At 70.5% G+C, this 56,846-nt stretch carries 57 protein-coding genes and 1 riboswitch (1 of these 58 running past the window's edge); of the genes, 30 read left to right on the top strand and 27 right to left on the bottom strand.

What is annotated here, in order from left to right:
• Nucleotides 1-713, top strand: partial view of a response regulator transcription factor gene (locus RR1_RS16525; protein ID WP_051111048.1) — the 3' portion only. The gene continues 10 nt to the left of window position 1, outside the view; the window shows 713 of its 723 coding nt (coding positions 11-723); the start codon falls outside the window, past its left edge; its stop codon occupies nt 711-713.
• Nucleotides 710-2,074 (top strand): sensor histidine kinase, encoded by a 1,365-nt coding sequence (locus RR1_RS16520; RefSeq protein ID WP_010836888.1) that lies wholly within the window; start codon nt 710-712, stop codon nt 2,072-2,074. The genes RR1_RS16525 and RR1_RS16520 overlap by 4 nt, the downstream gene beginning before the upstream one ends.
• 23 nt (nt 2,075-2,097) lie before the next feature.
• Here RR1_RS16520 and RR1_RS16515 read toward each other — a convergent pair whose 3' ends face one another.
• From RR1_RS16515 to pdxH, 4 genes are all read right to left on the bottom strand, one after another.
• A complete protein-coding gene (locus RR1_RS16515) occupies nt 2,098-2,460 on the bottom strand; it encodes an FKBP-type peptidyl-prolyl cis-trans isomerase (RefSeq protein WP_040772265.1) in 363 nt (120 codons plus the stop codon).
• 94 nt (nt 2,461-2,554) lie between these two features.
• The gene (locus RR1_RS16510) at nt 2,555-3,850 is read right to left on the bottom strand and encodes a citrate synthase (protein ID WP_010836890.1); all 1,296 of its coding nucleotides are present in this window, start codon (nt 3,848-3,850) and stop codon (nt 2,555-2,557) included.
• A gap of 209 nt (nt 3,851-4,059) precedes the next feature.
• Complete coding sequence (locus RR1_RS16505; protein WP_010836891.1) at nt 4,060-5,253, bottom strand: MFS transporter; 1,194 nt, start codon at nt 5,251-5,253, stop codon at nt 4,060-4,062.
• Nucleotides 5,250-5,894, bottom strand: a complete 645-nt coding sequence (gene pdxH / locus RR1_RS16500; protein WP_040772280.1) for a pyridoxamine 5'-phosphate oxidase — start codon at nt 5,892-5,894, stop codon at nt 5,250-5,252. Before pdxH ends, RR1_RS16505 begins: the two co-directional genes overlap by 4 nt.
• Before the next feature lie 301 nt (nt 5,895-6,195).
• On the opposite strand from pdxH, the gene RR1_RS16495 reads away from it, so the two are divergent.
• The 4 genes from RR1_RS16495 to RR1_RS16480 all read left to right on the top strand — a co-directional run bounded on the left by RR1_RS16495 (nt 6,196) and on the right by RR1_RS16480 (nt 10,384).
• Nucleotides 6,196-7,323, top strand: coding sequence for a citrate synthase 2 (locus RR1_RS16495; protein ID WP_010836893.1), 1,128 nt, complete (start codon nt 6,196-6,198; stop codon nt 7,321-7,323).
• 57 nt (nt 7,324-7,380) lie between these two features.
• A complete protein-coding gene (gene serC, locus RR1_RS16490; protein WP_010836894.1) occupies nt 7,381-8,496 on the top strand; it encodes a phosphoserine transaminase in 1,116 nt (371 codons plus the stop codon).
• A 217-nt stretch (nt 8,497-8,713) separates the two neighbouring features.
• The gene (gene sepH, locus RR1_RS16485; protein WP_010836895.1) at nt 8,714-9,571 is read left to right on the top strand and encodes a septation protein SepH; all 858 of its coding nucleotides are present in this window, start codon (nt 8,714-8,716) and stop codon (nt 9,569-9,571) included.
• 39 nt (nt 9,572-9,610) lie between these two features.
• Nucleotides 9,611-10,384 (top strand): DUF6928 family protein, encoded by a 774-nt coding sequence (locus RR1_RS16480; RefSeq protein WP_010836896.1) that lies wholly within the window; start codon nt 9,611-9,613, stop codon nt 10,382-10,384.
• 36 nt (nt 10,385-10,420) lie between these two features.
• On the opposite strand, the gene RR1_RS16475 is transcribed toward RR1_RS16480, so the two are convergent.
• A complete protein-coding gene (locus tag RR1_RS16475; RefSeq protein WP_010836897.1) occupies nt 10,421-11,227 on the bottom strand; it encodes a TrmH family RNA methyltransferase in 807 nt (268 codons plus the stop codon).
• On the opposite strand from RR1_RS16475, the gene RR1_RS21980 reads away from it, so the two are divergent.
• On the top strand, nt 11,219-11,416 hold the full coding sequence (locus tag RR1_RS21980; RefSeq protein ID WP_010836898.1) for a hypothetical protein: 198 nt from the start codon (nt 11,219-11,221) through the stop codon (nt 11,414-11,416). The two genes, RR1_RS16475 and RR1_RS21980, sit on opposite strands and share 9 nt — an antisense overlap.
• Before the next feature lie 20 nt (nt 11,417-11,436).
• Here RR1_RS21980 and RR1_RS16470 read toward each other — a convergent pair whose 3' ends face one another.
• From RR1_RS16470 to RR1_RS16460, 3 genes are all read right to left on the bottom strand, one after another.
• A complete protein-coding gene (locus tag RR1_RS16470) occupies nt 11,437-12,648 on the bottom strand; it encodes an MFS transporter (RefSeq protein WP_010836899.1) in 1,212 nt (403 codons plus the stop codon).
• Between the two features lie 81 nt (nt 12,649-12,729).
• Nucleotides 12,730-13,182, bottom strand: a complete 453-nt coding sequence (locus RR1_RS16465) for a MarR family winged helix-turn-helix transcriptional regulator (protein WP_040772283.1) — start codon at nt 13,180-13,182, stop codon at nt 12,730-12,732.
• Nucleotides 13,183-13,256: 74 nt separating this feature from the next.
• Nucleotides 13,257-14,711 (bottom strand): NCS2 family permease, encoded by a 1,455-nt coding sequence (locus RR1_RS16460; protein WP_010836901.1) that lies wholly within the window; start codon nt 14,709-14,711, stop codon nt 13,257-13,259.
• A gap of 147 nt (nt 14,712-14,858) precedes the next feature.
• Here RR1_RS16460 and RR1_RS16455 point away from each other — a divergent pair, with 147 nt between their 5' ends.
• Nucleotides 14,859-15,116, top strand: a complete 258-nt coding sequence (locus RR1_RS16455) for a DUF2530 domain-containing protein (protein ID WP_040772284.1) — start codon at nt 14,859-14,861, stop codon at nt 15,114-15,116.
• A gap of 26 nt (nt 15,117-15,142) precedes the next feature.
• On the opposite strand, the gene RR1_RS16450 is transcribed toward RR1_RS16455, so the two are convergent.
• The 5 genes from RR1_RS16450 to RR1_RS16430 are packed head-to-tail and all read right to left on the bottom strand — an operon-like array spanning nt 15,143 to nt 22,811.
• Entirely contained in the window at nt 15,143-15,700 is a 558-nt protein-coding gene (locus RR1_RS16450) for a phosphatase PAP2 family protein (protein WP_010836903.1), read from the bottom strand.
• On the bottom strand, nt 15,697-18,462 hold the full coding sequence (locus RR1_RS16445; RefSeq protein WP_072713655.1) for a sacsin N-terminal ATP-binding-like domain-containing protein: 2,766 nt from the start codon (nt 18,460-18,462) through the stop codon (nt 15,697-15,699). Before RR1_RS16445 ends, RR1_RS16450 begins: the two co-directional genes overlap by 4 nt.
• A 23-nt stretch (nt 18,463-18,485) precedes the next feature.
• The gene (locus RR1_RS16440; RefSeq protein ID WP_040772243.1) at nt 18,486-19,346 is read right to left on the bottom strand and encodes a DUF3027 domain-containing protein; all 861 of its coding nucleotides are present in this window, start codon (nt 19,344-19,346) and stop codon (nt 18,486-18,488) included.
• Nucleotides 19,343-21,874: an excinuclease ABC subunit UvrA gene (locus RR1_RS16435; protein ID WP_010836817.1), complete on the bottom strand. Its 2,532-nt coding sequence runs from the start codon at nt 21,872-21,874 to the stop codon at nt 19,343-19,345. Before RR1_RS16435 ends, RR1_RS16440 begins: the two co-directional genes overlap by 4 nt.
• Before the next feature lies 1 nt (nt 21,875).
• Complete coding sequence (locus RR1_RS16430; RefSeq protein WP_051111041.1) at nt 21,876-22,811, bottom strand: oxygenase MpaB family protein; 936 nt, start codon at nt 22,809-22,811, stop codon at nt 21,876-21,878.
• A 125-nt stretch (nt 22,812-22,936) separates the two neighbouring features.
• Here RR1_RS16430 and RR1_RS16425 point away from each other — a divergent pair, with 125 nt between their 5' ends.
• The 3 genes from RR1_RS16425 to RR1_RS16415 all read left to right on the top strand — a co-directional run bounded on the left by RR1_RS16425 (nt 22,937) and on the right by RR1_RS16415 (nt 26,124).
• Nucleotides 22,937-23,785 carry a glutaminyl-peptide cyclotransferase gene (locus RR1_RS16425; protein ID WP_040772253.1) on the top strand — a complete coding sequence of 283 codons (849 nt, stop codon included), beginning with the start codon at nt 22,937-22,939 and terminating at the stop codon, nt 23,783-23,785.
• Nucleotides 23,786-23,865: 80 nt separating this feature from the next.
• Nucleotides 23,866-25,569: an MFS transporter gene (locus RR1_RS16420; RefSeq protein ID WP_010836820.1), complete on the top strand. Its 1,704-nt coding sequence runs from the start codon at nt 23,866-23,868 to the stop codon at nt 25,567-25,569.
• Between the two features lie 39 nt (nt 25,570-25,608).
• Nucleotides 25,609-26,124, top strand: a complete 516-nt coding sequence (locus RR1_RS16415; protein ID WP_010836821.1) for a DUF2771 domain-containing protein — start codon at nt 25,609-25,611, stop codon at nt 26,122-26,124.
• Between the two features lie 33 nt (nt 26,125-26,157).
• Here RR1_RS16415 and RR1_RS16410 read toward each other — a convergent pair whose 3' ends face one another.
• On the bottom strand, nt 26,158-26,577 hold the full coding sequence (locus RR1_RS16410) for a cold-shock protein (RefSeq protein WP_010836822.1): 420 nt from the start codon (nt 26,575-26,577) through the stop codon (nt 26,158-26,160).
• A 240-nt stretch (nt 26,578-26,817) separates the two neighbouring features.
• Here RR1_RS16410 and RR1_RS16405 point away from each other — a divergent pair, with 240 nt between their 5' ends.
• From RR1_RS16405 to RR1_RS16395, 3 genes are all read left to right on the top strand, one after another.
• Nucleotides 26,818-27,000, top strand: coding sequence for a hypothetical protein (locus RR1_RS16405; protein WP_051111042.1), 183 nt, complete (start codon nt 26,818-26,820; stop codon nt 26,998-27,000).
• 98 nt (nt 27,001-27,098) lie between these two features.
• On the top strand, nt 27,099-27,500 hold the full coding sequence (locus tag RR1_RS16400; RefSeq protein ID WP_010836824.1) for a YccF domain-containing protein: 402 nt from the start codon (nt 27,099-27,101) through the stop codon (nt 27,498-27,500).
• A 261-nt stretch (nt 27,501-27,761) separates the two neighbouring features.
• A riboswitch (cyclic di-AMP (ydaO/yuaA leader) is annotated at nt 27,762-27,976 on the top strand.
• 6 nt (nt 27,977-27,982) lie between these two features.
• On the top strand, nt 27,983-28,597 hold the full coding sequence (locus RR1_RS16395; RefSeq protein WP_040772244.1) for a transglycosylase family protein: 615 nt from the start codon (nt 27,983-27,985) through the stop codon (nt 28,595-28,597).
• Nucleotides 28,598-28,687: 90 nt separating this feature from the next.
• Here the strand turns inward: RR1_RS16395 and RR1_RS16390 are convergent, their stop codons facing one another.
• Nucleotides 28,688-28,876, bottom strand: coding sequence for a hypothetical protein (locus tag RR1_RS16390; protein WP_010836826.1), 189 nt, complete (start codon nt 28,874-28,876; stop codon nt 28,688-28,690).
• Between the two features lie 136 nt (nt 28,877-29,012).
• Here RR1_RS16390 and RR1_RS16385 point away from each other — a divergent pair, with 136 nt between their 5' ends.
• Entirely contained in the window at nt 29,013-31,280 is a 2,268-nt protein-coding gene (locus RR1_RS16385) for a helicase-associated domain-containing protein (RefSeq protein ID WP_010836828.1), read from the top strand.
• Nucleotides 31,281-31,372: 92 nt separating this feature from the next.
• The gene (locus tag RR1_RS16380; protein WP_010836829.1) at nt 31,373-32,839 is read left to right on the top strand and encodes an MFS transporter; all 1,467 of its coding nucleotides are present in this window, start codon (nt 31,373-31,375) and stop codon (nt 32,837-32,839) included.
• On the opposite strand, the gene RR1_RS16375 is transcribed toward RR1_RS16380, so the two are convergent.
• Both RR1_RS16375 and RR1_RS16370 read right to left on the bottom strand, forming a co-directional pair.
• Nucleotides 32,819-34,204, bottom strand: a complete 1,386-nt coding sequence (locus RR1_RS16375) for a M20/M25/M40 family metallo-hydrolase (protein ID WP_010836830.1) — start codon at nt 34,202-34,204, stop codon at nt 32,819-32,821. The two genes, RR1_RS16380 and RR1_RS16375, sit on opposite strands and share 21 nt — an antisense overlap.
• A 73-nt stretch (nt 34,205-34,277) precedes the next feature.
• Nucleotides 34,278-34,865: a hypothetical protein gene (locus tag RR1_RS16370; protein ID WP_143153875.1), complete on the bottom strand. Its 588-nt coding sequence runs from the start codon at nt 34,863-34,865 to the stop codon at nt 34,278-34,280.
• A gap of 197 nt (nt 34,866-35,062) precedes the next feature.
• Between RR1_RS16370 and RR1_RS16365 the strand changes: the two genes are divergently transcribed.
• Both RR1_RS16365 and RR1_RS16360 read left to right on the top strand, forming a co-directional pair.
• Nucleotides 35,063-36,739, top strand: a complete 1,677-nt coding sequence (locus RR1_RS16365) for a DNA repair helicase XPB (RefSeq protein WP_010836832.1) — start codon at nt 35,063-35,065, stop codon at nt 36,737-36,739.
• An 11-nt stretch (nt 36,740-36,750) separates the two neighbouring features.
• The gene (locus RR1_RS16360) at nt 36,751-37,422 is read left to right on the top strand and encodes a DUF3239 domain-containing protein (RefSeq protein ID WP_010836833.1); all 672 of its coding nucleotides are present in this window, start codon (nt 36,751-36,753) and stop codon (nt 37,420-37,422) included.
• A 4-nt stretch (nt 37,423-37,426) separates the two neighbouring features.
• Here RR1_RS16360 and RR1_RS16355 read toward each other — a convergent pair whose 3' ends face one another.
• From RR1_RS16355 to RR1_RS16345, 3 genes are all read right to left on the bottom strand, one after another.
• Nucleotides 37,427-38,758: an HNH endonuclease signature motif containing protein gene (locus RR1_RS16355; RefSeq protein WP_010836834.1), complete on the bottom strand. Its 1,332-nt coding sequence runs from the start codon at nt 38,756-38,758 to the stop codon at nt 37,427-37,429.
• Between the two features lie 115 nt (nt 38,759-38,873).
• Nucleotides 38,874-39,485 (bottom strand): DedA family protein, encoded by a 612-nt coding sequence (locus RR1_RS16350; protein WP_010836835.1) that lies wholly within the window; start codon nt 39,483-39,485, stop codon nt 38,874-38,876.
• 90 nt (nt 39,486-39,575) lie between these two features.
• Complete coding sequence (locus RR1_RS16345) at nt 39,576-40,562, bottom strand: LLM class F420-dependent oxidoreductase (RefSeq protein ID WP_010836836.1); 987 nt, start codon at nt 40,560-40,562, stop codon at nt 39,576-39,578.
• Nucleotides 40,563-40,659: 97 nt separating this feature from the next.
• On the opposite strand from RR1_RS16345, the gene sigJ reads away from it, so the two are divergent.
• The gene (sigJ, locus tag RR1_RS16340; protein WP_051111043.1) at nt 40,660-41,583 is read left to right on the top strand and encodes an RNA polymerase sigma factor SigJ; all 924 of its coding nucleotides are present in this window, start codon (nt 40,660-40,662) and stop codon (nt 41,581-41,583) included.
• On the opposite strand, the gene RR1_RS16335 is transcribed toward sigJ, so the two are convergent.
• On the bottom strand, nt 41,529-42,107 hold the full coding sequence (locus tag RR1_RS16335) for a carboxymuconolactone decarboxylase family protein (protein ID WP_040772246.1): 579 nt from the start codon (nt 42,105-42,107) through the stop codon (nt 41,529-41,531). The two genes, sigJ and RR1_RS16335, sit on opposite strands and share 55 nt — an antisense overlap.
• Nucleotides 42,108-42,247: 140 nt before the next feature.
• Between RR1_RS16335 and RR1_RS16330 the strand changes: the two genes are divergently transcribed.
• The 7 genes from RR1_RS16330 (at nt 42,248) to RR1_RS16300 (ending at nt 48,955) form a co-directional block, all read left to right on the top strand.
• Nucleotides 42,248-43,426, top strand: a complete 1,179-nt coding sequence (locus RR1_RS16330) for a pyridoxal phosphate-dependent aminotransferase (RefSeq protein ID WP_040772247.1) — start codon at nt 42,248-42,250, stop codon at nt 43,424-43,426.
• Nucleotides 43,423-44,430: an AraC family transcriptional regulator gene (locus tag RR1_RS16325; RefSeq protein WP_010836840.1), complete on the top strand. Its 1,008-nt coding sequence runs from the start codon at nt 43,423-43,425 to the stop codon at nt 44,428-44,430. The genes RR1_RS16330 and RR1_RS16325 overlap by 4 nt, the downstream gene beginning before the upstream one ends.
• Nucleotides 44,431-44,556: 126 nt before the next feature.
• Entirely contained in the window at nt 44,557-45,333 is a 777-nt protein-coding gene (gene fabG, locus RR1_RS16320) for a 3-oxoacyl-ACP reductase FabG (RefSeq protein ID WP_040772248.1), read from the top strand.
• Between the two features lie 173 nt (nt 45,334-45,506).
• Nucleotides 45,507-46,403, top strand: a complete 897-nt coding sequence (thpD, locus tag RR1_RS16315) for an ectoine hydroxylase (RefSeq protein ID WP_010836843.1) — start codon at nt 45,507-45,509, stop codon at nt 46,401-46,403.
• A gap of 233 nt (nt 46,404-46,636) precedes the next feature.
• Nucleotides 46,637-47,146, top strand: a complete 510-nt coding sequence (locus RR1_RS16310; RefSeq protein ID WP_010836844.1) for a hypothetical protein — start codon at nt 46,637-46,639, stop codon at nt 47,144-47,146.
• Between the two features lie 83 nt (nt 47,147-47,229).
• Nucleotides 47,230-47,763 (top strand): copper chaperone PCu(A)C, encoded by a 534-nt coding sequence (locus tag RR1_RS16305; protein ID WP_010836845.1) that lies wholly within the window; start codon nt 47,230-47,232, stop codon nt 47,761-47,763.
• Entirely contained in the window at nt 47,753-48,955 is a 1,203-nt protein-coding gene (locus RR1_RS16300; RefSeq protein ID WP_040772249.1) for a Dyp-type peroxidase, read from the top strand. Before RR1_RS16305 ends, RR1_RS16300 begins: the two co-directional genes overlap by 11 nt.
• A 4-nt stretch (nt 48,956-48,959) precedes the next feature.
• Here the strand turns inward: RR1_RS16300 and RR1_RS16295 are convergent, their stop codons facing one another.
• From RR1_RS16295 to RR1_RS16275, 6 genes are all read right to left on the bottom strand, one after another.
• Entirely contained in the window at nt 48,960-50,300 is a 1,341-nt protein-coding gene (locus tag RR1_RS16295) for an LLM class flavin-dependent oxidoreductase (protein ID WP_010836847.1), read from the bottom strand.
• Between the two features lie 24 nt (nt 50,301-50,324).
• Nucleotides 50,325-51,095, bottom strand: coding sequence for an ABC transporter ATP-binding protein (locus RR1_RS16290; RefSeq protein ID WP_010836848.1), 771 nt, complete (start codon nt 51,093-51,095; stop codon nt 50,325-50,327).
• The gene (locus tag RR1_RS16285; RefSeq protein WP_010836849.1) at nt 51,068-51,916 is read right to left on the bottom strand and encodes an ABC transporter permease; all 849 of its coding nucleotides are present in this window, start codon (nt 51,914-51,916) and stop codon (nt 51,068-51,070) included. The genes RR1_RS16290 and RR1_RS16285 overlap by 28 nt, the downstream gene beginning before the upstream one ends.
• A gap of 1 nt (nt 51,917) precedes the next feature.
• The gene (locus RR1_RS22940) at nt 51,918-52,181 is read right to left on the bottom strand and encodes a hypothetical protein (protein WP_010836850.1); all 264 of its coding nucleotides are present in this window, start codon (nt 52,179-52,181) and stop codon (nt 51,918-51,920) included.
• Between the two features lie 54 nt (nt 52,182-52,235).
• The gene (locus tag RR1_RS16280; RefSeq protein WP_238558930.1) at nt 52,236-53,003 is read right to left on the bottom strand and encodes an ABC transporter substrate-binding protein; all 768 of its coding nucleotides are present in this window, start codon (nt 53,001-53,003) and stop codon (nt 52,236-52,238) included.
• A gap of 124 nt (nt 53,004-53,127) precedes the next feature.
• Entirely contained in the window at nt 53,128-54,213 is a 1,086-nt protein-coding gene (locus RR1_RS16275; protein WP_010836852.1) for a 3-deoxy-7-phosphoheptulonate synthase, read from the bottom strand.
• A gap of 344 nt (nt 54,214-54,557) precedes the next feature.
• Here RR1_RS16275 and RR1_RS16270 point away from each other — a divergent pair, with 344 nt between their 5' ends.
• The 4 genes from RR1_RS16270 (at nt 54,558) to RR1_RS16260 (ending at nt 56,769) form a co-directional block, all read left to right on the top strand.
• Entirely contained in the window at nt 54,558-55,412 is an 855-nt protein-coding gene (locus tag RR1_RS16270) for a cation diffusion facilitator family transporter (protein WP_010836853.1), read from the top strand.
• Between the two features lie 216 nt (nt 55,413-55,628).
• On the top strand, nt 55,629-56,357 hold the full coding sequence (locus RR1_RS16265) for an esterase/lipase family protein (protein WP_010836854.1): 729 nt from the start codon (nt 55,629-55,631) through the stop codon (nt 56,355-56,357).
• 82 nt (nt 56,358-56,439) lie between these two features.
• On the top strand, nt 56,440-56,571 hold the full coding sequence (locus RR1_RS22935; RefSeq protein ID WP_010836855.1) for a hypothetical protein: 132 nt from the start codon (nt 56,440-56,442) through the stop codon (nt 56,569-56,571).
• Nucleotides 56,572-56,583: 12 nt separating this feature from the next.
• Nucleotides 56,584-56,769 carry a hypothetical protein gene (locus RR1_RS16260; protein ID WP_010836856.1) on the top strand — a complete coding sequence of 62 codons (186 nt, stop codon included), beginning with the start codon at nt 56,584-56,586 and terminating at the stop codon, nt 56,767-56,769.
• Nucleotides 56,770-56,846: the final 77 nt, after the last annotated feature.

The following is a 56,846-nucleotide window of genomic DNA, read 5'->3' as shown; positions in this document are numbered from 1 at the left end:
CATCCGACGACCCGGCACAGCTCCTCCCGGCACACGTCCTGGTGGTTGACGACGACGAGGACGTGCTGACCTCTCTCGAACGCGGCCTGCGGCTGTCCGGCTTCACCGCGTCCACCGCACGCGACGGCCGGGAGGCCCTGCGCAAGGTCACCGAACTGCGTCCCGACGTCATGGTGCTCGACATGAACATGCCGGTGCTCGACGGGACCGGCGTCGTGACGGCACTGCGCGCCGTGGACAACGACATCCCGGTGTGTGTGCTGTCGGCACGCACCTCGGTCGACGACCGCATCGCGGGGCTCGAGGCGGGTGCCGACGACTATCTGGTCAAGCCCTTCGTCCTCGCCGAACTCGTCGCGCGGCTGCGCGCGATGCTGCGGCGCAGGACCGCGCCACCCGAACCCGCGGGCGAGAGCCTCACCGTCGGTGATCTCACGATCGACGTCGCGGGGCACCGCGTGTGGCAGGGCGACCGCGAGATCGGCCTCACGAAACGCGAGTTCGAACTGCTCGACGCCCTCGCCCGCAACGTCGGCATCGTGCTCGGCCGCGAGCGGCTGCTCGAACTCGTGTGGGGCTACGACTTCGTCGCGGACACGAACGTCGTCGACGTCTTCGTCGGGTACCTGCGCCGCAAGCTCGAGGCCGGCGGGACGCCCCGCATCATCCACACCGTGCGCGGCGTCGGCTTCGTCCTGCGCCCGGACGCATGACGACGCCCGCGCCGAGGCGGCGCGCCTTCTCGCTGCGCGCCCGCGTCGCCGTCGCGACGGGGCTCGGTGCACTGATCATCGTCGTCGCGCTCGGTGTCGCCGTCGGTGCGGCGATCGCGCGCAACAACCTCGCGCAACTCGATCGCCGACTCGAGGCGGCGTCGACGATCCTCGTGCCCAACGCGGCCGTCGCCGGCCCGTTCCTCGGCTCCTTCGGCGACGCGGGAGCATTCGCGATCACCATCCGCGGCAGCGACGGCGACGTCGACACGAGTACGCCGACCCAGCTCCCGAGCCTCGATCCCGGCTCGCACACCACCGCGATCGACGGCACGAACTACCGGACGTACACCGCGCACGATCCCGTGAGCGATTCGCTCGTCTCGCTAGCGGTCCCGTACGCAGAGGCGCAGGACGTCACCGCCGAACAGCAGCAGCAGGTCGCCGTCGCGGGGGTCGCGGCCGTCGCCGCGGCGACCGGTCTCGGCTGGGTCTTCGGCGGGCGTGCCGTCCGGCCGCTCGTGACGCTCACGCGGCGCATCGCGTCCCGCGAGCAGGATCTCGTGCCGACGCCGTCCGGTGTCCGCGAGGCGGACGAGCTCGCCGCGGCCGCCGAGTCGATGCTGCGCGACTTCGCCGACGCACAACGGGGAACGGACGCCGCCCTCGCGACGGCCCGGGACTTCGCGGCGGTGTCGGCGCACGAACTGCGGACCCCGCTGACCGCGATGCGCACGGATCTCGAGGTCCTCACCTCGCACGAGCTTCCCGCCGAGGATCGCGCCCAGGTGCTCGCCGATCTGACGCGCGCGCAGACGCGCGTCGAGACGACGCTCGCCGACCTCGAACGGCTCGCGCGTGGGGAACTGTCGACGGAGAAGGACTTCTCGGAGACGGATCTGCTGGAGATCGCCGACACCGCGGCGGGCGATGCGAAGCGGCACCATCCGGGGCTCACGGTGAATGTCGACGGACCTGCCACGCCGCTGCGCGGGCTCCCGGCCGGTCTTCGGCTGATGATCGACAACGCCGTCACCAATGCGGCGCGGCACGGGGGTGCGCACACCGTCGACATCACCATCACACACGGGGACGGGGACGGTGCCATCGTGCTCACCGTCGACGACGACGGCAGCGGAATCGCTCACGAGGATCGCGAGCGGGTGTTCGAGCGCTTCGTGCGCGGGACCGCGACGTCGAAGCCGGGCTCGGGTCTCGGCCTGGCGCTCGTGGCGCAGCAGGCCGCTCTGCACGGCGCGGCCGTGCGATTCGACGACAGCCCCCTCGGCGGAGCGAGGCTCGTCGTCACCTTTCCCGGTGCCGCAATGTCACATCGTGTGCATCGAGCGCACACGATGTGACATTGCGGCAGGCCGGGAAGAGATCAGGAACGCGCGTCGAGCAGATCGATCACGAACACGAGGGTGCGGCCGGACAGCTGGTGTCCGCCACCTGCCGGTCCGTACGCGAGCTCGGGCGGGATCGTGAGCTGACGACGGCCGCCGACCTTCATGCCCGGGATGCCGTCCTGCCAGCCGCGGATCAGGCCGCGCAGCGGGAACGTGATCGACTCGCCACGGTTCCACGACGAATCGAACTCTTCACCCGTCTCGTAGTCGACGCCGACGTAATGGACCTCGACGGTGCCCCCCGGGACCGCCTCCGGGCCCTCTCCCACGACCAGGTCCTTGATGACCAGGTCGGTCGGCGCGGGGCCCTCCTGGAACTCGATCTCGGGCTTGCTCATGTTGCTCCTCGTCGTCGGCACCGCAGCGTTGCGGCCCCGATCTCTCGGTGTCGCCGACGCCGGTCGGCGCCGACGGCGAACATGCGCCGACGGATCAGCGCCGCTCGATGTCGTTGTAGTCGCGCTCGGTGTAGCCGGTGTAGATCTGCCGCGGGCGGCCGATCTTCGTGGTCGGGTCCTCGTGCATCTCGCGCCAGTGCGCGATCCACCCGGGTAGCCGGCCCATCGCGAACAGCACCGTGAACATACGCGTCGGGAAGCCCATCGCGCGGTAGATCAGGCCCGTGTAGAAGTCCACGTTCGGGTAGAGCTTGCGCTCGACGAAGTAGTCGTCGGCGAGCGCGGCCTCTTCGAGTCCCATCGCGATGTCGAGGAGCTGGTCTCCGCCGCCGAGCTTCTCGAGGATCGTGTGAGCCGTGTCCTTCACGATCGCAGCACGCGGATCGTAGTTCTTGTAGACGCGGTGCCCGAAGCCCATGAGCTTCACGCCGTCTTCCTTGTTCTTCACGCGGCGCAGGAAGTCGGCGCTGTCGCCGCCCTCGGCGACGATGCGGTCGAGCATCTCGAGGACGGCCTGGTTCGCGCCGCCGTGCAGCGGGCCCCACAGCGCGTTGATGCCGCCGGAGATCGACGTGAAGAGGTTCGCGTCCGACGAGCCGACGAGCCGGACCGTCGACGTCGAGCAGTTCTGCTCGTGATCGGCGTGCAGGATCAGCAGCATGTCGAGCGCCTTGACGATCTCGGGATCGAGTTCGTACGGCTCGGCCGGGAAGCCGAACGTCATGCGCAGGAAGTTCTCGACGAGGTTCAGCGAGTTGTCCGGGTACAGGAACGGCTGACCGACCGACTTCTTGTACGCGTACGCGGCGATCGTCGGGAGCTTGGCGAGCAGCCGGATCGTCGAGAGTTCGACCTGATCGGCGTCGTCGGGATCGAGCGAGTCCTGGTAGTACGCCGAGAGCGCGTTGACGGCGCTCGACAGGACCGGCATCGGGTGCGCGTTGCGCGGGAAACCGTCGAAGAACCGCTTGAGGTCCTCGTGCAGCATCGTGTGACGGCGGATGCGGTTGGTGAAGTCCTCGAGCTGGGCCGCGGTGGGCAGCTCGCCGTAGATCAGCAGGTAGCTGACCTCGATGAAGGTCGACTTCTGCGCGAGCTGTTCGATCGGATATCCCCGATACCGCAGGATGCCGTTCGCGCCGTCGATGTAGGTGATCGCCGATTTGGTGGAGGCGGTGTTGACGAAGCCCGGGTCCAGGGTCGTGTACCCCGTGCTCGCCAGGAGGTTACCCAGGACGATGCCGTTATTGCCCTCGCTTGCCTCGGCAATCGACATCGAGTACTCGCCACCGGGATAGGCGAGTGTGGGCTTTGTGTCATTGTCGGGCACGAAGCATCCCTCTCAAAGCTCGAACCGATGAGTTACAACATTCGATCACGTAGAAAGTAGTCCCCCGGGTGCGCCCCCGCGTAGGGCGGGTTCGGCGCGACCAGGCGAGCACCGCCGCACGCAGCCGACGCGCGGCCGCGAGTGGCGCCGGTCGCTGCGACCTGACCTGGAGTTTCCACGTCACGGGCGACACGTCCAGTGTGCTACCGCTACACCCGATAGCGCACGAACATCGGAAACGCGAAGGCAGCGATCACGACACCGACGACGACGAGGCCGCCGCCGCCCGCCGTCGCGACCGCGGTTCCCACAGACGCCGCGGCCGCGCCGTGCGCGACGTCGCCGATCCGCGGACCGCCCGCGACGACGACCGTGAACACGCCCTGCAGGCGGCCGCGCATGTCGTCCGTCGCGACCTGTTGCAGCATCGTGGCCCGGAACGCCGACGACACCATGTCCGCCGCGCCGCCGAACGCGAGGAACGCGACCGCGATCCACAGGATCGCCGCCGACGACCCCGGCGCCGCGAAGTGGACGGTGACGCCGAAGCCGAGCATCGCGAGACCCCACAACACGACGCAGACGATCACGGCGAGCCCCTGCCGCCGGATTCTCGGCAACCAGCCCGAGAACACTCCGCCGAGCACGGCGCCCGCCGACATCGCCGCGAACAACAGCCCCAGCGCGAACCCGCCGGTCACCGGATCGCCGAACGACTCGTGGGCGATCTGAGGGAACAGCACACGCGGCATCCCGAAGACCATCGCGATGATGTCGACGACGAACGACGCGAGCAGGATCCGCTGCGTCGCGAGATAGCCGAAGCCCTCCCACACCTGCCGCAGCCCCGCGCGGCGGGCCTGTCCCGTCGGCGGGATCGACGGCAGCTTCACTGCGGCCCACAACGTCGCGAGCAGGGCGACCGCGTCGAGGAGATACAGCATCGACAGCCCGATGATCGGGATCATCACGCCCGCGAGCAGCGGCCCGGCGATGGCCCCGAACTGCATCACCGTCATGTTGAGCGAGTTCGCCGCGGGCAGCTGCTCGCCCGGCAGGAGCCGCGGGATGATGGCGGCACGCGTCGGCTGATTGACGGCGAAGCACGCCTGCTGCACCGCGAGCAGCACGAGCACGACCCACACGTTGTTCAGCTCGAGTGCCGCCTGCACCCAGAACAGCACTGCGGTGATGCCGAGCCCGCTCGTCGTGACGATCAGCGGGACGAGCGCGAACACACCCGTCAGCCCGACGTACGCCGACGAACGCGTGATCTCGTAGATCTGCTGCGGCACCGCGACGATCGCGAGCTGGCCGCCGATGACGGTGACGACACCCGCGAGCCACAGCCGTCGATAGTCGCGATTGCGGAGCGGAGTGGTGTCGGCGAGCAGGCCCCTCACGGCTGGAGTCGCTGCGCGACCCAGGTTCCGTCGGTCAGTTCGGCACGGATCCGGTTGTGCATGCGGTCGCCGCGGCCCTGCCAGAACTCGGCGACGACGGGCCGCACGACGTATCCGCCCCAGAAATCCGGGACCGGAACCTGCTCACCGGCGAAACGCTGTGCGACGGCGAGCCACTGCGCGTCGAGTTCGCCGCGCGACGCGATCGGATGCGACTGCCACGACGCCCACGCGCCGATCTGCGAGCCGCGCGGGCGCGTCGCCCAGTAGCGCTCGGTGACCTCGGCCGGCACCCGTTCGACCGGCCCGCGCAGCGTGATCTGGTGCGCGAGCGAGACCCACGCGAACGTGACGGACGCGGCCGGGTGCGCGTCGAGCTGATGCGCCTTGTCGGAGTCGTAGTTGGTGTAGAAGGTGACGCCCGTGTCGTCGACGCCCTTGCACAGCACCGTGCGCGTCCGCGGATCGCCCGCGGCATCGACCGTGCCGAGGGTCATGGCGTTCGGTTCGGGCACTCCCGCGCGCACGGCGCCGTCGAGCCAGATCCGCAGGAGCGGCAACCAGCCCGCTTCGAGATGCGCGACGTCGAGGTCCGGCTCGTCGGGGTGCTGGCCCGCGACCTCCGAGTAGTCCACACGCATCTCGGCGAGACTCGCGCGCACGCGCGCCGACTGTGCGTTCTCCGGCGATCGATCGTTCTGGGCTGACACGCCGCAGAAGGCTACTCCGACGAGCGCACGAGAGGTGCGAGGCGCGAGGGCGGCGCTGACGCGGGGCGCAAGGGCGCCGGTGAATCGACGTGCGGCGAGGACTAGCATTTCGGGTGACGACGCCGCTGATCCGTGCGGTCCGACCGACCGGGCCGGGCGCGGTGCTCACGGACGAAGAACTGCAGTATCGCTCCCATCCGAGCGGTACCGAACCCCCAGGACGGAGCCTGCAATGACCGCGAGCCCGGCGGTGCCCGAGAATTTCGTCAGTGGACTCGAAGGGGTCGTCGCGTTCACCAGCGACATCGCCGAGCCCGACAAGGACGGCGGTGCGCTGCGCTATCGCGGCGTCGACATCGAGGATCTGGTCTCCCGCAAGGTCACCTTCGGCAACGTGTGGGCGCTGCTCGTCGACGGCCGCTTCGGCCCGGGCCTGCCGCCCGCCGAGCCGTTCCCGCTGCCCGTCCACACCGGTGACGTCCGCGTCGACGTCCAGGCCGCGCTCGCGATGCTCGCGCCGATCTGGGGCTACCAGCCGCTGCTCGACATCGACGAGGAGACCGCCCGCGACAATCTGGCTCGCGCGTCCGTCATGGCGTTGTCGTACGTCGCGCAGTCGGCGCGCGGCATCTACGTCCCTGCCGTCCCGCAGAAGCGGATCGACGAGGCGACGACGGTGACCGAGCGGTTCATGGTGCGCTGGAAGGGCGAGCCGGATCCACGCCACGTCGAGGCGATCGACGCGTACTGGGTGTCGGCGGCCGAGCACGGCATGAACGCCTCGACCTTCACCGCGCGCGTCATCGCGTCGACGGGTGCCGACGTCGCGGCGTCGCTGTCCGGCGCGATCGGCGCGATGTCGGGCCCGCTGCACGGCGGCGCACCCGCTCGCGTACTGCCGATGATCGAGGAGACCGAACGCACCGGCGACGCGCGCGGCGTCGTCAAGTCGATCCTCGATCGCAAAGAGAAGCTCATGGGCTTCGGTCACCGCGTGTACCGCGCCGAGGATCCTCGGGCGCGCGTCCTGCGGGCGACCGCCGAGCGTCTCGACGCCCCGCGTTTCGAGGCCGCGGCCGCTCTCGAGCAGGCCGCGCTCGCGGAGCTGCGCGAGCGTCGTCCGGACCGAGCGATCGAGACGAACGTCGAGTTCTGGGCGGCCGTCATCCTCGACTTCGCCGAGGTTCCCGCGCACATGATGCCCGCGATGTTCACGTGTGGCCGCACCGCCGGCTGGTGCGCCCATATCCTCGAACAGAAGCGCCTGGGCAAGCTGGTCCGGCCTGCCGCCGTCTACACCGGCCCCGAGCCCCGCAGCCCCGAGTCCGTCGAGGGCTGGGACCGCATCGACCACGCGTGAGCCCGTGCGACCCGTAACCCGTCAGATCCATCTCGAGCGAGGACAGAAGTAGCACCGATGAGTAACCCGATCATCCCCGCAGAGCTCAAGCCCGCCGACGGCCGCTTCGGCTGCGGACCGTCGAAGGTTCGTCCCGAGCAGCTCCAGTCCCTCGTCGACGTGGGCGCGTCCGTGTTCGGCACGAGCCACCGGCAGAAGCCCGTCAAGGACGTCGTCGCGCGTGTGCGTGCCGGCCTGAAAGACCTGTTCTCGCTGCCCGACGGATACGAGGTCGTCCTCGGCAACGGCGGCACCACGGCGTTCTGGGACGCTGCGGCGTTCGGGCTGATCCGGGAGCGCTCGCAGCACTTCACGTACGGCGAGTTCTCGTCGAAGTTCGCGTCGGTCGCGAAGAACAACCCGTTCGTCGGCGATCCCGTCGTCGTGTCGGCCGATCCGGGCAGCGCGCCCGAGATCGTCGCCGACGGTTCGGTGGACCTCATCGGCTGGGCGCACAACGAGACCTCGACGGGCGTCGCCGTCCCCGTGACGCATCCGGCGGGCTCGGAGAACGCGCTGATCGCGATCGACGCGACGTCGGGTGCGGGCGGTCTGCCCGTGAACGTCGCCGACTCGGACGTCTACTACTTCGCCCCGCAGAAGTGCTTCGCCGCCGACGGCGGACTGTGGATCGCGCTCATGAGCCCGGCTGCGCTCGAGCGGGTCGCCGAGATCAAGGACTCGGGCCGCTGGACGCCCGACTTCCTGTCGCTTCCGATCGCCGTCGACAACAGCAGCAAGGACCAGACGTACAACACGCCTGCCCTCGCGACGCTGCTGCTGCTGCTCGACCAGATCGAGTGGATGAACGGCAACGGCGGCCTCGACTGGGCCGTATCGCGGACGGCCGACTCGTCGTCGCGGCTCTACGAGTGGGCCGAGAAGACGTCGTACACGAGGCCCTTCGTCGCCGATCCGGCGCTGCGGTCGCAGGTCGTCGGCACGATCGACTTCGCCGACGACGTGGACGCGGCGGCCGTCGCGAAGATCCTGCGCGCCAACGGAATCGTGGACACCGAGCCGTACCGCAAGCTGGGCCGCAACCAGCTGCGCATCGGCATGTTCCCGGCGATCGACCCCGAGGACGTCGGCCAGCTGACGAAGAGCATCGACTGGGTCGTCGGCCAGCTCTGATCCGTCCGCCGGTCGGCTCCGCTCCCGCGGTTCTGCACCCCTTTTCGCGTTCTGCACCCCTCTCGACCGGCCGAGAGGGGTGCAGAACGACATTCGGGGTGCAGAACCGCCGGGGCACGGAAGCGGACGGAGATGCGTGTCCTCCCACGAACGGGTCACGCGTGAATTACAGTCGTGTGAGTTGATCGCGAGCCGGCGCGACGAGGAGGGACCAACGGTGCGAGAACTTCGAGTGATCGGTCTCGAACCCGACGGCTCGCACGTGGTGTGCGCCGATGCTGCAACCGGCGAGAAATTTCGGCTACCCGCCGACGACAAGCTTCGCGCTGCCTCCCGCGGAGACATGGCTCGACTAGGACAGATCGAGATCGAGATGGACAGTCAGCTCAGGCCCCGTGAAATCCAGGCCCGCATCCGCGCAGGCGCCTCCGTCGACGAGGTCGCCGACGAAGCCGGCATCCCCGTGTCGCGCGTCGAACGCTTCGCCTACCCCGTACTGCTCGAACGCTCGCGTGCCGCGGAGATGGCGCAGGGCGGACACCCGGTTCGCGACGACGGCCCCACCGTCATGACGCTCAGCGAGATCGTCGCGCAGGCGTTCCGCGAACGCGGCCACGACTTCGACTCCGCGCGCTGGGACGCGTGGCGCGACGACGAGGGCCACTGGGTCGCGCAACTGCTGTGGCAGGCGGGCCGCTCGACGAACTCCGCGCACTGGCGCTACCAGCCCGACGCCCACGGCGGCACGATCGTCGCCCTCGACGACACCGCGTTCGACCTCGTCGATCCCGACTTCGGCCGGCCGCTGCGCGGACTGACCGCGGTCGCGTCCCCCGAACAGGATCAACTCGAGCTCTCGGTCGCCGAGACCCCGGCCGGTGAACCCGATGCGCGTGCCGACGAGCCTGCGCCGGCCGAACCCGCCGAAGAGATCATCGACGCCGAGACCGTCCCGGAGGACGCACCCGCGCCCGATGCCGAGAGCGCCGAGCGCAGGGCGAAGGACAAGCGCGGCAAGCCCGCACTGCCGTCGTGGGACGACGTCCTGCTCGGGGTGCGCAGCAGCGGACACTGAGCGCGCGGCGCACCCGACGACGACTGGGGGAATCGCCACGTGGCTCGCGCGATCTCGACGATCTGGCTCGTCCACCGCGCCGATCCCGTCCGTGCGCTGAGCGACCGGCCGGCTCCCGACCCGGTCGCGTCACGCGGACTGGCGACGGCGCTGCTCGGGACGTCCGATCTCGCGGCGAGCGATCCCGTCCCGCTGAGCACCGTCGCGGGCGGCACCGACGATCAGGTGTACGTCGGCGCGTATCCCCGTGTCACCGTCGTCGCCTCGCCGCTGTTCGCCGTCGATCTCCCGTCGCAACTGCCGCCGTCGCAGCGCCTGCGTGCCGAGCGGACGATCCTCGTCGCCTCGCATCCGCAGGACGCGTCGGGCGCCTTCGCGCTGTGGGAGGGCGACAGATTGCGACGCGCGTTCAGTGCGACGCCGAACCGCATCGTCGAGGACATCGGGTTGCCGCAGGTGTGGGAGGCGCCGTTCTGGGCGGGCGAGCACCCGCTGCGGTACCGCGACGGCACCCTCCCCGATCCGGACGCCCTGCCGTTCCACCCGCAGCAGTTCGCGGAGCACGCCAACCTCGCGTGGCTGGGGTTCCGGTACACCCGTGCTGCGCCGAGCGACCCCGTGCGCGCCGCGGACCTTCGCGTGATCGGCTTCCGTCCCGCCTCGGTACCTGCGCTGCCGGGCCCCACTCCCCCGGAACGCGATCCGCGGCCGACGCCGAACGCGGCGCCGCGGCCCGATCCGATCACCGTCGTGCGGCAGCCGCCGCGCGGCGTCTTCGCGCGCGTGCTCGACTACTTCGGCTATCGCGAATGAGCCTTCGGCTGCCGCGAACGAACCGCGAGCGAGCCGTCACTCCGCGGTCCGTGCCCGTTCGTAGAAGGCCATCGCCGCCGCCGTCGCGACGTTGAGCGAATCGGTGCCCGGCGCCATCGGGATCCGGGCGCGGACGTCGGTCGCGCGCATCGCGTGCTCGGTCAGCCCGGGCCCCTCGGCACCGAGCAGCACCGCGACCTTCTCCCCCGTCATCGCGTCCGCGAGCCGGACGGCGCCCGGGTCCGGCGTCAGCGAGATGAGCTGGAAGCCGTTCTCGCGCAGCAGGTTCAGCCCCCGCGGCCAGTCGGGGACGTCGGCGAACGGGACGCGCAGCACGTGTCCCATCGACACCCGCACGGCGCGCCGGTAGAGCGGATCGGCCGCGCCCTTGCCGAACAGCACGCCGTCGACGCCGAGCCCCGCGGCGTTGCGGAACATCGATCCGAGATTCTCGTGATCGTTGACTCCCTCGAGGACGGCGACGGTGCGCGCACTGGTCAGCACGTCCTGCGCGGTGAGCGGCTCGGGTCGTCGCGCCGCCGCCAGCACACCGCGGTTGAGGTGGAAGCCGATCACCTCGTCCATCACCTCGGTGGGCGTCCGGTAGAACGGCACGTCCACACCGCCGAGGCGGCTGCCCAGTTCGGTGAGTCGCCGGTCGACGCCGAGCAGGCTGATCGGGACGAATCGCGACGTGAGCATCCGCTCCACGACGAGCACGCCTTCGGCGATCACGAGCCCCTTGCCGCCGGGCAGATCGGGACGGCGATCGGACTTGTTGAGATCGCGATAGTCGTCGAGCCGCGGATCGGCGGGGTCGGTGATGTCGATGACGTGAACCACGCACGTCATCGTGCCGCACGCCGCGCCGGCCGCGACTCGCGGTCCCCGGAGCGCGCCGGGCCGGCGACTCGGCGAATACCGCTACTCGACCGAGCGAGCCGCGCCATGGAGTACGACGTCCACCTCGGCGCGCAGGCGCTGTCGTCGGCGGGCTCCGTCCTCGCGGCACTCGTCTTCTGGTGGACGTAGCACCGGATCGAAGCGAAACGTCAGGACGATCCCGTCTCGATTCGCTGACGCCACCACAGGTACGCGACGGCCGCGACGCCGCTGGCGAGCGAGATCGCGCCACCGATCACGAGCGGCGCTCGCGGGTCGAGAACGTCGGCGAGCCAGCCCAGCACCGGACCGCCGAGCGGGGTGCCACCCAGGAAGCACAGCATGTAGATGCCCATGACCCGGCCGCGCATCTCGGACGGCACCGACGCCTGCAGGATGTTCATCGCTGCCGTCGTGAAGGTGAGCGTGAGCGCGCCCGTCGGGACGAGCAGGATCGCGACGAGGACGTACGTCGGCATCACGCCGACGAGGATCTCGAACAGCCCGAACCCGGCCGCGGCGGCGAGGAGCGTGCGCAGCCTCGGCGGTGTCCGGCGCCGCGCCGCGATCACGGCACCCGCGAGCGTGCCGATCGCGAGCATCGTCGACAGGAGTCCGTACGCGTCGGCGCCCTGCTCGAAGGTCGTGCGCGCGAGCACAGCCAGGCTCAGCGGGAAATTGAGCCCGAACGTCGACACCATGAACACGGCGGCGAGGACGACGACGAGATCGGGCCTGGACCGCACGTATCGGAAGCCCTCGCGCACCTGTCCCTTCGCGCGCGGCACCTTGGGTGAGGCGAACAACTCACGTTCCCGCATCGCGGCGAGCCCCGCGAGGACGCCCGCGAACGTCACGACGTTGAGCAGGAACACCCACCCGGTGCCGATCCACGTGATGAGCACGCCGGAGATCGCAGGGCCGACGATGCGGGCACTGTTGAACGTCATCGAGTTCAGGGCGATCGCGTTCGACAACCGCTCGGGACCGACCATCTCGATCGTGAACGACTGCCGCACGGGAGCGTCGATCGCCGACACACAACCGAGGACGAGTGCGACGACGTACACGTGCCACAACACGACCGCGCCCGTGACGTCGAGCAGCCCGAGAACGAGTGCGCACGTGGCCATTCCGACCTGCGTCGCCATGAGCAGCCGGCGCTTGTCGAACCGGTCCGCGAGCACACCGCCCCACACCGACAGGACGAGTGTGGGACCGAACTGCAGCGCCATGACGATGCCGACGGCGAGAGCGTTGCCGCCCGAGAGCGTGAGGACGAGCCAGTCCTGGGCGATGCGCTGCATCCACGTGCCGACGAGCGAGACGATCTGGCCGCCCGCCCACAGCCGGTAGTTGCGCGTGTGCAGCGCCGCGAACATCCCGCTTCGCCGGGGTTCGTCGGGTGCACTCACCCGGTCATCGTCCTCCCGAGCCCGCGACGTCGGGAGCCCGGGGGCCGGTCAGCGTCCGCGCGTGGGGGTTCCGGACGGCGGCGTCACGAGGTCGCGCAGAATCGCGACGGCGTCGCCGATCGTGTTCCGATCGTCCTCGTTCAGCGACGCGAGACGCTCGGTCATCCATTCCTCGCGCGCGTTGGACTCCTCCTCGAAGAGGGCGCGCCCCGCGTCGGTGAGCGACACGAGCACCTGCCGGCCGTCCGTCGGGTGCGGTGTACGCGCGACGAGCCCGGCGTCGGTGAGCGAGGCGATGACGCGTGTCATCGACGGCGGCTGGACGTGTTCCCTGGCAGCGAGGTTCCCCGGCGTCATCGCCCCGTCACGGGCGAGCGTCGCGATCGCCGACAGCTGCGTGAGCGAGATCTGGGCGTCGGCTCGCCTGCCACGCAGCTGACGCGTGATGCGGACGAGGACGAGCGAGAGCTCGCTCGCGAGCGCACGGGGATCGGAGGTCACGCCTGCAGAATACGGGACAGTTCGGGCACCGACGTCGCCGCGGACCGAGATCACTGCCGCTCGGGCGACCGGGATCAGGTCAGTGCCTCGGTGATCGGGTCGATCGTGAAGTACGCGACGAACAGGGCCGCGACGATCCACAGCAGCGGGTGGATCTGCTTCACCTTGCCCGCGGCGGTCTGCAGGACGACCCACGAGATGAAGCCGACGCCGATGCCGTTGGCGATCGAGTACGTGAACGGCATCGCGAGGATCGTGAGGAATGCCGGCAGCGCGATCTCGAACCGGCGCAGGTCGATGTCGAGGACCTGCGCGATCATGAGCGCGCCGACGACGACGAGCGCGGGCGCCGCCGCCTCGATCGGAACGACCGAGTAGAGCGGCGTGAAGAACATCGCGACGAGGAACAGGATGCCGGTGACGACGTTCGCGAGGCCCGTCCTCGCCCCTTCCGCGATGCCGGACGCCGATTCGACGAAGACGGTGTTCGAGCTCGCCGAGGCACCACCGCCCGCGATCGCACCCGCGCCCTCGACGACGAGCGCCTTGCCGATCTTGGGGAGATTGCCCTTCTCGTCGACGAGGTTCGCTTCCTTGCCGAGTCCCGTCATCGTGCCCATCGCGTCGAAGAAGTTCGCGAGGACGAGCGTGAAGACGAGCAGCGACGCGGCGATGACACCGATCCGGGTGAACGCGCCGAACACGCTGACGTCGCCGACGAGGCTGAGGTCGGGCAGGCCGAAGAAGCTGTCGGGCCGCTCGGGAGTCGAGAGGTTCCAGCCCTTGGGATTGGTGCCCTGCGACGGGCCGACGTTCGCGAACGCTTCGACGATGGCCGCGACGATCGTCGTGACGACGATGCCGATGAGCAGGCCGCCCTTGACCTTTCGTGCCACGAGGACGCCCATGAGCAGCAGGCCGAAGACGAACACGGCGGTCGGCCACGACGCGATCGAGCCGTCGATGCCGAGGCCGACGGGGACGGTGGTGCCGGCGGCGTCGGGGATGCGGCGGACGAAGCCCGAGTCGACGAGACCGATGAACGCGATGAACGCGCCGATGCCCGCGGCGATCGCCGCCTTGAGTTCGGGCGGGATCGCGTTGAAGACGGCGGTGCGGAAGCCGGTGAGCGCGAGGACCACGATGATGATGCCGTCGATCACGACGAGCCCCATCGCCTCGGGCCACGTGACCTGCGGCGCGATGGTCACCGCGAGCAGCGAGTTGATGCCGAGGCCCGCGGCGATCGCGAACGGATAGTTCGCGACGACGCCGAAGACGATGCTCATGAGGCCCGCGACGAGCGCCGTGACGGCCGCGACCTGGTTGACCGGAAGGATGTTCCCGAGCACGTCGACCTTGGCGACGGCGTCGTCGGGCGAGAAGCTGCCGAGGATCAGCGGATTGAGCACGACGATGTACGCCATCGCGAAGAACGTGACGACGCCCCCACGCACCTCGGCGCTCACGGTCGAGCCGCGTTCGCTGATCTTGAAGTAGTTGTCGAGCAGCTTGGTGCCGACTGCCATGGCCGTTTCGTCCTCTTCGCGCCGTGATCCCCGAGTATTTCCGAACCCGCGAAAAATACACCCTCGCCCGCCGGACCAACCACCACGGCTCGCGCGTCCCGTGGCGCGATCGCACCGCGTCGGCATCGCCACCGTACAGTGGCCATCATGCCGTCCGAGCCGATATCGGTACCCGAGCCTGCGGTTTTGCGCCGCCTGAGCGATCCGCGCGTCGCGCTCGTGGGAGGCGTCGCGGCGTGGATCGTCACCGGCGTTGTGGTGATCGCCACCGACACGCAGTGGTACGGCGCACTCGAAGCGTGCATCGCGGGAGTGATTCTCGGCGCCGTGGGCTTCGTGCTCTATTCGATTCAGCTGCGGAGTGCGCGCGCAGGAAAACGCGGCGCCCAGCAGGGACTGCTCTGAGTCACCGGCCGGACCGGACCGGCGAGTCAGCCACGTCGTACGCGTGACGCGATCGCCGCGGCGACGAGCGCCAGCGCGCCGCCGGCGGCCCATCCCGCGAGGACGTCCGTCATCCAGTGCGCCGCGAGGTACACCCGAGTGAGTCCGATCGCGATCGTGTAGACCACCATGCACGTGATCGCCGCGACGAGCGCCGCCCGCGGCAGCCGTGATCGCACGAGCACGGTGACGACGACACCCGCGAACAGCGCCGTGAGCATCGCGTGCCCCGACGGGAACGAGTAGCTCGACACCTCGACGAGCCGCTCCGGAACCGGCGGGCGTTCGCGCCGCCACACGAGTTTCAGTACGTTCATCGCGACGAAGCTGAACGCCGTCGCGGCGGCGACGAACACGGCGTCACCGCGCCGGCCCCGGACGAGCAACGCGAGCGCGACGATCGCGGCTCCGATCGCGATCGCCGCCGTCCCGCCCGTGTAGGTGACGGCGTACAGGACTTCCGCGAGACCCGGGGTGCGGTCGCGCAGCACGGAGTCGAGCACGGCGCCGTCGAGCCCGTCGGCCGCCGCGAGTGTCTCCGTCACCGGCGCGCACCTGCGACGACGGTCGGCGAGATCGCGCCACGCACGCAGTGCAGTGTTCCGTCCGGATCCACCCACCACGGGACGTCGTACTCCCCCGTGACCGCGCTGCCGACGCGGACCCGCAGCCGATCGTGCAGCGTCACCGTCGCATCGGGGACGACGGCGCCCGCCGCCGCGAACGCCGTGACGGCCGCGGCGTCGTCGCCGAGCCGCACCCGCTCGCCCGCGCCGAGGACGCTCGCGTCGATCCGCGACGACGCCGTCGGCAGATCGAGCAGGTCGGCGAGGGCCTCGGCCGTCGCGAGATCGCCCACCACGAGCCGATCGGGGTCGACGACGTGCGCGTACCAGCCGGCGTCGAGCACGAGTGCGTCCTCGGCCGCGACGACGGCCCCCGAGATCCCCCGTACCTGTTCGGGCGGCTCGATGTCCGGGACCTCGACGGTCCCGTCCGCGACCGCGCGCGCGAGCGCGCCGTGGGCTCGCGCGACGACGTCCGGTGCCACGGCGCGGTCGCGCTCGCCGAGCGCGGCCACGAGCCTGCGTGCGAGGACGGGCGATTCGACGCGCGCACCGGCGAGCAGGCCCGTCAGCGCCGACGCGGCGGGATGCTCGACGGCGTCGAGCAGGCCCGCGAAGGTCGGGTCGCCGGGTGCGCGGAGCACCGCGATCGGCCGTCCGGCCAGCACGACGTTCCCGCGCAGCCACCACGCGGTGTACCCGTCGCGGTCGGCGAGGAGGGGCGCGACGGCGGGATCGGCGGCGAGTACGGTCAGCGCCTCCCGCCAGCGATCGGGATCCACGAGGTCGAGATCGCGCACGACGGTGACCTGCTCGGGCACGACGTCCCGCGCAGCCGACCACACCTCGAACTCGTCCAGGCCGAGCTCGTCGGCGTCGGCCGGATCGACTGTGGGAACGGCGAATCCGTCGCCCACACCGACGACGCGCAGCGCGTGCTCGCCCCACCGGGCCACGGCGTCGTCGGCGACGATCCGGAACGGCGCGTCCTCGATCAGCAGGCCCGCGAGCGGTGTCGAGGGCACGAGCAGCTGATCGGCCGGCACCTCGTCGCCGTCGCTGTCCGGGAGCAGCAGGCCACCGAGCCAGACGGGAGCGGCGCCGACGGGTACCCGCGCTGCGAGTGCCATGACGGCTTCGGTGACCGCGGCGGTCTCGTCGGCGTCGAGCAGGTCGTCCGCGGCGTCGTCGATCAGCGCGCGCAGCGCCGGATCGTCGAGCAGGTCGACGGCGCTCGCGCGGCGCGCCCCGAGGCGCGCGAGCAGCGGCCGGTCGGCGTCCGGATGGGCGAGCCGAGCCCACGTGACGCCGGTGACACCGGCGAGATCGTCGGCGTCGCCCGAGACCACGGTCCGGGGACCGGTGACGCGGCGGCCGTCCGAGAGCGGGACGGGGAGCGTCGCGAGCTCTTCTGCCGCAACCGAATCCACGACGAACGGGGCGAGCGCGTCGTAGAGCCGCCCCCACCACGCGGGTGGCCGGCCGACACCTTCGAGCAGTTCGGCGAGTCCCGCGAGATCCAGCCGGGCGGCCCCTGCCGCCAGTAGCAGTGCGGTCTCCCGGGAGCCGGACAGCGCCGGGACGGCGAGGTCGCCGACGACGCCGCCCACGATCGCGGCCAGCTCGTCGGTGAGTCCGCCGAAGACCCGCGCGCGCGATCCGGGGACGTCGCCGCCCGCGACGCCGTCCTCGGCGACGGTGGGAACCCACGGCCGCTCCGCCAGCTCGCGTACGAGCGCCTCGCGCAGCACTGCGTCGACCTCGCTGCGCGGGAAGCCGGGGGCAGGGACGAGGCGGGCGCGGTGTTCGGGCGGCAGCGCGGAGACGACGTCGGCGTATCCGGCGGCGAGGCGCGGGACATCGGCATCGGCGGCGACGCGGCGGCGATCGGGCGCCATCGCGACGTCGGCGACGATCCGCGCCGGAAGGGAGAGTGCCTCGTCCGAGGCGGTCGGGGCGCGCAGCACGTCGTCGCCGACGCTGCGCGGCGTCTCCCCGCGCACGGGGATCAGCCACCGCGCGTGCGGTGCGCGGACCTGCCACCACCGCTGGTCGCCGACGGCGATCTCGGTGACCGCGCCGCGCTCTCGTTCGTCGCGCCGCACCACGTCGCCCGCGACGTCGATCGACGCGACCGAGGGAAGTTCGAGCAGCAGGTCCGGGGCGTCACGCGTGATCGCCGCGAGCAGGGCGTCCGTGTCGACGTCGTCGCGCAGCCGCAACACGATCTCCGTCTCGAATCCGTCCGGCGGCGGCGCGGCGATCGGCCACGCGAGTCGCAGAACGGCGATCTCCCCCGGATCCTCGACGCCGTCGGCGGCGAGTGCGGCCCGCGTCCGCTCGGCAGAGAACGCGACCGAGCCGCTCGTCGACCGGACCTCGACGTCGTCGGCGACCGACAGCACGCTCGTGAAGCCGACCCCGAATCGGCCGACCTCACCGCCGGGACGATCGCCGTGCGGCAGGTCGGTCTTGCTCGAGGCGCGCAGCGCGAGCATCGACTGCACTCCCGCAGCGGTGACGGGCACGCCGGTGTTGGCGATCGCGAGCGTCCGCTCCGCGAGCCGGACGCGCACCCGGCCCGGAGTCCCGGCCTGAGCGGCGGCGTCCGACGCGTTCTGGATCAGCTCGGTGAACAGCCGGTCGCGATAGCCGCCACGGACCAGATCGGATTCGGCGGCGGCGTCCTCACGCAGTCGCGTCGGTGACGACAGCCAGGCACCGAGGGTCGCGCGTCGCAGCTCGGAGGTGCCGAACGGGTCGGCTAGCTCGGTGATTCGCCGGCCCCGGTCTCGGTCGCCTGCTCGACAGTCTCGGACACCTGCTCGGCCGTCTCGGCCTCGGTCGCCGGCACGGGCCGCTCGACGATCTCGACGGCGGCGTCGTCGAACGCTTCGTAGCGCGGCGACCCGGCACCGCCGGGGAGTTCGGTGTCGGAGTGTGCACCGCAGCCGAACTCGGCGTGCACGACGTGGCCGTCGGCGGCGAACTCGTTGCCGCACACCCCGAACGCCGAACGCAGCGAACCGGCGAGCGGCAGATAGAACCCGCACAGCCCGCACGTGGACGGCGCGGCCTCGGCCATCGGCGACGACGGGCCCCACTCACCCTCGAACCAGCGTTCGGCGGCGTCGAGCCTGCCCTCGCGGCTCATCACCTGGCGACGGCCGAGTCCGACCTCGAACGCGGTGTCGTCGACGACGGGATCACCCGTCGCGGTGTATCCCGGGACGAGCCGGGGATCGTCGGGGTGCGGCGCGAGCAGATCACCGGGGCCGAGGTCGCCCGCCCTGATCCGCTCGGACCACGGAATCCAGTCGGGCGAGACGAGCGCGTCGGGTCCGGGCAGCAGTGCGATCTCGCTGATCGTCGCGTGATCGGCGCCGGCGGGCGCGGCGACCACCACGGCCCACTGCCAGCCGCGATAGCCGGGCAGCTCGGTGGCGAAATGATGGGTCGCGGCGGTGTCGTCCTCGGCGACGGCGCCCAGGTACGCGCCCACACCGCCTTCGCCCAGATCCTCGACCGCGGCGCGTGCCTGCGCGGCGGCATCGGCGAGCACGTCGCGTACGGCGTGCCGTTCGGGAGTTCGTGCGACGCTCACTCCCCCAGTCTGCCGCATCATCGCTTCCCGTGACCCGGCCGGGTCGCCCGATGATCGCGGAGATACCGCCCCGTGACGCTCGTGGGCTCCGCGGCGACGGCGTCGGGAGGCCCCGCCACGACGATGCGCCCGCCGTCGACACCACCGCCGGGGCCCATGTCGACGATGTGATCGGCGTTCGCGACGACGTCGAGATCGTGCTCGATCACGACGACGGTGGCCCCGCGATCGAGCAACCGGTCGAGCACGACGATCAGGACCGCGACGTCGAGCGGGTGCAGCCCGACGGTCGGCTCGTCCATCACGAACAGCGTGCGGTTCTGCGGGCGGTCGAGCTCGGCGACCAGCTTCAGCCGTTGCGCCTCGCCGCCCGACAGCGCGGGCGTCGACTCCCCGAGCGTGAGATAGCCGAGGCCCACGTCGAGCAGCGTCGTGAGCCGCGTCCGCACCTTCTTCAGGTCGCTCACGTGCTCGATCGCCTCGGCGACCGTCATCGCGAGCAGGTCCGGCAGCGCGACGTCCCCGTCGCCGGTCGCGGACGGCCGCCGATGACGCTCGGCGTCGGGTCCGTAGCGGAGGCCACCGCAGTCGGGGCACGTGATGTCGACGTCGGGCAGGAACTGCACGTCGAGCGAGATCCGGCCCGTCCCGTCGCAGCGCGGGCAGCGCAGCGATCCGGTGTTGTACGAGAAGTCGCCCGCCGTCAGCCCGGCCTCGCGCGCCGATGCGAGTCGCGCGTAGGCGCGTCGGAGTTCGTCCTGGACGCCCGAGTACGTCGCGACGGTCGAGCGGACGTTGATTCCGATCGGCGTCGAATCGACGGTGTCGACGCGCTCGATGCCACCGGCGTCGAGGTCCTCGACGTGGGCGGGCAGCGGTGCCTCCTTCTCGGCGGCCTGCAACGCGGGGACCAGGCCTTCGAGCACCAGCGTCGTCTTCCCGGATCCGGAGACGCCGGTGACCACGGTGAGCCGCCCGCGCGGAATCGTGACGTCGACCGGGTGCACCGTGTGGAGCCGGCCGGTCCGCAACCGGATCGCGCCGCGGGCGAACACCTCCGCCGCCGGGACGGGCCGCCGCACCACGACCCGGCGACTGCCGGTGAGGAACTCGCCGATCAGCGACCGCGGATCGGCCCCGACCTCGTCGACGGTGCCCTCGGCGATCACGGTTCCGCCGTCGCGTCCCGAACCGGGCCCGATCTCGATCAGCCGGTCGACCGACCGCAGCACCGCGACGTCGTGGTCCACCATCACCACCGAGTTGCCCTCCGCCAGCAGATCGGCGATCACTCCCTGCAGTCCGTGGACGTTCGACGGGTGCAGTCCGATCGACGGCTCGTCCAGGACGTAGAGCACGCCGGTCGTCTCGTTGCGCACCGCGCGCGAGAGCTGCACCCGCTGCCGCTCCCCCGTCGAGAGCGTCGCGCTCGCGCGGTCGAGCGAGAGATACGCGAGGCCCAGCTCGAGCAGCCGCCGCGCCATCCCGTTCAGCGCGTCGACGAGGCTCGTCGACATCGGGCGCATGTCCGCCGGCAGCGTCCCGGCGACGGTCGGCGCCCACTCGACGACGTCGCCGAGCGTCATGGCGGTGACGTCGGCGAGGCCGTCCTCGCCGATCCTCGGCGCCCGCGCCGCCGGTGAGAGCCGCGTACCGCCGCACTCCGGGCACACCGACTCGGTGAGGAAGCGCCGCACGCGCGCGAGCCGCTTCTCGTCCTGGGCGCGCGCCAGCTCCTCGGTGACGGTGAGCCGCGCATTGCGGAACGTGAAGTCGAGCTCGTGCACACCGTTCTTCGTCGTGACGGTGATGTGCTTCTTCTCCTCGGGCCCGCCCAGCACGACGTCCTTCTCGCGCCGCGTCAGCTCCCGCCACGGCACGTCGGTGCGGACACCGAACTCGCGGGCGATCTGCGGCTGGACGTTGAACCCGTACATCTGCCACGGGATCACCGTGCCGTCGTCGATCGACAGACCTGGGTCGCGGATCAGCGCGGCGTCGTCGACACCGCGGACCGTGCCCGTGCCGTCGCACTCGGGGCACGCGCCGCCCGAGTTGAACGCGAGCGCCTCGGCCCCCGGCGCCTCGAACACCACGCCGCACACGGGACACACGATCGGCTCCTCGGCGCCGACGTTCAGCGTCGGCTCCTGCCGGTGCCCGTTGGGACACACGTGCCGCGCGAGCCGCGAGAACATCAGCCGCAACACGTTGAGCAGCTCGGTGGACGTCCCGAACGTCGACCGCACGCCGGGGACGCCGGGCCGCTGCCGCAGCGCGAGCGCCGCGGGGACGTGCCGCACGCGGTCGACGTCGGCGCGAGGGGCCTGCGCCATACGGCGGCGGGTGTACGTCGACAGCGCCTCGATGTACCGGCGCGAGCCCTCGGCGTAGAGCACGCCCATCGCGAGCGACGACTTCCCCGACCCGGACACCCCCGCGATGCCGACGAGCATGCCGAGCGGAACGTCGACGTCGACGTTCTTCAGGTTGTGGACGCGCGCGCCCCGCACCTCGATCGCCGCGGGCGCCGCGGTTGGTTCGCTCACGCTACGAGGACTCGCGCCGCGACTCCTGCTCGGGCGCAGGGCGATCGGCTCCGAGGTCTGCGGGCGTGTACCCCTCGGGATATCCCGGGTAGGTGCGATTACCCGGATCGCCGTCGATGGCCACCGACACCGTCCTCGGCGGCATCAGCCGCTCCGCGCGCGCCCGCACCGCGAGCGCCGCGTCGATCGCGCGGCGGACGAGCGGGGACGCGGGCGGGAACCCGAACGCGTCGCGCATCGTGTCGTCGACCATCGCGTACACGCCCCGGCGCACGACGGGACGCAGCGGTGCCGGAAACCACGACGCGAACAGGCGCACCGTGTACTGCCCGATCGCCCGGTTGTCGTCGCTGTACCGGAATCGCGTGTTCTCGTAGTCGGCCTTGAACTCGCGGAACTCGTCGAAGTCCGCGGGAATGCCCTTGATGCCCATCCGCTTGCCGACCTCGCGGTAGAAGTGGAACGCGGCGAGCCGCTCGTGCGGGTGCAGCGCACGCCAGCCGTACCGGTCGATCCAGTCGAGCGGGTCGTAGACGAACGTCGACAGCACGTAGCGCATGTCGTCGCCCGCGATCGTGTACCTGCCGTGCTGCCGGTTGACGGTGCGCAGCGCGCTGCGGCCACGCGGCGAGTCGTAACCGTGCTCGAGCATCTCCGCCATGAGCAGCGCCGTGTCGTCGTAGCGCTTCTGCGGGCGCCGCTCGAACTCGCCGGACTCGACGAGCACCCGCGAGATGCTCGGGACGCAGTACGTCCGGAACAGTGCGAACTCGAGGGCACGCTTGTAGTCCCACGGGAACTCGAAACCGCCCGTGATGCGATGGATCTCGTGCGCGTCGGCGACGGGATCGAGCGTCTCGATGTGCGCGAGCCACCCGTAGCGTCCCCCGCCGGGGAACTCGCTCGGCCGTTCGGCGCGTGCGGCTTTCGTCGTCATCGCCTCGCCTTTCCCGGACTCGTCCTTCGCAGCGTCCGGCCACATCCCTGTGATCGTTCTCACCTTAGTCGACACTCGTGTATCTCTGAGTGAACCGCGTTTCCGGACACGAGGAGACCCACGACATGCGATCGACTCTCGGGCGGCCGCTGCGCGTCGTCGCCGCCACCCTCGCCGCGGTGACCGTCGCCGGGTGCAGCTCGGACGCCGCGACCGACGCACCCCCCACGCCCGCCGCGGTGCACTCGCGGGTCGAGGTCGTCGCAGAGCATCCCCACGACCGGCAGGCCTTCACGCAGGGCCTCGAGATCCACGACGGCGCGCTCTACGAGGGCACGGGGCTCGTCGGGCAGTCGTGGGTGCGCGCGACCGATCTCGACTCCGGCGAGGTGCGGGCACACGCCTACCTCGAGCCACCGCTGTTCGGCGAGGGCATCACCGTCACCGACGACGCGCTGTGGCAGCTGACCTGGCGCAACGGTCTCGCGATCGAACGCGATCCCGCGACGCTCGACGAGCGGCGGCGCGTCCCGATCGAGACCGAGGGCTGGGGCGTGTGCGCGCTCGAGCGGTCCGGTCTCGGCGACGAGGCAGGTGCGAGCGAGTTCGTCACGAGCGACGGCACGGCGACGCTGACCTTCCGCGACGGCGAGTCGTTCGCGCCGACCCGCACCGTCGACGTCCGCGACGCCGACGGCACCGAGGTCACGATGCTCAACGAACTCGAATGCACCCCCGACGGCGTGTACGCGAACGTGTGGCAGTCGGACACGATCGTGCGCATCGACCCCGGCGACGGCACGGTGACCGAGACGATCGACGCGTCGTCGCTGCGCGCCGCGCTCGGGCCGCAGCCGCAGGACGCACCGCCCGCCGACGTCCTCAACGGCATCGCGGCGATCGAGGGCACCGACCGTTTCCTCGTCACCGGCAAGAACTGGCCGACCCTGTTCGAGGTGAGATTCGTCTCGTGACGACCCGCTCACCGGACTCGCCGCGACGCGGGCGGCCTCCGCGCGCACACGAGCGCGAGGACTAGGCCAGAATTGACGACGTGACCGCACCGCGCGATTCCGACACCCCCGGGGACCGTCCCGAGGGCGAGTCGCCGCGACCCTCGCACGGCGACACACCTGACGGGAACCGGCATCCCGGTTTCGACCACTATCCGCCGCCCACCCGCCGCTTCTCGCGACGTGAGCCGCTCCCCCCGCTGCATCCCCCTGCCGACGACGACGCCGCCGGCCGCAGCCACCAGGCCGGTGGCCGCGGCGACGAGGGCACGGACCGCGACACGTCGGCGCGACGGGATCCCAAGGCACCACCGGTGCCTCGCAAACTGACGGTGACGCGTGTCGCCGCGATGCGCAGCCGCGAGCTCACCGGCAAGGGGATCGCGACCTTCCAGCGCGCGGCGAAGGCCGACGGCGCCGACAAGTCCGGCCTCACCGCGCTGACCTACGCCGTGATGGCGAACTTCGCGACCGACGCCGCGCTCGCCGTCGCTCTCGCCAACACGCTGTTCTTCTCGGCGGCGACCGGGGAGGACAAGACGAAGGTCGCGCTGTACCTCGTCATCACGCTCGCGCCGTTCGCCGTCATCGCGCCGCTCATCGGCCCGGCACTCGACCGCCTGCAGCACGGTCGCCGCATCGCGCTCGCGTCGTCGTTCGCGGTCCGCACCGTGCTGCTCGTCGTGCTCGTGTTCGAGTTCGACACGTGGATTCTGTATCCGGCCGCGCTCGGCATGCTCGTGATGTCGAAATCGTTCTCGGTGCTCAAGAGTGCCGTCACGCCGCGCGTGCTGCCACCCGAGATCGACCTCGTCCGAGTCAACTCCCGGCTGACGGTGTTCGGCCTGGTCGGCGGCACGATCGTCGCGGGCGGCACCGCGGCCGCGCTCGCGGCACTGCTCGGGTCCTCGGGCGCGCTGTGGTTCGCCGCCGTCATCACGATCCTGGGCATCGTGCTCTGCATGCGGATCCCGTCGTGGGTCGAGGTCACCGAGGGCGAGGTCCCCGCGACGCTGACCTATCACGGCGACGACGCCCGCACCGAGGTCATCGAGCCGGAGGGCGGCCGCGCCGGGAGCGGACGCAAGCGGCAACCGCTCGGCCGCGCCGTCATCGTCGGGCTGTGGGGCAACGGCACGATCAGGATTCTCACCGGCTTCCTGACGCTGTACACGGCCTTCGTCGCGAAATCGAACATCGACCAGTCGCCGCTCGTGCAGGCCGCGAGCCTCGCGCTCGTCGGGGCCGCGGCGGGTGTCGGCAACTTCGCGGGCAACGCGACCGGCGCGCGGCTCAGTCTCGGCCGGCCTGCGGTCATCGTCGTGCGCTGTGCCGCTGCCGTCCTGATCGTCGCCGTCCTGGTGGCCCTGACCGACAACATGCTCGCCGTCGCCGTCGCGTCCCTCGTCGCCGCGGGCGGCAGTGCGCTCGCGAAGGTCTCGCTCGACGCCTCGATCCAGAGCGACCTGCCCGAGGAATCCGTCGCGTCGGCGTTCGGCCGCTCCGAGACCGTGCTGCAGCTGAGCTGGGTGCTCGGCGGCGCCCTCGGCGTTCTGCTGCCCACCGACCTGTGGATCGGGTTCACCGTCGTCACCGTGTTCCTGGCTCTCGGCTTCGCGCAAACCCTCGTGTCCTACCGTGGAGGCAGCCTGCTTCCGGGTCTCGGCGGCAAGCGGCCCGATCGCGCGACACGGGATCGTGCCACCGACCGGCCGCCTGCTCGCGGCACGGGCGCACACCACTAGCCCGGCCCCCGGGATCGAGACGAGACAGGACGGACGACCGTGAACCTTCAGGCCTCGGCCAAACGCACACTGACCTTGATCGCCGTGGCGCTCGTCGTCGTGCTCATCGCCTTCACCACGGTGATGGTCGTGCTGATTCGCGGTTCCGATTCCGAGCCCGCGCGGATCACCGCCTACACGCACGGCACGACGAGCGAGGTCGCACCGTACGTCTACTGCGGGATCTACCTCGACGAGTGCGTCGGCGACGAGGAGAGCACCTTCCTCGACGTGCCCCCGGGGATGCCGCTGCAGCTGTCGCTGCCGAGCGAGATCTCGGACGCACCGTGGCTGCTCATCGCCGCGTACATGGCTCCCGACGGCACGGGTATCGCCGCGCCGAGTTCGTACGCCGCGGGTGAGGCCGCTGCCGTGACGGTGCCGTCGTCGGAGGAGTTCCCGCTCATCGGCGTCGAGATCCGGCTGCCGTCCGCCGTCATCGACGAGAACGAGAATCCGCAGGCGCGCGCGGTGTGGAGCGTCGCGACCGCCAGTGACGTCGCAACAGACCAGTGACGCGGCGCGGCTCGGCCCGCCGACGCGGGAGCGTCAGCGGTCGAGTTCGCGCGCGACGGCCCGGACTACCTCGGAAATGCGCTGGGCAGTCTTGCGGTCGGGGTACTTGCCCGCACGCAGATCCGGCTGGACGCGGCCCTCGAGCAGCGTGATCATGTCCTCGACCATGCCGTGCAGCTCGTCGGGCGTGCGCCGGTTCGCGGCCGCCTGCTCCTTCTCCTTGCGCGCGACGTTCTTGCGCACGGAGGGAGAAGGATCGAGCACCTGGACGCTCAGTGCCTGCGGGCCGCGACGGCCCGCGGCCATCCCGAACTCGACGCGCTGACCGGGCTTGAGCGCCGAAGTGCCCTCGGGCAGGGCGGAGGCGCGGACGTAGACGTCCTCACCCGACTCCTGGGACAGAAACCCGAAGCCCTTCTCGACGTCGTACCACTTCACCTTGCCGGTCGGCACCGCGATCTCCTGCTCTCGGGGACGGCTCGCTCCGCAGCGCGAGCACGACATGCGTACACATACGACAACGCGCCCCGCTGCGGCGCAGGACGCGATGACCCGAGTCTAGCCGCTGCCGTCGCACCGGTCACGCGAGATATGTGCGGCCACGGGAGCCCACGAGCGGTGACATACCCTTGGGGTGTGATCGACAAGGGCACCGACGGAGACACCGGCAAGGGCACCGGTAAGGGCAGGGCGCTGTTCTACACGGCCGTGACGCTGTTCGCCGTCGGAGTCGCCGCGATCGTGGCGATCTTCGTCGTCGGCGCCATGAGCGATTCGTCGCCGGGGCTGCCCCTCTACGTCGTCTCGCTCGCGTGCCCGCTCGGTTTCCTGCTCGCGATCGTCTACGCGCTACGGTCGGGACGTCGGAGCCGCTGAGCTCCGCTCACATGAAACCGAGCTCCGCTCACATGAAGCCGAGCTCCGCTCGCCCGAGATCCTGAGCTCCGCCCACCACGACGAAACGGAGACCGCCCATGCGCTTGATCCTGAACGTGATCTGGCTGATCTTCGGCGGTCTGTGGCTCGCGCTCGGATACTTCCTCGCGGGCATCGTGATGTGCATCCTCATCGTCACGATCCCGTTCGGGATCGCCGCGTTCCGCATCGGCGTGTACGCGCTGTGGCCGTTCGGCAAGACTGTCGTCGACAAGCCGACCTCCGGGGTGGCCTCGCTCGTCGGCAACGTGATCTGGCTGATCCTCGCGGGCGTGTGGCTCGCGATCGGCCACATCGTCAGTGCCGTCGCGATGGCGATCACGATCATCGGCATCCCGCTCGCCGTCGCGAACCTCAAGATGATCCCGGTCTCGCTCATGCCGCTCGGCAAGGAGATCGTGACCATCGGCGCCGACCGCGGGACGTGGGCACCGCGCTGAATTCCCGTCGGCCCGACGCCCTACTGTGATGTTGCTCACATCACGGCGTCGTAACGAGCCGGTGTACGTCGAGCATCGCCGCGATGCACCGCCCGCTACCTGCACAGAAGCCGCCCTGCACGCGTGAGTTCTCGCGAGGACGCCCACACGGCGCGCGTTATCGAATGGTGACACTGCGGCCGGTGTTGGTTACGGTCTGTCTCGGTCGAGAACGTCGACCGAGTCCGGCCCGCCACGCCAAACCTCGTCCCGCGGGTCACGGATTCCCGAACGTCGCAGTTCAGGGACGAGGACGGGGGACCCACCAGTCCCCGGAAAGCCGCGAGCAGCCGCTCACGGCGATTTGGAGGACACCGGCCGGTCCCGCACCGGCCTCGGGGTGAAGCCAGACCCTCTCCCGCCAGGAGAGGTGAGGCCGAGCAGCCTCTCAGCTCGAACCCGACAGCTGACCTCGCAGGCGCGTGTGGAGAGGATCTCGACCGATGAGCGGACGTCACCGCAAGCCCTCGAACACCGGCCGCACCGTCGCCAAGGTCGCCGTGACCGGCGCGATCATGGGTGTCGCCGGAGCCGCGTTCTCCGGCACCGCGAGCGCAGCACCCGATTCCGACTGGGACCGCCTCGCGCAGTGCGAGTCCGGCGGCAACTGGGGCATCAACACCGGCAACGGCTACCAGGGCGGCCTGCAGTTCTCGCCGAGCACGTGGAACGCACACGGCGGCGGAGAGTTCGCCGCGAGCGCGAACAACGCGAGCCGCGAGCAGCAGATCGTCGTCGCCGAACGCGTGCTCGAGAACCAGGGCTGGGGCGCATGGCCGTCCTGCTCGTCGAGCCTCGGCCTGAGCAGCGCACCCACGCAGCGTGACGCGCCCGCCGAATCGGCACCGGCCGAGACCGCACCCGCAGCTCCCGAGGCCGTCGTCCCCGAGGCGCCCGCCGAGCTTCTCGCACAGGTTCCCACCACCGCCGAGGGCACCGTCGACTACGCCGCCGTCCTCGACAACGCGCTCGCCGTCGTCAAGGCGCAGGGCATCGACGTCGATCCCGGCATCGTCGACCTCATCCACGACAACCTGCACCTCCTGCCGCAGCAGTGAGGTCCGGCGGCCACCCGCCGCCACCCGATCACCAACAAGGGGCCCGCGCCTTTCGGCGCGGGCCCCTTGTCGTCGTTCGGGAGTGTTCGGTCAGCGGTTGATGATCGTGTGCGGGTGGGCGTAGGGCAGGCTCTCGACCGGAACCGGGAACTCGGTGTCCTCACCGAACGGCGACAACGGCCCCGATCGCGTGGCGGCGAGCTCGGTCACTGCGTGGTCGCCGTCCTCGAGGGCCGGCCAACCCGGATCGACGTAGTTGTTCTTCGCGTTGTCAGTCACACGCCCATTTTGTCAGGACTACAGACCGTCGTACAGAGCAGGGATGCCGACGCCACACCCGGACGCCTCGGGAACGTGGTCGGCGGCCCACTCCCGCGGCAGGCCGCCCGACCCGATTGCCTACTGTGGAGAGGCGATGACCGAAACCGAATCCGGCTCGCTGCGCGCGTGGCTCGCGCAGCGTTCGGACGACGAGCTGGCCGAACTGCTGGCGCGTCGTCCCGACCTGGCCGTCCCCCCGCCCGCGACGGTCGGCGTGCTCGCGGCCCGCGCCGAACAGCGCAGTTCCGTCGCGCGCGTCGCCGACGGACTCTCCACGGCGCACTTCGTCGTCCTGGAACTGCTCGCGACGGCCGGCGCGGACACGGCACCGGTGAAGCGCACCGAGCTCGGCATCGGCCGGCGCCTGACCAAGAAGGCGACCGACGCTCTGCTCGGCGAACTGCGCGCGCTCGCGCTCGTGTGGGGCACCGACAGCGCACTCCGCGTGGTGCCGTCGGTCCTCGCCGTCTTCCCGTGGCGGATCGACCGCCGCGACGCGCCCCACGACCTCGGCGAGGGCGAGATCGCATCGCTGCTCACGGCGTGCTCGCCCGACGAACGCCGACTGCTGGACACCCTCGCCCGCTCCGGATCGCTGGGCCGCACTCGCGACGCCGCGCCGGGGACGCCGCCCGATCGTCCCGTCCAGAAGCTGCTCGCGGCGAGCCTGCTCCGCCACGTCGACGACGACACGGTGGAACTGCCGCATCCCGTCCGGCAGGTCGTGCGCGGCGAGGCCGTGTTCGACCCTGCCGCGACCACCCCGCCCGCCCTCACGACGACGTCGCTGGCCACCGGCGACGTCGACGCCGCGGGCGCAGGCGAAGCGCTCGAACTCGTCCGCCACTGCGACGACGTCCTCGCGGCGCTCGGTGTCTCGCCCGCCCCGATGCTGCGCGCCGGCGGGCTCGGGGTGCGCGAACTCAAGCGGCTCGCGAAGTCGACGGGGATCGCCGAGCCGCGGCTCGCGCTGCTCGTCGAGCTGCTCGACAGCGCGGGACTCATCGCGTCGGGCGATCCCGATCCACCGATCGGCCCGGATTCCGGTGAGCACATGTGGGCTCCCACCACCGCCGCCGACTCGTGGTCGAACTCCTCGACCGCGCACCGTTGGTCGGTGCTCGCGGCGGCGTGGCTCGACATGGCGCGCCAGCCCCGCGTGATCGGAACGAAGGATCCGCAGACGGACAAGCCGATCGCGGCGCTCTCGCTCGAGGTCCGCGCTCAGTCCGCGCCCGAGGATCGACGTGCCGTCCTCACCCTGCTCGCCGACGAAACGCCGGGCACGGCCGTCCCGGTGCCGGATGTCGCGCGGCGCCTCGCGTGGCTGCGGCCGCGCTGGGGCGCGAGGCTGCGCGTCGCCGCCGTCGAGGCGATGCTCGACGAGGCACGGGTCCTCGGTCTGGTCGGTCGCGGCGCCGTCACCACCCCGGGACGGGCGCTCCTCGCGGACGGAGACGTCGAGACGGCGATGGAGCGTGCGCTGCCGGAGCCGATCGACTACGTGCTCGTGCAGGCCGACCTCACGGTGCTCGCTCCCGGACCGCTGACACCCGATCTGCTCGACCGGATCACGCTCGTCGCGGACGTCGAGTCCGCGGGCGCGGCGTCGATGTACCGGATCACGGAGGACACGATCCGGCGCGCGCTCGACGCCGGAACGAGCGCCGCCGAACTGCACTCGCTGTTCCACACGCATTCGCGGACGCCCGTGCCGCAGGGCCTCGACTATCTCGTCGACGACGTCGCGCGACGCCACGGGCAGCTGCGGGCGGGGGTCGCATCGTCGTTCGTGCGCAGCGACGATCCGGCGCTGCTCGGCGAGGTGCTCGCGAGTCCCGTCGCGGAGCGGCTCGCGCTGCGCGGCATCGCGCCCACCGTCGCGGTGTCGCAAGCGCCGTTGCGCGAGTTGCTCGACGAACTGCGCGCCGCGGGCTTCTCCCCCGCCGGCGAGGACTCGTCGGGCACGCTCGTCGATCTCCGCCCGCGGGGGTCGCGGGTCCACGTCCAGCGCTCGCGCCGGGCGGCTCGCCCCGCCACCGCGTCGCGCGAACAACGCGAGGCGATAGTCCGGACGATGCGGGCCGGCGACGTCGCCGCGTCGGCGAGCACGCACGGCGGGGTGCGTACGGACGGCTCACGCGCGGGCAGCGCCGCGACGATCGCACTGCTGGGCCGCGCCGCGCGTGATCGGACGAAGGTCGCGATCGGCTACGTCGACGCCGCGGGCGTCGCGTCGAACCGCATCGTCGAACCGATCTCGGTCGGTGGCGGCCAGCTCGAAGCGCTCGATCCCGGCGCGGGCGGGATCCGCCGGTTCACCCTGCATCGCATCACGTCGGTCGGCCTCGTCGACGGCTGACCGCGCGCGCGTGTTCGGGCTGCAGCGAGGGCGCCGGAGTCGTAGGTTCACCTCCGACGTGCGCATCGGGCTGCACGCTCGCGGAGGTGCACATGGCGGTGCGAGGTGGACGGCCGAAGTCGCTGTCGGCGGCGGGAATCGGGGGCGCTCCCGGTGGGCTGTGGACGATCATCGGCTACCTCGCGGGCGTGGAGATCGTCAGCGGCATCCTGCAGGCCTACTACACGCCGCTGTTCCCGCAGATCGCCGATCACCTCGCGATCCTCGAGGGCGACGTCAACTGGTTCGAGGCGGCGCAGCTCGCGTTGTCCGCACTTGTCGTGCCGCTGCTCTCCCGGCTCGGTGATCTGTGGGGTCATCGCAACGTACTGCTCGTGTCGACGGCGATCGTCGCGGCGGGATCGTGGATTCTCGTTCTCGCACCCGGCTTCACCGTCTTCCTGATCGGCTGGTCGCTGCAGGCCGCCTACGCCGTGTGGCTGCCCATCGAGATCGCGCTGATCCACCGCCGCGCCACCGGTCCGCAGCAGGCGATCCTCACGCGGCGGGCGGCGGCGTATCTCGTCGCCGCCCTCGAGATCGGCTGTCTCGTGGGCGCGCTCGCGGCGGGCGCGCTGTCCGGCGTCCTCGGGGTTCCCGCGCTCATGGCGGTGCCCGCCCTCGCCGTGACGGGCTGCTTCGTCGTCGTGCTGCTCGGTGTGCGCGATGCGCCGGTACCGAGCGGTGGGCGGTTCGATCTGCGGGGGCTCGGGGTGTTCGCGCTCGCGATCGGGCTCGTCATGACGGGCCTGGTGACGGTGCGCGTGCTCGGGCCCTCGTCGCCGCTGCCGTGGCTCGTGCTCGTGCTGGGCGTCGCCGCATTCGCGGGCTTCGTCCCGCTGCAGCTGCGCACGACCGATCCGCTCGTCGACGTCCGGCTGCTCGGCCGCCCGGGGCAGTGGCCGGTGCAACTCGCGGCCTTCCTGTTCGGGATGAGCGTGCTCGGCGCGCAGATCCCGCTGTCGACGTTCGCGCAGGCCGACCCCGACCGCGTCGGCTACGGGCTGGGCGTCGGACCGGGCGCTGTGTCGCTGCTCGTCGGCCTGTACGTGCTGTGCATGGCGGCGGGTGCGCTTCTCATGCCGTTCGTCGCGACGCGCGTGGGCCAGCGCGGTGCCATCACCGTGGGGCTGCTCGTCGTCGCGGCCGGGTACGGGAGCCTGATCCCACTGAACGCCTTCTTCGTCGCGGTGATGCTCGGTGTCGCGGTCGCCGGGCTGGGCAGCGGCGCGCTCGTCGCGGCCCTGCCCGCATCGGCCGCATCGGCGGCGCCGCCCGAGCGGACGGCGTTCGCGACGGGCGCGACGAACACCACGAAGACGATCGGCGGCGCCCTCGCGTCGGCGATGTTCGCGCTCGCGCTGACCTCCACGGGATCGGCCGATCCCGCCGCGACGGGCGGCGCGACCCTCGGCGGTTATCTCGTCGTGTGGGCGATCTGCGCGGGCTCGGCGGCGATCGCCGCGGCCGTCGTCGCCTTCGCGCCGCGGGAGCCGGCCTCAGCCGAGCCGCTGCAGTAGCGAGCGATACCAGCCGACGCCCTCGAGCAGCGTGTCGACGGTGATCCGCTCGTCGACCGAATGAATCGTCGCACGCTGCTCGCGCGACATCCGGAACGGCGAGAACCGGTAGACGCGGGCGCAGATCTCGGTGAAGTGCCGCGAGTCGGTCGCCGCCATCATCACGTACGGCGACGGGACGGCGTCCGGGAAGATCTCCCCGATCACCGATTCGAGCAGTGCGAACGCCGGGTCGGTGACCTCGGCCGTCGAGTAGGGCGAGACGGCGCTCGGCTCGGCTGCCTCGACGACGTCGATCTCGACGCCGTCGTCGATCGCGCGGCGGATCCGGGCGACGATGTCGGCGACGGTGTCGCCCGGCAGGATGCGCGCGTTGACACCGGCCTTCGCGGTCGTGGGGATCACGTTCATGCCGTCGGCGGCCGAGAGCGTCGTGAAGGCGAGCGTGGTCTGCACGATCGCGCGCGTCTCCGCTCCCGCGCGTGCGAGCACGGACGCGACGAGCGATTCGGCGCGCACGATCCTGCCGACGAGCGGGTGCAGCGGGCCGCCGAGATGCGGTGCGAGCCGGGCGAGCAGCTCGCGGGTCGGCGCGGGTACCCGGCGTGGGAGCGAGAGGCGGTCGAGCGCCGCGACGGCGTTCGCGATGCGGACGGCGGGACCGTTCGCGGCGGGCGTCGAGCCGTGGCCGCCGCCTCCGCGGGCGACGAGTTCGATCATCGTCGAACCCTTCTCGGCGACGCCGACGACCCCGATCGGCGCGGTGACGCCGGGGAACGCGCCCGACGCGATCGCGCCGCCCTCGTCGAGGACGAACCACGGCGTCACGCCGCGTTCGCGCAGCGTCGCGACGGCACGCGGCGCGGCGTCACCGGACACCTCCTCGTTGCAGCCGAACGAGAGCCACACGTCGCGCGCGGGCGTGTATCCGGATTCGAGGAGCGTCTCGACCGCGGTGAGGATCGCCACGGCCGAGCCCTTGTCGTCGAGTGTTCCCCTCCCCCAGACGCACAGCCCCTCGGGTGCGTCGGCGAGATCGCCGCCGAACGGCGGGCGCGTCCAGGGCGCGTCCCCGTCGACCGGGACGACGTCGAGATGCGCCATGAGCACGATCGGATCGGCGTCGGTCTCACCCGCCCAGCGGACGAGCAGGGCGTGGGGTTCGATCCGCGTCACGTCGAGCGCATGGGCCCGGGGAAAGCGTTCCGCGAGTTCGGTGAGCAGCCGCTCGAAGGCGGCGGCATCGATCCGCTCGTCGTCGCGGTAGGAGATCGTCGGGATCCGCACGACGGCGCGGAGCGCGTCCACCGCGCGGGCGAACGGATGATCGCTGCCGAACGGATGCTCGGTAGTGCTCGACGTCATGCCCGCCCCTCGTCAGTCGTGGACCGCACGGAAGCCGTCACTGTACAAGCAGGGGCACTGCTGCGAGCGGGTGTCAGGTTCTGCCGTCGACGATGCAGTAGGTGCGGGCGTGTTCGCGATACGCCAGCGGCACCTCGCCGTCGGCGCACATGGTCGCTGCTTCGCCGTCCGCCTCGTCTCCGTCGAACCGCTGCGCGGCGCGGATCGTCCGGTCGACGTCGCACGATGCGGGCGCGAGTTCGGTGCCGTCGGTGCTGCCGAGGTAGCACTCGTCGGGCAGGAGGTTCGCCATGAGGCAGTACGTGTGGCCCTCGACCGAGAGGTGACTGTCCTGGTCGCCGCACTCGGCCGGGCCGGCGACGAGTGCCGCCACCTCGTAGACCGCCGACGGGTCCTCGCACGACGCGAGACGCGGCCCGTCGGTCACCTCGCCCGAGACGCCGATCGCGGCCTGGATGCAGTCGCCCTCGGCGAAGAGCGGATCGGGCGTCTCCGGATTCGCGACGACGGCGGCACCCGCGAGGGCAGCACCCGCCGCCGTGAGCACCGCGAGCACGCGCACCCGCTTCGCCGAGGTGCCGCTGCGCGCAGGGGGCCGCTCGGGCTGTTCGGGTGACGGGGCGGCCGGGCCGGGGTCGGTCGGGCCGGGGTCGGTCGGCAAAAGAACTCCTCTCGGCGGGCGCCACGCGGGGATCGCCGGCGGGCGGCGCCCGATCCATCAAATCACGCGCCGGAGACTCGCCCGATCCGCGCCCTCGACGCGGCAGCGGGAGCGCCCCGTGGCACGACCGCGCGGTTTTCGGAAGAATGGACAGGTTGCTGCATCCATCCCGCGGCGACAGAGGAGGAGGCACATCCGTGACCGACGGGCCGCTCATCGTCCAGTCCGACAAGACCCTGTTGCTCGAGATCGACCACGAACGGGCCGACGAGGCACGTCAGGCGATCGCGCCGTTCGCCGAACTCGAACGCGCTCCCGAACACGTCCACACCTATCGGATCACGCCCCTGGCGCTGTGGAACGCGCGCGCCGCCGGCCACGACGCCGAGCAGGTCGTCGACGCGCTCGTCTCCTACTCGCGGTTCGCGGTGCCGCAGCCGCTGCTCGTCGACATCGTCGACACGATGGCCCGCTACGGGCGGCTGCAGCTGGTGAAGAACCCCGCGCACGGGCTGGTTCTCGTGAGCCTGGACCGCGCCGTCCTCACCGAGGTGACCCGCCACAAGAAGATCGCGCCGATGCTCGGTGCGCGGCTCGACGACGACACCGTCGTCGTCCATCCCAGCGAACGCGGCCGGCTCAAGCAGGAACTGCTCAAGGTGGGCTGGCCCGCCGAAGACCTCGCCGGGTACGTCGACGGTGAGGCGCACGCGATCGAACTCGACTACGACGGTCACACCGACGGCGCCGAGGGCGGCTGGCACCTGCGCGACTACCAGGAGATGGCCGCGGATTCGTTCTGGGCGGGCGGGTCCGGCGTCGTCGTGCTACCGTGCGGCGCGGGCAAGACGATGGTCGGTGCCGCCGCGATGGCGAAGGCGAAGGCGACGACGCTGATCCTCGTCACCAACACCGTCGCGGGGCGGCAGTGGAAGCGCGAACTGATCGCGCGCACGTCGCTCACCGAGGACGAGATCGGCGAGTACTCGGGCGAGAAGAAGGAGATCCGCCCGGTCACCATCGCGACCTATCAGGTGGTCACGCGCAAGACCAAGGGCGAGTACAAGCATCTCGAACTGTTCGATTCGCGCGACTGGGGGCTCGTCGTCTACGACGAGGTGCATCTGCTGCCCGCACCCGTCTTCCGGATGACGGCCGATCTGCAGTCGCGGCGCCGCCTCGGCCTCACCGCGACGCTCGTGCGCGAGGACGGCCGCGAGGGCGACGTGTTCTCGCTCATCGGCCCCAAGCGGTACGACGCTCCGTGGAAGGACATCGAGGCGCAGGGCTGGATCGCGCCCGCCGACTGCGTCGAGGTCCGGGTCACGCTCACTGACGCCGAGCGCATGGCCTACGCGACGGCCGAACCCGAGGAGCGCTACAAGCTGTGCTCGACGGCGCGCACCAAGATCCCGGTCGTCGAATCGATCCTGCGTCGGCACGAGGGCGCGTCGACGCTCGTCATCGGCGCGTACATCGATCAGCTCGACGAACTCGGTGAGGCGCTGGACGCGCCCGTCATCAAGGGCTCGACGAAGACCAAGGAGCGCGAGGAGCTGTTCGACAGGTTCCGTACCGGCGAGATCGACACGCTCGTCGTCTCGAAGGTCGCGAACTTCTCGATCGACCTGCCGGAGGCGTCGGTCGCGGTCCAGGTGTCGGGGACGTTCGGATCGCGGCAGGAGGAGGCACAGCGCCTCGGCCGGTTGCTGCGGCCCAAGCACGACGGCGGCCAGGCGCACTTCTATTCGGTCGTCGCTCGCGACACGCTCGACAGCGAGTACGCCGCGCACCGCCAGCGCTTCCTCGCGGAGCAGGGTTACGCGTACCGGATCACCGACGCCGACGACCTGCTCGGGCCCGCGATCGGCTAGTTTCGGTCACTGTGAGGAAGTTCCAGTTCGACGTCGATGCGGCGCAGACCCGCAAGGTCAACCAGACCTGGGGTGACATGCGCCGGCTCCAGTTGTCCGCGGCGGTCCTCGCGATCGTCCTCGTCGCCGGCGCGGTGATCGCGTTCCTCGCCGACCGCATCTGGACGACGGTGGTCGCCGTCGTGCTCGCGGTCGCCGCACTGAGCTGCATGTGGGTGATCGTGTGGGTGCCGCGAAAGATGGGCAGCATCGGTGCGATGTACGCGAACGGGCCGCTGGTGCCCGCTGTGGTCTCGGAGATCCATCCGCGCGGCGTCACCCTGCTCGCGCTGATCGACATCGCGAAGGACGAGTCGAATCCCGTGTTCGCGCTCGTCACCCGCAACACGGAACTCCCGAAGCCCAAGCCGAGGATCGGCAAGCGCATGCCCGCCGTCGCCGTTCTCGACGACCGCCACCGCAAGAGCAAGTCGCCGGTCTATGAGATGGTCTCGCCCATGCCGCTCTGGTGGGGCACGAGCGACGAGGCCGTCCTCGCGCGGGCCGAAGCGCAGATCCCGCCCGAGGAATGGGCCTACCTCACCGACCGGATCGGTCAGTCCGAGGAGGTTCGGACGAGCGAACACCAGCGGCTCGTCATCGAACCCGCCGATCTCCCCGAGTTCCTCCGCCGCCGGGGCTGAGCGTTCAGGCTCCCGCTGCCCAGAACGCGGGCGAGTCGGGTTCGGTGTCGTAGACCTGGCCGTCGGGCATCGTCCAGCGCAGCAGCCCGTCGCCGAGTTGCCGGACTGTCATGCGGCCCTGCGTTTTCCAGCGGTGATGGCGTCGGCAGAGGCACGCGAGGTTCGCTTCCTCGGTCCTGCCGCCCTGGTCGGGATGCTCGTGGTCGAACGGGATCGTGTGGTCGATGTCGCAACTCGATGCCGGGACCGCACAGTGCGGGAACCGGCACACCCCGTCACGGGACCGGATCCGGTCCGCGAGGGAACGCGGGATTCGGTATCGCAGGGCCGCGATATCCGGTGCCGGCTCGACCGGATCGACCGCGCTGACGTGGATACGCTGGGTCGCCGAGTGCGCGATCGCTGCGCGCACCGTCTCGGGATCGAGCGGTCCCACACCGGGCAGGAACCCGACGCTAGGGATCGCTGCCGAATCACCGCCGGGGGCACTCTCGGCACCGGCACCGGCACCGAACGATCCGCCACTGAACGACCCGAAACCGATCGAGCCGTCGCTCACGACGATCTGCACCAACGGGCCACGCTTACCTGCGGCCGGGACGGCGGTCGCGCACCCGTCACGTCCACAGCCACACGTGAGCCGCCCGCTGCCGTCGGCAAGCGCGACGAGTGCATCGGCATGACGCTGACTCATGGTTCTTTCGTCACCGGCACACACGTCGCCGATGGCCATTTCCTTGAGCCGGTTCCAGATCGTCGCGGCATCGAGCGAGGGGAGCTCGCCCGAGAGGAATGCCATGCCGTCGTCGCACTGCTTGACCGAGATGTACCGCTCCTCCTTCGCGCGCGCCGAGCGTTCAGCGAACCCGTCACGGTCGTAGCGTGCGACCAAACGACGGAGTCGTCCACTCAAGCGTGCCGGTGGCAGCCGGTCGATCGGACCCCGCGCGAACAACGCAGCCTCGACGATGCGTGCCTTCTCGTCCGACAGGTTCTGTAGGAGGTTGTGGATCGTGCGGACCTGCGCCAAATCGAGCTCACCGACCGAGAACGCGGTATTCGTGAGCGGCAGCCGGGTATCGAGGTCCTCGCACAGCGTGATCGCGAACCACACGCGCCCTTCGCTCATCCCCAGTGCGAGCGACATCTCGTTCGCTGCCGACTCGCCTGGAGTCCCCACGGGACCGTTCGCTTCTGCCGCCACCCGCGCCGCGTGAAACCCGCCGATCGCACGGATATGCCGATACTCCGCACACGCCAGCACGCGTTTGGACTCGACCAGTCCCGCTACGTCTACCAGCCCGTTTCCCGAGCCGCCCCCACCCGAATCGAACATGAGTACGACACTAGCCGAAGGGTCCGACACACTTCGCACACCCGACGAACCTCCGGCCGTGCCGGACCGACGCCCGGTCGGCCGAGACCCGTTGCTTCAAGGCCTCGCCCGTGCTTCAGGACCTCGCCCGGGCCTTGACCTTGCTGTAGACGAACCAGCCGACGAGTCCGACGATGGCGGCGAGAACGACGTACTGCAGGATCCCGGCGTACTGCTCGACGACCTCCCAGTTCTCGCCGAGGTAGTAGCCGGCGAGGATGAAGATCGAGTTCCAGATCGCGCTACCGAGCGCCGTGAACAGGACGAAGATGCCGAGCGGCATTCGTGCTACGCCGGCGGGCACGGAGATCGCGCTCCGCACGAGCGGCACCATCCTGCCGAAGAACACCGCCTTGGTGCCGTGGCGGTCGAACCACTCGACACCCTTCTGCAGATCGGCGACGTCGACGAGTGGCATCTTGTCGACGATCTTGTAGAGGCGTTCGAGGCCGACGACGCGGCCGAGGTAGTAGAGGACGAGTGCGCCGACGACCGAGCCGATCGTCGTCCAGATGATGCCCTCGGCGACCGTCATGCTGCCGCGCGCTGCGGCGAATCCGGCGAGCGGCAGGATCACCTCACTGGGGATGGGCGGAAAGAGGTTCTCGACGGCGATCGCGATTCCCGCGCCCACGCCGCCGATCCGGTCCATCAATCCGACAGCCCAGTCGGACACGGCATCGAACATACCCACAGCGCTCTCGTCGGCTGCACTCGTTACAGTCACCCGGTCCACAGTACCGCGACGTTCGGAGCAAATCGGACATTCGTGCGCTGGTCAGCGCAGTTCCGGGATCACCTCGCGCTCGAACAGTTCGATACCCGAGGTGTCGTATGCGGCCTCCGGGAAGTAGCAGATCGAGTAGTCGAGTCCGAGCTTCCGGAGCGCCGTCAGATTCTCGACGATCTGCTCCGGGGTGCCGACGCCGGGCATGCCGCGGTAGGCGCCGAGGGCACCTTCGGCGGCCTCCTCGCCCACGTACGGCACGAGTCGGGCCTTCAGCGTCTGCAGCCGCTCCTCGACCTCGTTCTCGTCGCGGCCGATCGCGATGTTGTAGTTCGCAGAGCGAACGATCGTGTCGAAATCCGTTCCCACGGTGGCGCAGTGCCCGCGCAGGATCTCGGACTTGTGCGCGTACCCCTCGGGCGTGCCGTCGAAGTTGGTGTGCGTCGCGTACTTCGCGGCGATCTTCAGCGTGACCTTCTCACCGCCACCGGCGATCCACAGCGGAATCCCGCCCTCCTGCAACGGAAGCGGGCGCACCGTCGCGCCCTCGACCTGGTAGTACCTGCCGTCGAGCGTCGCGACGCCGTGCTCCCACGCCTGCTTCATGATCTGCACGCCCTCGTCGAGCCTGCCGAGACGCTCACGCGCGGGCGGGAATCCGTACCCGTAGGCGCGCCACTCGTGCTCGTACCAGCCGCCGCCGATACCCATCTCGACGCGCCCGCCCGACACGATGTCGACCGTCGCGGCAACCTTGGCGAGGTACGCGGGGTTGCGGTAGCTCATCGCCGTGCACATCTGGCCGAGCCGCACCGACGACGTGCTCGCCGCGAATGCGGACATGAGGGTCCACGCCTCGTGCACGGCCTGATCGGTCGGCAGCGGGACGGTGTGGAAGTGGTCGTAGACCCACAGCGACGTCCACGGCCCGTCGTCGGCGCGGCGGGCGAGTTGCAGCATGGTCGGCCACTGGTCTTCGACGTCGACATCGACGAGATCGAGCCGCCAGCCCTGAGGAACGAAGAGTCCGAAGTGCATGGTTCCGAAGCGTAATCGAGCGCGTCACCGATCGGCGTGCACGCGGACACCTCGCGCGCTTATCGTCGAGAACGTGACCGAAGGTCCCGCCGATCCGGTGCCGCAGCGCGACGCAGCCGAGGTGTTCGAGGCTCGGCGTCCACGCCTGCTGTCGCTCGCCTATCGGCTGACCGGCAGCGTCGCCGACGCCGAGGACGCCGTGCAGGATTCGTGGCTCCGGCTCGCGGGTGCCGATCTCGCAACGATCGACGATCCGGACGCCTGGCTCACCACCGTCACCACCCGCGTGTGCCTGGATCGGCTGCGTTCGGCCGCAGTGCGACGAGAGCGGTACGTCGGGCAGTGGCTGCCGGAGCCGATCGTCCGGCCGCTGGCGTCCGCCGAACCCGATCCCCTCGACGCCGTGATCGCCGCGGGCGACGTACGACTCGCGCTCATGGTCGTCCTCGACACACTGCCACCGGCGCAACGGACCGCCCTCGTCCTGCACGACGTGTTCGACGTTCCCTTCGCGCGAATCGCCGAGATCCTCGACGCGACGCCGGCCGCCGCCCGGCAGCACGCGTCCCGTGCGCGACGTGCCGTCGCCGCCCTCCCCGAACCGATCTCCCCGCCCGAGCACGACGCGGTGATCGAACGCCTCCACACCGCGATCCGCGGCGGCGATCTGAACGACGTGGTCGCCGCGCTGCACGCCGACGTGGAGTTCGTGGGCGACGCGGACGGCACGACGCCCACCGCGCTGCGCGGCCCCGATCACGTCGCGCGGTTCCTCCTCGGTCTCGCGCACCGCTACGGCGGGGCCGCGATCGCGTCGCTCGAACCGGTCGCCGTCAACGGCGGGCTCGGCTTCGTCGCCGGTCCCGCGATGCCGCCGCGCGTGACCGCGTTCTCGGTGGCCGACGGCCGGGTACGGGCCGTCTACGACGTCGCCAATCGGGCGAAGCACCGCGGCGTGCGGCTCGGTCAGGACTCGGCGTTCACCCACGGCACCCGGCAGGAGTCGGTCGAGAAGCCCTGATCGGTGATACCGAGGGCGGTGTTCTGCCGGGCCCGCTGGTTCTCGAGACCGATCTGATGGGTGAGCTCGAGCGTTCCCGCGTCACCGAACCTGCGCCGGAGGTCCTCGACCTGGTCGTCCGTGACGGTGGTCGGTGTCGCGGTCATCGCGTCGGCGTACGCGATCGCGGCGCGCTCGTCGTCGCTGTAGAGGGGCGACGTCGCGTAGTCGGCGATGTGTTCGAGGCGCCCGACGTCGAGCCGATCGAGTCGCTGCAGCATGGTGCCGAAGTCGACGCACCACGAGCAGCCGAGGGTCCACGCGACCCGGTACACGGCGAGTTCGCGCACCGCGCCGGGCAGGACGGTGGACGCCTTCTCCGCCGCGAATTCGGCGACTCCCGCCGCCACCAGAAGTCGGCGATGCCGGGCGAGCACCGAGAACGGCTCGGGCACCTCGCCGTACCGTCGCCGCGCGACGCGATAGAGCAGTCGGCCGACGGGACCTGCCTCCGCGGGTGCGAGGGCGGGGATTCGGGGTGTCATGGTGTGCTCCTCCCGGGTGGGGACCGGTGGCGTTCGCTTCGGGGGCGTTCTCTCCGGTGGCGTTCCCTTCCAGGACGAGACGGGGGCGCCGAATGTGACACTCCGGTGCCCGGGCCACGGCACCGACTACCCTGCAGGTCATGTCCGATCCGGTCCGCACCGCCGCGCGCCTGCGTCCGTTCACCTCCACCATCTTCGCCGAGATGACGGCGCTGGCGACCGAAACCGGTGCGATCAACCTCGGGCAGGGCTTCCCCGACTCCGACGGTCCGCAGTCGCTGCTCGACGCCGCGTGCGCCGCGATCCGGGCGGGCGTGAACCAGTACCCGCCGGGCCCCGGCGCACCGGAGCTGCGCGCCGCGATCGCCGAGGACCGCGCCGCCCGCTTCGGGATCCGGTACGACCCCGACACCGAGGTGCTCGTGACGGTGGGCGTGACCGAAGCGATCAGCGCCGCCGTCCTGGGCCTTCTCGATCCGGGCGACGAGGTCGTCCTCGTCGAGCCGTACTACGACTCGTACGCCGCCGCCGTCGCGATGGCGGGCGCGCGGCGACGCACCGTACCGATGATTCCGACCGACGACGGGTTCGCGCTCGACGTCGCGGCGCTGCGCGAGGCCGTCACGGACGAGACCCGCATGCTCGTCGTCAACACCCCGCACAACCCGACGGGGGCGGTGTACTCCGCGGCCGAGCTCGCCGCGATCGCGGAAATCGCGGTGCGGCACGACGTGATCGTCGTGAGCGACGAGGTGTACGAGCACCTCGTGTTCGACGGCCGCGCGCACACCCCGATCGCGACACTTCCGGGAATGGCCGAGCGGACCGTCACGGTGTCGAGCGCCGGCAAGACCTTCAACGTGACGGGCTGGAAGACCGGATGGGCTTGCGGGCCGGCAGATCTGCTCGCCGGTGTGCGCGCCGCGAAGCAGTTCATGTCGTTCACGGCCGGCGCCCCCTTCCAGCCCGCCGTCGCCCACGCGCTGCGCACCGAGCAGCCGTGGATCGCCGGACTGCGCGACGACCTCGAGCGTAAACGCGATTTCCTGCGGGATGCACTGACCGAAGCGGGATTTCGTGTGCACTCGGGCGGCGGAACGTACTTCCTGTGCGCCGACATCCGGCCGCTCGGCGCGAGCGACGGCATCGAGTTCTGCCGCGAGCTCCCGAAGCGCGCGGGAGTGGTCGCCGTCCCGGTGAGCGTGTTCACCGACCACCCCGTCGACTGGTCGCATCTCGTCCGGTTCGCCTTCTGCAAACACGACGACGTTCTCGCGGAGGCGGCGCATCGCCTGGTCGCGGCGGGCGGCGGCCGTTGAGCGATCGGATCATTCCCGCCGACTTCGTCGGCCGCGCACTCCATCTCGCGGCCCGGCGCGGTGTCGATCTGAGCCCTGCACTCGGTGCCGCGGGTCTCGACGACGCGGCCCTCGCGGATCCGATGAACCGGCTCAGCCCCGGCCAGGTCACGTCCTTCGTCCAGGCGACGTGGGCGCTCACGGGCGACGAACTCTTCGGACTCGGACCCGGACGCGTGCCCCGCGGAACGTTCCGCGTGCTGTGCCTCACGCTGATCCACAGCGACGATCTCGACGGGGCTTTCGAGCGCATGTCCGAAGTCCTGCAGGTGTTTCCGGCGCTCCCGTCACTGCGGATCGACCGCGGGGTCGACACCACGCGGCTGTCGGTCGTCGTCTCGGCGCACCGGCACGGTGCCTACGACGAGTATCGCGTCCTCAGCGACTTCAGTCTCATTCTGCTGCACCGTTTCGCGGCGTGGCTGATCGGCCGCCGGGTACGCCTGCGGTCGGTCGAACTCCCCTACCCGCAGCCCGTTCCCGAACTCGCCGCCGACTACGACCACATCTTCGGGCGTCCCGTCACCTTCGATGCCGCCGAACCCGCTCTGGAACTGGACAACTCGGTGCTCACCGCGCCCGTCGTCCAGACGGAGGGGAGCCTCGAGGAGTATCTGCGACGGTCACCGCACCGGTTGCTGACCGAGCGCGACTACGACTCGAGCGCGACGGTGCAGGTGCGCCGCGTTCTCGAACTCGGGATGAAGGGCCGCACCGCGGGCGCGGAGGAGATCGCCGAGATGCTCTCGATCAGCGTGCCCCATCTGCGGCGCCTGCTCCGCGGCGAGGGAACCTCGCTCGGGAGGTTGCGCGAGGAGGTCCTGCGAGACGCCGCCGTCGCTGGACTGCAGCGCGGCGAGTCCGTCGACGATCTCTCTCGCAGGCTCGGCTTCTCCGAACCGAGCGCCTTCCGTCGTGCGTTCAAACGCTGGACCGGAAACACGCCCCGTCATTTCCGCGACTGACCTCTCGATTACCGGACTGTTTCGGCGCGGGCCGGGCCGAGTCGCCCGCGTAAACAAACCCGCTCCGACGTGCGCAGATCCGATCCGTGGCATACGAATCGGTTCTCCCGCACGAAAGGACGCGCCATGTTCGACATGTCCGGCAAGAAGGTGCTCGTGACCGGCGGCAGCCGTGGCATCGGGCTCGGCATCGCCTCGGTGTTCGCGCGCGGCGGCGCCGACGTCGCGATCGCCGCTCGTAGCAAGACCGGCCTCGACGACGCGACGACGGCACTCGCACGGCTCGGCCCCGGGCGGATCCACGGCGTGGTCGCGGACGTCACGTCCGCCGAGTGGACGAGAGACGCGGCGCGCGACGTCGCCGCGACCTTCGGCGGGATCGACGTGCTGTGTGCGAACGCCGGCATCTTCCCGGAGGCCGATCTGGCCGACATGACCGAGGACGAACTGACGACGGTACTCGACGTCAACGTCAAGGGGACGGTGTTCGCGGTGCAGGCGTGCCTCGACGCGTTGACGGCGTCGGGTGCGGGCCGCATCGTCATCACCTCGTCGATCACGGGTCCGTACACCGGATTTCCTCGGTGGTCGCACTACGGAGCGTCGAAGGCGGCGCAGCTCGGCTTCATGCGTACCGCCGCGATCGAACTCGCGCCGCGTGGAATCACCGTCAACGCCGTGCTTCCCGGAAACGTTCTCACGGAAGGCCTCGCGGACATGGGCGACGAGTATCTCGCGAGCATGACGGCCGCGATTCCCGCGGGCACCCTCGGAACTCCCGACGACATCGGCCACGCGGTCGCATTCCTCGCGAGCGACGAGGCGCGATATGTCACAGGTCAGTCACTGGTCGTCGACGGCGGACAGTTGCTGCCCGAGTCCTTCGACGCGGTCGGCCACTGACGGCGAATCCATACCCTCGGGATACGTGTGGCGGGGCCGCCCGGCACGGTCCGATCACGCACCGAATCCGGGGACGCCGGCGCCGAACAGCTGGTTGCATTCGGCGACGACCAGTGGGAACGTCGTTCTGACGGAACTCAAGTTGCCGATCCAGAAAGGGTGAAGTACGAGACATGCGCACGGCAATCGCCGACAACTACCCGACCCGCGGCCGAACCGTCTGCTCCAGCACGACTCGACGCGACCCGGCGGTCTGGGGGGACGCCACATCCGGCCCGTTGTCGCAGAGCGAGGTGGCGGAGTACGACCGCCGCGGGTATCACCGCACCGAATCCCTGGTCCCCACAGCGGACGTGTTCCATCTCGTCGACGAGATGTCACGCCTCGCGGCGGACGAGGATCTCCGGGACGACGAGTGCGTCGTCCGTGAGCACGGAACCGGCGACGTACGTTCGGTTTTCGATGTTCACCTGCTCAGCCCCGTCGTCGACGAGATCGTTCGGCGTCCCGAGATCGCCGACATGGCGCGTCAGATCCTCGGGTCCGACGTCTACATCCATCAGTCGCGACTCAACTACAAGCCGGGCTTCACGGGCGGTCCGTTCTACTGGCACAGCGACTTCGAGACGTGGCACGCCGAGGACGGCATGCCCGCGCCGCGCGCTGCGAGCATCTCGATCGCACTGACCGAGAACTACGGCTACAACGGCGGACTCATGATCATGCCCGGATCGCATCGGGAATGGGTCTCGTGTGCCGGTGAGACGCCGGAGAACTACTACCGCGAATCTCTCGTCACCGGAACACCTCCCACCGGATCGCCCGATCAGGCGACGCTCACGTCGATGGCGAACAAGTACGGCATCGACATGATGACGGGGTCCTCGGGCTCTGCATTTCTGTTCGACTCGAACGCGATTCACGGGTCGAACGGGAACATCACGCCGTTCCCACGGTCGAACCTGTTCATCGTGTTCAACAGCGTCGAGAACACGCTCGTGGAACCGTTCTCCGCGCCGTCGCCGCGGCCGACCTATCTCGGCAGCCGCGACTTCTCACCGCTGCGCTGATTCCCTCGCTCGGCTCTCCACCACGAGACGGACATAAGTTCGATTGACGACGAACGGTCGGAGCACGACATCCGGCCTGCAGTCGTCCCTGCTCGACGACGCCGCATCGCCTCCCTGGTTCACCGGCCTCGGGAAGGCGGTGCGGCGGCGCACGCATCGGCGTCCAATTCCGCACTGCCGGTGCGCCACAGCTGCATACTACTGCGGGTAGTACACGCTGGTATCGTTGCAGCATGAACTCCGTCGCGGCACGCATGCGCGGCGGATCCGTCGGTCTCGTGTCGGGCGCGACGAGCATCGCCGGCCACGCCGCGGGCGGTGGCCACACTCCCTCCGAGACCGCCCTCGTGCTGTTGCTGCTCGGCTCGGCCGGTGTCGGCTGGCTCGTCGCAGCCCACGGCGCGCCGCGCCGCGAATACGCCGTCGTCACGGCCGCGCTGCTCGCCGGGCAGGCAGTGGGCCACGCCGCCCTCACCCTCGATCATCCCGCACACGGGGCGACGGCAGCGCCCATGCTCGCCGGGCACCTCGCCGCCGCTCTCGTCGCCGCCGCGCTCATCGTGGGTGGGACACGCGCCGCAGGGATCGCGGCGTCCGCTCTCGCCCGCGTCGTGCCGTCACCGTTCGACGGCGCACACCCCGCCTCCCCGGCACGCCTCCGTCCTGCGAGCGGCCCCGATCTCTCCGGGTGGCAGTACGCCCACCACGGCTCGTCGCCCCGCGCTCCTCCCGTCCTCGGCTGACCCCCGCCCCTCCCGCCCGGCACCGTCGTGCCAGGGCGCAAGCCGCGGCGCGCACTCGCGCCGCACACAGCCGAAGGACAACCATGAAGAAGACACGTCTGTTCGCCACGACGGCCGCCGGAGCCGCGATCGCACTCGCCGTCACGGCGTGCGGTTCCGACTCCGCCGATACCGAGGACACGACGGCCGCCGATCGCGTCGTCGTCACCGATGCATGGGTCAAGGCCGCCGATTCGGGGATGACCGCCGCGTTCGCCCGCGTCGAGAACACCGGCGGGGACGACGTGCGCGTCGTCGCAGCGTCGAGCCCTGCGTCCGCGCACACCGAGTTGCACGAGATGGCGTCGAACGACAGCGGCGGGATGACGATGCGCGAGAAGGACGGCGGCTTCGCCATCGCCCCCGGCGACACGCTCGCCTTCTCCCCCGGACACGACCACATCATGCTGATGGAGTTGACCGATCCCGTCGTCGCGGGCGGTGCCGTCACCGTGACGCTCGAGTTCGACGACGGATCGACCACGACGACCGATGCCCAGGTTCGCGACTTCGCGGGCAACCAGGAGAACTACGGAGCGGACGGCGAGCCCGTCATGGGTGCAGCACATGGCGGGTAGGACCTTCAGCCGACGTACGCTGCTCGGTGGCGGCGCGCTCGCCGTGGGTGCCGTCGGCGCCGCGGGGCTCGGTGCGACGGTCGCGACCGCGACCGGGCCCGCCGACGGCGAGAACGGAACCGAGATCGAACCCTTCCACGGTGTGCATCAGAGCGGCATCGCGACGCGCGCCCAGGCGCACGCCACGTTCGTCGGGCTCGATCTCGCCGCGGACGTCGATCGGCAGCGGTTCGCCGGGATCCTGCGGGTCTGGACGGAGGACGCCGCACGTCTGACGTCCGGTACGCCGTCGCTCACCGACAGCGAGCCCGAGCTCGCGCACCGTCCGGCGCGGCTCACCGTCACCGTCGGATTCGGGCCCGCACTGTTCGACCGGATCGACCGCGTCGACCGTCGGCCACCGTGGATCGCGCCGCTGCCGTCGTATGCGATCGACCGGCTCGACGACGCGTGGGGCCAGACCGACGTCCTGCTCCAGGTGTGCTCCGACGACCCGATCACGCTCTCGCACGCTGTCCGCGAACTCGTGAAGAACGTGCGGACCCAGGTGTCGATCCGGTGGGTGCAGAACGGCTTTCTGCGCGCACGTGGCACGGAACCGGAGTCGGCGACTCCTCGGAATCTGTTCGGCCAGAAGGACGGAACCGAGAATCCTCGCACCACCGAGGACCTCGACCGGCTGGTGTGGGACGACGGACACCGCTATCCGTGGCTCGCGGGCGGGACGTCGATCGTGTTGCGGCGCATCGCGATGAACCTCGACACGTGGGACGAACTCGACCGTCCCGCACGCGAGAGCACGACGGGTCGGACGCTCGACACCGGCGCACCGCTCACGGGGACCGCCGAGTTCGATCGCCCGGACCTCGACGCGACCGACAGGTACGGGATCCCGGTGATGCCACCCGGCTCGCACGTCGCGAGGGCACACTTCCGCCACGAGGGCGAGCGGTTCCTGCGGCGCGCCTACAACTACGACGTCGCACCGCCGCCGGGACAGGTGTCCGATGCGGGGTTGCTGTTCGCCGCCTATCAGCGCGACATCCACGAGCAGTATCTGCCGGTGCAGAACCGCCTCGCCGAGTTCGACGCGCTGAACCAGTGGACGACGCCGATCGGGTCCGCGGTGTACGCGATCCCGCCCGGCGTCGTCGACAGCGGCGACCATCTGGGGAGGTCGTTGCTGGAGTGAGCCCTCAGCCCGCGAGCGACGTGGCCGCGTGCCGGCTCGCGGGCCGCGGCAGGCCGAGGTGTTCGCGCAGTGTCGTCCCGGAGTACTCCGTCCGGAAGAGGCCGCGCCGCTGCAGGATCGGGACGACGGTCGCCGCGAACACCTCGAGCCCGCCCGGGTAGTACGGCGGCATGACGTTGAACCCGTCCGCCGCGCCGGACGTGAACCACTCCTCGATCGTGTCCGCGACCTGCTCGGGAGTGCCGGCGACGACACGATGCCCGCGGGCGCCGGCGAGCCGGTGAAGCAAGCGGCGCACCGTCGGCTGCTCGCGTTCGACGATTCCCGCGACGACCTGCTTGCGGCTGCGCAGGTTGTTGCCGACGTCACCCGCATCGGCGAACAGCTCCCGCGGGACGGGACCGTCGAGCCGCAGCCCCGTCAGGTCCTCGCCGACGAGCCGCGAAAGCTGACTCAATCCGTATGCGGGAACGGTGAGTTCGTCGAACTCTCGCTCGAGCTCCTTCGCCTTCGCCTCGGTGTCCGCGATGAACGGGCTGATGCCGGGAAGCACCTTGACCCACCGCGGGTCACGGCCGTGGGCGCGCGCCCGCGAGCGAATGTCGTCGTAGAAGCGCTGTGCGTCGTGCAGCGTCTGATGCGCGGTGAAGATCGCTTCCGCGTAGCGTCCGGCGAAGTCGCGTCCCGCGTTCGAGGCGCCCGCCTGCACCAGCACCGGGTGACCCTGGGGCGGCCGCGGTGCGTTGAGCGGGCCCGCGACACGGACGTGATCGCCGTCCGCGTCGACGGTGTGGATGCGTGCCGTGTCCACGTACCGGCCCGCGGCCTTGTCGAGGACGACGGCGTCGTCGTCCCAGCTGTCCCACAGCGCCGTCGCCGCATCGACGAACTCCGCCGCTCGTGCGTACCGGTCGTCCGCGCGCGGGTGCTCCGCGAAACCGAAGTTGGCCGAGGCGTTCTCGGCTGCGGTCGTCACGATGTTCCAGCCCGCGCGCCCGCCCGACACATGATCGAGTGCCGCGAACGACCGCGCGAGATTGTACGGCTCGGAGTAGGTCGTGGACGCCGTCGCGATGAGCCCGATCCGGCTCGTCGCCGCGGCGATCGTCGCGAGCAGCACGACCGGATCGAGTCGTCCCGCGGCGTTGAACTCGACGTTCTCCGCGAGTGCCGGTGCGTCCGCGAAGAACACCGCGTCGAACTTCGCGGCCTCGGCCGTGCGGGCGATCTGCTGGTAGTAGTCGGCGTCGTAGATCCGTTCCGGCTGCGACAGCGGATGACGCCATGCCGCCTCGTGATGGCCGGCGGGATAGATGAACGCGTTGAGTGCGAGTTGCCTGGACACTGCGTGCCTTTCGTTCCGAAGAGGTCAGTGGACTGCGACGCCGAGCGCTGCGAGCAGCGCCTCGCGGTGGGCGACGAACGCCGGGTCCCGGTAGCTCCGCTCGCCGCCGAGGTCGAGCCGCCGGTCGGCGACGAACCGTCCCGAGTCGAGGACGAGCACGCGATCGGCGAGGGCGACCGCCTCGTCGACGTCGTGCGTCACGAGCAGGACGCCGGGCCGGTACTTGGCGCACAGCTCCCGAAGCAGCGCGTGCATCCTGATCCGGGTGAGGGCGTCGAGCGCGCCGAACGGCTCGTCGGCGAGCAGCAGCGACGGACGGCGCACCAGCGAGCGCGCGAGTGCGACGCGCTGCTGCTCGCCGCCGGAGAGCTCGGCAGGCCACGCGGATTCACGACCCGCGAGTCCGACGTCCGCGAGCACCGCGCGGCCGAGATCGGCGGCGTCGCCGCCACGAAGACCCAGCGTCACGTTTCCAAGCACCCTCGTCCACGGCAGCAGTCGCGAGTCCTGGAAGACGACCGAGAGCCGTTGCGCGACAGCGATGTCTCCATCGCCGTCGACACCGTGATCGAGACCGGCGAGGGCACGCAACAGGGTGCTCTTGCCCGATCCGCTCCGGCCGAGCAGCGCGACGAACTCCCCAGCGCGGATCGACAGATCGATGCCGTCGAGGACGGTGCGCGTCCCGAACGACCGTGTGACGTCCACGAGCCGAGCGACTTCGGGTGTCGCGGAAGGGGAGGCGAGAGAAACACTCTCGCGTTCGATCAGGGCGTTCCCAGTGTGCGTCGCCATCTCAGCGACCTCCTCTCGATGGTGCGGACGACGGCGTCACCGACGACACCGAACACCGCGTAGACGACGAGGCCTGCGACCACGATCTCGAGCTGGCCGTACAACCGCGCCTGGGTCATGAGGTATCCGATGCCCTCGGTCGCGTTCACTTGTTCGACGACGACGAGGGCGAGCCACGAGATCGTCACGGCGAGGCGCAGTCCCGTGAAGAACCCGGGTAGCGCCCCGGGAAGGGCCACGCGCCGCACGAACTCCCACCGGCCGAGCCCGACCGTCTCCGCGAGCTCGACGTAGCGCGCATCCACGCCCCGCAGATGCGCGTGTGTGTTGATGTACACCGGGATCAGGACGCTCGTCGCGATGACGATGATCTTCATCTCGTCGCCGATGCCGAACCACACGATCGCGAGCGGAATGAGCGCCAGCGTCGGGATCGCTCGCTTGACCTGGATCGGTCCGTCCACCAGGGCTTCCCCGATGCGGCTGAGGCCGGCGACGGCCGCCAGCACCACACCGGCGACGACGCCGATCACGAGCGAGATCGCCGCGAGCCGCAGCGACGCGAGCAGGTGCGTCTGCAGCCTGCCGTCCGACCACAGCGTGCCGAAGGTCGCGGCGACGTCGAGCGGGTGCGGCAGAGTCGTCGGAGCGATGAACCCGGCGCTCGATCCGGCCCACCACAGCGCGAGGAGCAGCAATGGGCCGATCGCGATCGCGCCCGGGATCGAGCGTCCCGGGCCGAGCCGGCGGCGCGGCCGGGCTTGCGACAGGCTGTCGGGCGTGAGCGGGCGGACCTCCGGCGAGAAGGTGTCGGCTGCCATGTCAGCTCGTCTCGCCGCGGGTGTACGTCGCGCCGGCGGACGCCGCGGCCTCCTCGATCACGCCGTCGAAACGACGGTCGAAGCCCTCGGCGGCATCGACGGCAACGGGCAGTTCACCCACGCCATCGATGACGTCGATGGTGCCCTGCTGCCGCGCGACGAGCGCGTCGTCGAGGGCCGGGAAGGTCGTGGTGCCGGTCGACGCGAGGATGCGGTGGCCGTCCTCCGCCGACAGGCCCTGACTCTCGACGTAGTACGCCTGCACCCACTCGTCGGGATGGTCGTTGATCCACTGCTGGGCACGGATGTTCGCGGCGACCTACTCGCGCAGCGCCGCCGCCGTGTGCGCGTCCTCGACGGTGCGGCGCGGGGCGTACAGGTAGCTCAGACCCTCCGAGATGCCGTCGAGATCGTGGATCGCGCTTCCACCGGCCGCAGCGGTGTCGTCGAGGTACCGCGTCAGCCGCGGTTCGGCGAGCGGCGCGACGTCCACCTGCCCCGCGACGAGCGCGTCGCTGAACTCCCCCAGCCTCAGCCGGACCAGTTCGACGTCCGACGGCCCGAGCCCGGCGAGCCCGAGCGACCGCAGCACGACGACCTGCTGCGCCGTACCCTCCGCATACGCGATGCGCTTGCCGCGCAAGTCGTCCGGCGTGCGGACGTCCGCTCCCGGCGCGGTGGCGAGCGAGTAGGTGTGCTTGCTCTTCTGGAAGGCCGCCACGATGGGCACGTCCTGGCCGGACGCCGCCGCGTGGATCGGCGGGACGTCACCGACGATGCCGACGTCCGTGGCGCCCGCGCGGAACGATTCGAGTACCTCGGGACCGCCGGTGAAGTTGGCGAACTCGACGTCGAACGGCAGCGCGTCGAGTTCGCCCGACGCGCGCAGCGAATACTGCTGCGCCTCGGACTGATCCGCGACGACGAGCGTCGTCCCGGCGGGAATCTCGGTGGGAATCTCTGCGTCGGGGGCGAGGGTCGGCCCCGCCGCCGTCGCCGACTGCGAGCAGCCGGTGACGACGAGCGCGGCAGCACAGGCCAGGCCCACGAGAACGCGGGAAAACGGAACCGGCAGAACGGCGCTCATGTCACGGGACTCCACTACGAGAGGTGAACGGGTACGCCGTGAAGCGTGGCCCGAGACATCCACCCGCGACAATGATTACGGTCGCCGCGATTCTGGGACGCGGCGACGACCGCCGCTCCCGCGCTCAGCCGCGCCTGGTGCGCACCGCCTCGGCGAGCCGGTCGAGCTGGGTCGCCGTCGTGGTCCAGTCGATACACGCGTCGGTGATCGACTGCCCGTACGTCAGTTCGTCGGCCGCGCCCAACGTGAGATCCTGGCGGCCCTCCTCGAGGAAGCTCTCCAGCATGAGTCCCGCGATACCGCGTTCACCCACGGCGAGACGACCGGCGACGTCGGTGACGACGTCGACCTGCTTGCGGTGGTCCTTGCGCGAGTTGCCGTGGCTCGCGTCGATGACGACCCGCTCCGGGAGACCCGACTTCGCGAGTCGCGCAAGGGTGTCCGCGACGGTCTCGGCGTCGTAGTTCGGTCCGCCGGAGCCGCCGCGCAGGATGACGTGGCAGTCGGGATTGCCCACCGTCTCGATGAGCGCGGCGTGACCGTCGAGATCGGTTCCGGGGAAGACGTGGCTCGCCGCCGCGGCGCGAGTGCCGTCGACCGCGACCTGGACGTCGCCCTCGGTCGAGTTCTTGATGCCGACGGGCATCGACAGCGCACTGCACAGCTGGCGATGGACCTGGCTCGCCGCCGTGCGCGCCCCGATCGCGCCGTAGCTCACGAGATCGGCGATGTACTGCGGGATGGTCGGGTCCAGGAACTCGCACGCCGTCGGCACCCCGAGCCGGGAGATGTCGAGCAGGAGTTTGCGACCCATCCGCAGGCCCGTGTCGATGTCGAAGGATCCGTCGAGATGCGCGTCGTTGAGCAGACCCTTCCAGCCGAGGGTCGTGCGCGGCTTCTCGAAGTACACCCGCATCACGATGTGCAGGTCGTCGCGCAGTTCGTCGGCCTTGGCGGCGAGACGATGCGCGTAGTCCATCGCGGCGTCGGTGTCGTGCACCGAGCACGGGCCGACGACGACGATCAGGCGGTCGTCGGCGCCGTTCAGGATGTCGACGACGCCCCGGCGTCCAGAGCGCACGGCGGCCGCCGCGACGTCGTCGGGCGCGTGTTCGGTGCGCACGACCGACGGCGCGACGAGCGGACTGATGCGCACGGTGCGCTGCTCGTCGAGCGAGGATGTTCGGGGGGAGGAGAGACCTGCAGTCATCGGGGTTCGTTCCTGTTCCGGACCGGACCCGTGAGTGCTGGTGGAGAAGACGCGCGAGCCGGTCGCTTGATTCCGGCTCGGGGTGGGGTGTCAGCGCGCGGTTACGCCGACCGGCCCACCCGGGGCCGGCCTGCTAAACCAGAAATAGGTCGCGGACACGTCGGCCACTGTACACGCCACTCACCGTCCGCCGTTCTGCACCCCTTTTCGTAGGCTGCACCCCGTTCGGGCGCCCGATAGGGGTGCGAAATGCTGGTAGGGGTGCAGAATCTCCGGCGGCGACATCCCTGGCCTGGGACGATGCCCCTATGGCGAGGGTGGCACGACTCGGGACACAGGATCGGATGCTGGTCCGGTTCATGCTGCTGTCGATCGCGGCGGCGATCGTGACGATCGGACTCAAGTCGATCGCCGCCGTCGTCACCGGCTCGGTCGGGTTCCTCTCCGACGCCCTCGAGTCCGGCGTCAACCTCGTCGCCGCGATCGTCGCGCTCATCGCGCTCTTCGTCGCGGCACGGCCACCCGACGCGAGCCACCACTTCGGTCACGGCAAGGCCGAGTACTTCTCGGCGATGGTCGAGGGCGCGATGATCTTCGTGGCCGCCGTCGTCATCATCTGGACGGCAGTGCAGCGGATCGTGACGCCGCAGCCGCTCGAACAGCCCGGCATCGGTCTCGCGCTGTCGGGCGCCGCGGCCCTCGTCAACCTCGCGATGGGCATCACCCTGCAACGGGTCGGCCGCCGCGAACGCTCGATCACCCTCGTCGCCGACGGCAAACATCTCATGACGGACGTCTGGACGACAGCGGGCGTCCTCGTCGGAATCGCGCTCGTCGCCGTCACGGGCTGGTACGTTCTCGACCCGATCGTCGCGCTGCTCGTGGGCGTCAACATCCTGTTCACGGGGTACGGGCTGGTGCGCGGCTCGCTCGTGAGCCTGCTCGACGCCTCGCTCCCGAAGGAGGATCAGGCGAAGGTCGACGCCGTCCTCGACCGGTTCCGGACGGATCTCCCCATCGAGTTCGATCCTCCTCGCACCATCGAATCCGGCAGGCAACGGTATGTTTTCGTCGTGGCGAAGGTCCCCGGCGAGTGGTCGGTGACGCGATCACACGATGTCGCCGACGATCTCGAGGACGCCATGGGACACGCACTTCCGCGCAGCCGGACGTTCGTCCACGTCGAGCCGGCGTCGTGACACGCTCGCTCGTGGTGGCTGTCGCCGCTGCCGCCGCCGTCCTCCTCGCCGCTCCTGCCGCGGCCGAGCCCGCACCACGCGATCTGCGCCCACCCGCGGCGGGTGAGGCCGCGACGTTCCCCGAGGCGCTCGCGCGCTCGATCGCCGAACCCGGCATCTCTCCGCCGGGAGCGAAACGACCGGCGGTGCCGGCCGAGCGCGACGCATCCGAATCCCGTGATCCTCGTTCACGGATTCACCGAGAACGCCTACGCGAGCTGGGCCGGCCTCGCCCCGATCCTCGCGGCGCAGGGCTACTGCGTCTTCGCACCGACGCTCGGGACGACGACGGGGATCCCGTGGCTCGGCGCGACCGGAAACGGCTTCTCCGACGCAGCCGAACTCGACGCCGTCGTCCGCCGCGTTCTCGATGCGACGGGAGCCGACCGCGTCGACCTCATCGGGCATTCGAAAGGCGCCGCGATCGCGCGCTACGTCGCGAACACCGTTGCCCCCGAATCAGTTCGGTCGGTCGTGGGCATCGCCGCCGCGAACACCGAGGGCGAGATCCCCGGATACGAACAGACCGGTGCGGCGCTGACGGCGGTCCGTGACGCCCTCGCGGCGGTCGGCATCACGACGCCACCACTCCCCGAACGCGATCCGGCGTTCTTCGATGCCCTGACCGAGGGCGGCGAGACGCGTCCCGGCATCCGCTACACCATGATCGCGACGCCCTACGACACGATCGTCACGCCGTGGGACACGGGCTTCGTGAGTGCCGTTCCGGGTTCGGAGGTGCGCAACGTCGCCCTGCCCGGCGTGTGCCCGGAGGACCTCTCCGACCACGTCTCGATCCAGTACTCGAAGAACGTCGCACAACTCGTCCTGGACGTCCTCGACCCACACGATGTCCGGCCGATTCGGTGCTCTCCCCAAGCCCCCGTCGTCGGCAGCACCCGCTGAGGACGCTCGGCATCGGTCCGCTTCTCACCACGGCGTCCTGGCCCCGTGATTGACACGCCACCGGATCGGGTAGGCGTCGGGTATGGAGATCGTTCTCATCGTGGTCGTGGTGGCCGTGCTCGTCGGACTCGTGCTGTACCGACGACGCTCGACCGGCTCCGACCCCACCGAACCGCCCGTCGACCCCGAGAAGTACCGCAACCCCGACGACTGAGGAGGCCACCCTATGGCCGAGTACCGCGTGATCGACCCCACCGGGACCGTGGTGGAGACCAAGGACATCGCGAGCGCGGACGACGCGCACGCGTGGTTCGTCGACGTCCGAGCCGACAACACCGAACTCGGCTGGCGGATGGAGGTGAACGACGACGGCAACTGGTCGTTCTTCGACGACACCGAGGGGGCGTCGTAGTACGACGAACGACCCCTGAAACACACGACAGGCGTGGCCCTTTCGGGCCACGCCTGTCGTGGTGAGATACCTCTTAC

Origin of the sequence: Rhodococcus rhodnii NBRC 100604 (assembly GCF_001894925.1) — a bacterium.
GTDB lineage: Bacteria > Actinomycetota > Actinomycetes > Mycobacteriales > Mycobacteriaceae > Rhodococcus_F > Rhodococcus_F rhodnii.
This window is presented reverse-complemented; position numbering and strand designations above follow the sequence as displayed.

Coding starts and splice junctions, on each gene's coding strand:
- RR1_RS16300 (WP_040772249.1), top strand. CDS start 47,753: ATGGCGGGTAGGACCTTCAGCCGACGTACGCTGCTCGGTGGCGGCGCG.
- serC (WP_010836894.1), top strand. CDS start 7,381: ATGAGTAACCCGATCATCCCCGCAGAGCTCAAGCCCGCCGACGGCCGC.
- RR1_RS16305 (WP_010836845.1), top strand. CDS start 47,230: ATGAAGAAGACACGTCTGTTCGCCACGACGGCCGCCGGAGCCGCGATC.
- RR1_RS16375 (WP_010836830.1), bottom strand. CDS start 34,204: ATGACGTCGAGCACTACCGAGCATCCGTTCGGCAGCGATCATCCGTTC.
- RR1_RS16330 (WP_040772247.1), top strand. CDS start 42,248: ATGTCCGATCCGGTCCGCACCGCCGCGCGCCTGCGTCCGTTCACCTCC.
- RR1_RS16280 (WP_238558930.1), bottom strand. CDS start 53,003: ATGAGCGCCGTTCTGCCGGTTCCGTTTTCCCGCGTTCTCGTGGGCCTG.
- RR1_RS16440 (WP_040772243.1), bottom strand. CDS start 19,346: ATGATGCGGCAGACTGGGGGAGTGAGCGTCGCACGAACTCCCGAACGG.
- pdxH (WP_040772280.1), bottom strand. CDS start 5,894: ATGCGTGTGGACTACTCGGAGGTCGCGGGCCAGCACCCCGACGAGCCG.
- RR1_RS16290 (WP_010836848.1), bottom strand. CDS start 51,095: ATGGCGACGCACACTGGGAACGCCCTGATCGAACGCGAGAGTGTTTCT.
- RR1_RS16335 (WP_040772246.1), bottom strand. CDS start 42,107: ATGACACCCCGAATCCCCGCCCTCGCACCCGCGGAGGCAGGTCCCGTC.
- RR1_RS16395 (WP_040772244.1), top strand. CDS start 27,983: ATGAGCGGACGTCACCGCAAGCCCTCGAACACCGGCCGCACCGTCGCC.
- RR1_RS16285 (WP_010836849.1), bottom strand. CDS start 51,916: ATGGCAGCCGACACCTTCTCGCCGGAGGTCCGCCCGCTCACGCCCGAC.
- RR1_RS22935 (WP_010836855.1), top strand. CDS start 56,440: ATGGAGATCGTTCTCATCGTGGTCGTGGTGGCCGTGCTCGTCGGACTC.
- RR1_RS16430 (WP_051111041.1), bottom strand. CDS start 22,811: ATGACGACGAAAGCCGCACGCGCCGAACGGCCGAGCGAGTTCCCCGGC.
- RR1_RS16380 (WP_010836829.1), top strand. CDS start 31,373: ATGGCGGTGCGAGGTGGACGGCCGAAGTCGCTGTCGGCGGCGGGAATC.
- thpD (WP_010836843.1), top strand. CDS start 45,507: ATGCGCACGGCAATCGCCGACAACTACCCGACCCGCGGCCGAACCGTC.
- RR1_RS16515 (WP_040772265.1), bottom strand. CDS start 2,460: ATGAGCAAGCCCGAGATCGAGTTCCAGGAGGGCCCCGCGCCGACCGAC.
- fabG (WP_040772248.1), top strand. CDS start 44,557: ATGTTCGACATGTCCGGCAAGAAGGTGCTCGTGACCGGCGGCAGCCGT.
- RR1_RS16460 (WP_010836901.1), bottom strand. CDS start 14,711: ATGGCAGTCGGCACCAAGCTGCTCGACAACTACTTCAAGATCAGCGAA.
- RR1_RS16425 (WP_040772253.1), top strand. CDS start 22,937: ATGCGATCGACTCTCGGGCGGCCGCTGCGCGTCGTCGCCGCCACCCTC.
- RR1_RS16400 (WP_010836824.1), top strand. CDS start 27,099: ATGCGCTTGATCCTGAACGTGATCTGGCTGATCTTCGGCGGTCTGTGG.
- RR1_RS16345 (WP_010836836.1), bottom strand. CDS start 40,562: ATGCACTTCGGACTCTTCGTTCCTCAGGGCTGGCGGCTCGATCTCGTC.
- RR1_RS16350 (WP_010836835.1), bottom strand. CDS start 39,485: ATGTTCGATGCCGTGTCCGACTGGGCTGTCGGATTGATGGACCGGATC.
- RR1_RS16310 (WP_010836844.1), top strand. CDS start 46,637: ATGAACTCCGTCGCGGCACGCATGCGCGGCGGATCCGTCGGTCTCGTG.
- RR1_RS16495 (WP_010836893.1), top strand. CDS start 6,196: ATGACCGCGAGCCCGGCGGTGCCCGAGAATTTCGTCAGTGGACTCGAA.
- RR1_RS16260 (WP_010836856.1), top strand. CDS start 56,584: ATGGCCGAGTACCGCGTGATCGACCCCACCGGGACCGTGGTGGAGACC.
- RR1_RS16275 (WP_010836852.1), bottom strand. CDS start 54,213: ATGACTGCAGGTCTCTCCTCCCCCCGAACATCCTCGCTCGACGAGCAG.
- RR1_RS16470 (WP_010836899.1), bottom strand. CDS start 12,648: ATGTTCGCGGCGCTGCACACGCGCAACTACCGGCTGTGGGCGGGCGGC.
- RR1_RS16455 (WP_040772284.1), top strand. CDS start 14,859: ATGCCGTCCGAGCCGATATCGGTACCCGAGCCTGCGGTTTTGCGCCGC.
- RR1_RS16355 (WP_010836834.1), bottom strand. CDS start 38,758: ATGTTCGATTCGGGTGGGGGCGGCTCGGGAAACGGGCTGGTAGACGTA.
- RR1_RS16520 (WP_010836888.1), top strand. CDS start 710: ATGACGACGCCCGCGCCGAGGCGGCGCGCCTTCTCGCTGCGCGCCCGC.
- RR1_RS16270 (WP_010836853.1), top strand. CDS start 54,558: ATGCTGGTCCGGTTCATGCTGCTGTCGATCGCGGCGGCGATCGTGACG.
- RR1_RS16385 (WP_010836828.1), top strand. CDS start 29,013: ATGACCGAAACCGAATCCGGCTCGCTGCGCGCGTGGCTCGCGCAGCGT.